We start from the raw sequence: 57,671 nt of genomic DNA, 5'->3' as shown, positions 1-57,671 counted from the left end.
TCGTCCGCTCGTAGAGGTGGTCGTGGATCTCGGCGAGCGTCTCGGCGCTGGCGGCCTTGTGCAACTGCCACTGGGCCGTCACCAGTTCGTCGCGGACGGCGGCCGGCAGCGTGTGGAAGTACCGGGTGTAGTCGGGTGTGAAGTGCTCCAGGCCGAGCTTGGAGTACTCCATCGGGGCCAGCGCCCGGGTGCGGGTGAGCCAGCGCAGCCTGGTGCCGTCCGCGCCGCGCCGGCGCAGCAGGTCGAGGAAGACCTCCGCGCCGGACTGCCCGGAGCCGACGACGGTGATGTCCCGGGCGTCGTCCAGCTCGCCCCGGCGGTCCAGGTAGTCCGCCGAGTGCCAGGCCCGCGGGTGCCCCGCCAGCGCGCCGAAGGCCTCCGGCAGCACCGGGCGGGTGCCGACCCCGAGGACGGCGTTGCGGGCGCGCACCGTCCGCCGGGCGCCGGTGGCGGTGTCCGTCAGCTCGGCCGCGAACAGGCCCTCCGTCCAGCGCAGCGCGGTGACCTCGGTGCCGAACCGGCAGGCGGGCAGGCGTTCGGCGGCCCAGCGGCAGTAGTGGTCGTACTCGCGGCGGGGCAGCTGGAAGCGCTCGGCGAAGTAGAACGGGAAGAGCCGGTCCTGCTCGCGCAGGTAGTTGAGGAAGGACCAGGGGCTGGTCGGGTCGACCAGCGAGACCAGGTCGGCGAGGAAGGGCACCTGCATCCGGGCGCCCTCGACCAGCATCCCCGGGTGCCAGCGGAACTCCGGCCGGGCCTCGCAGAACAGCGTGCTCAGGCCGGCGGCCCGGTCCGCCAGCGCGGCGAGCGAGAGGTTGAACGGGCCGATGCCGACGCCGAGCAGGTCGTAGGGGTCGGGGGTGGGCGTTTCCATGACGGAGGGGGATTCCTAGGGGAGGGACGGCGGCGCCTGGGCCGGGCGGCCGGGCGGGCGTTGGCGGATCATCAGCGCGGCGCGCTTGGTGGGGAGGTCGAGCTCGGCGGCGATCCGGAACCCGGCCCGCTCGAAGGCCCGGACGGACGGCAGGTTGCGCACGTCGGGTTCGGCGACCACCCGGCCGCAGCGCGGTCGGACCCGCAGGATCCGTTCCGCGACGGCGTCCAGCAGCATCGTGCCGAGGCCCCGGCCACGGGCCCGGGACGGGCCGAGCAGCAGGTGGACCCCGGTGTCGTGCGGGCGGGCCGGGTAGTACCGGGCGAGCGGGTCGAGGTCGGCCCGGTAGATCTCCCAGTAGCTCATCGGGGTGCCGTCCAGCAGGCCCATGCAGGGCACACTGCGGCCGTCGCCCTCCAGTTGCCCGCGCAGGTGGTGCTCGGTGGTGGCGGGCGGCCCGTCGAGCTCCCAGAAGGCGGCGACCTCCGGGTCGTTCATCCAGCCGGCCAGCAGGTCGAGGTCGGGGGCGAGCCGGACGGGCCGCAGCCGGAAGTCGCCCGCGTCGGTGGGCATGGTGCCCCAGCGGGCGATGCCGTCGAGCAGGTCGGCGGGGGCGCGGGGCGCCGGGGGCGCGGCCTGCACCCGCACCCCCGTCCGGGAGCCGGCCGTCACGCGGCGGCCACCGGGTTGGCGATGTCCACGTACACCGACTGGGTCTCGACCGGGCCGACCAGCTCGTCCAGGCCGTTCAGCCTGGTCAGCAGGTTGGCCTTGCAGCGCAGGGTGGCGGCCTCCAGCAGGTGGGCGGGCAGCGCGGAGCCGGTGGCGGCGGCCCGGGGGCCGGCCAGGAAGCGCCGCAGGGCGGCGAGCAGGACCTGCTCGTCGGCGAGCCGCTGGGAGCCGAGGGCGCCGATCAGGCCCAGCACGTGGTTGATGCCGAGGTAGTAGGCGAAGCGCTCGTCGGCGGTGGCGTCCGCGACGAAGGTGTCGCTGGCCTCGCCGAGGCCGGGCAGCCGGGCGTGCAGCCGGTCGGCGTGCGAGGTGCGGAAGTAGTAGCCCTGGTTGTCCCGGTAGCGGCCGCCGACCGGCCAGCCGACGGTGTCGAGCAGGACGAGGCTGTTCTGCTGGTGGGCCTCCAGGGCGATGCCGGCCCGGCCGTCCAGCCAGAGCACCGGCAGCACGACGGCGTCCAGGTAGCGCAGGAACCACTCGGTGGCCACCGTCCGCAGCGGGCGGCCGCAGCGGGCGGACAGCGAGCGGAGCAGGTCGCCCAGCCGGCTGCGGACCGGTCCCTCGCCGCCGAGCGGCTGCTCGGCGACCAGGCCGGCCACGCAGAGCGCGCGCTGGTCCGGGCCGAAGGGCTGCTGCCGCAGGACGGTGTCCAGGCCGCTGGGGTCCGCGGGGCCGTCCTGGCCAGCGGCGCCGGGCAGGTCCACCCCGATCCAGGCCGGGTCCCGGACGATGTCGAAGCCCGGGTGGGCGGCGCGCCACTCCTCGCCGAGGCCGCTCTCCAGCAGCCGGTGCACCTCCAGGCCCCGGTGGAGCTCCTTGCGGAGGTTCTCCCGGCGGGAGTTGGTGATCCGCAGGCCGAGCGAGAGCTTGAGCATCCAGGGGGTGCCGGGGCGGCAGACGGTACGGACCGAGGAGGTCGGGTACCAGGGCTCGCCGTGCGGGCCGAGGTCGTGCAGCCGGCCGTCGGCGAGCAGCGCGGCGACGGCCGGGCGCAGGGCCAGCTCCCGGGCCTGCCAGGGGTGCAGCGGGAGGGCGGCGGTGCCGGGCGGGAGCAGGCCAGGGGTGGCCAGCAGGCTCTCGGTGAGCTGTTCGGCGGTGCTGGTGAGCGCGGAGCCGGCGGCGAGCAGCTCGCGGTCGACGGCGTACCAGTGCAGTCGGAAGGAGCCGCGCAGCTCGGGCGAGTAGGCGGCGCTCTGGGCCGGGCCGAGTCCGTCGCGGCTCTTCGGGGTCGGGTGCAGCGGGTGGCCGAGCAGCAGGTCCTGCTCGGCGGCCAGGAAGGGCGAGGCGGGCCGGGCGGCGGGGTCGGCGGGCTCGCGACGGTGGGCCAGGATGTCGGCGGTGCGGGTCACCGAGTCGGCGACCCGGGCGGCGAGGTCGGCGATCCGGCCGGGGTCGGGACGGTCGGCGGCGGCCGCGGCGAGCAGCGACGCGGCGGTGACGGCGTCCACGGGGGCGCCGTCCGGGGCGGGGCCGCCGGGCTCCGCGGCGAGGCTCCCGGGCCCGGTCGCGGGGGCGGCGACCGGCTCCGCAGCGGTGGACGCACCGGTGAGGACCGCGGCGCCGAACCGGTGCCAGCCGCAGGCCGACCAGTGCCGGACGGGGACGGTCAGCCGGGCGGCGCCGCCCAGGACGGCGATCCGCAGCAGGCCGTCGGGGCCGGGACGGGCGCCGGTCTCCCGGGTCCAGCAGCGCAGCAAGGCCTCCAGCGCGGCCTGTTCGGCGGCGACCGCCGGGTCCGGGTGCAGCAGCCGGTCCGGTTCGGCCGCGGCCCGGGCACGGGAACCGGCTTCCGCGTCGGCCCTGGCCGGGCGGGCATCGGCTCCGGCGCCCGCCCGCTCCGGCGCCGCCCGCTGCGGACCGCCCCCGTCCGGGTGGGCCGCTTGCGCCCCGGCCTCTTCCGCCGCTGCCTGCTGGGGCAGGTACGGAAGTGCGGTCGGGGCTCCGGTGAGGGCGGTGCTCAAGGCTGCTCCTTGTGGCGCGGGGGACTCCGGACGCGGCATTGTCGGGGGATGTCTGGCGGGCACCTCTCACCGTGCGTCAAGTAAGGGTTACCTATCCCTGAGGGGTGATCACAAGAACGGATCACTCGTTGGGGTGAAGATCGCGAGTTACTCACCCTCAGGAGGGAGCAGCTGCTTCTCCGACGCGACGCGGGAGGGGCGCCGGGGCGAGGCCGGCGGCCGGCCGCGGAGGCGCTCCGGGCGCCGTGTCACGGATCGGTGACCTTCCATCATCGTCCGCAACCGGGGGGTGGCCACCGCCGTCCTGATGGCCGGTGGAAGACTCCACCATGCCCGCGACGCGGCCGCAGCCCGGCGGCTCGTCACCCCGGCGGCCGGCCGTCGGCGCCGGGCAGTGGACCACAGGGGGAGCGAAGCCCATGTCACCGATCCGCCGATCCGCCGACCGCGCGTCCGGAGCGGCCGCCCGGCCCGCCCGCGCGCGCCGCCGCGCCGTCGGCGCGGCCCTCGTCGCGGCGGCCCTGCTCGGCAGCGCCGCCTGCGGCCCGGACGGCGGCGGCAAGGCCGCCCCTCCCCCGGACGGCCAGGCCGCGGCCACCAGCGCGGCACCGGGCGGCGGCGGGGTGATCGGCGGGCTGACGCTGCCCACGGGGCTGCCCTCCGGCCTGCTCGACGGGCTGCCGAAGACCTGGGACGACCTGAAGAAGTGGAAGTTCGAGGACTGGGACAACTGGGCCAACCAGCACGTCTTCAACAACCCGGTGGTCAAGGACTTCTGGAACCCGGACAAGATGGGCGACTCCAAGCCCGCCGACCCGGCCCCGCCGACCACGCCGCCGGCCGGCGACAGCGGGGCCAGCGACCCCGAGCCGCCCGTGGTCAAGGCCTCCCCGGTGGCCCGCCCGTACACCAAGCAGCCCTCGGGGAAGGTGTTCTTCAGCGCGGAGGGCGGGCGCGGCAACTGCTCCGCCACGGTGATCGCCGACCCGGCCCACCCGGGAAAGAGCAACCTGGTGTGGACCGCGGGGCACTGCGTCCACCAGGGCAAGGGCGGCGGCTTCTACAAGGACCTGGTCTTCGTCCCCGCGTACAACAACTCCGGTGCCTCCAGCGGCGGGAAGAAGGCGCCGCTGGACCAGCTCGCACCGCTGGGCACCTGGTGGGCCGACAAGGTCGTGCCCTCGCCGCAGTGGACGGCCGAGGGCGGTGGCACGGGTGACTCCGCGAGCCAGTACGATTTCGCCGTCATGCGGGTGCACAACCAGAACGGCGGCGGCAAGTCGCTGGAGGAGACGGTCGGTTCGGCCGTTCCGGTCTGGTTCGACGCCCCGCGCGAGACGCTCTCCGTCGCGGCCTGGGGCTACCCGCTCTTCAAGCCCTTCGACGGCCAGGAGCTGTACATGTGCGACGGCGGCAAGCCGTCGCGGCTCTCGTTCGACGCCAAGCGGCCCTCGATGCTCACCATCGGCTGCGACATGACCCAGGGCTCCAGCGGCGGCGGCTGGTTCGCCAGGATGCCGGACGGAAGGACCGCCCTGGTCAGCAACACCTCGATCGGCACCCAGGAGCACACCTCGCTGAGCGGCCCGTACCTGGAGGGCGTCGCCAAGCAGGCCCTGGACTACATCTCGAAGAAGTAGCCGGCCGCCGCCGGCCCGGCCGGCGCACGGCCCCTCACCACCACTCACGACCACCACGGGGAAGCACACACCATGTCGAACACCGTCCGCACCGGCCCGGTCCGTCGCCGGGCCGCCCTGGCCACCGCCTCGGTCCTGGCCGTCCTCTCGCTCGCCGCGACCGCCTGCGGGCCCGAGAACGGCGACCCGAGCACCGACGCCGGCGCCACCGCCGCCCCGACCGTCGCGGCGAGCGCCTCCGCGTCCGGCAAGCCGGGCCTGGGACTGCCGACCAGCCTCGCCGACCTCGCCAACTGGAGCCTGGACGACTGGGCGAAGTTCGCCAACGACAACATCCTCAAGAACGATGTCGTCAAGGGCTTCTGGGACATGACCAAGATGGAGGCCGCGGCCGGCCGGGACACCCCCGAGTTCAGCACGCAGAGCGCCACCGCCCAGAACGAGACCGACCCGCAGCTGCCGAGCCCGATACCGGCCAAGCCCCAGGCCCACCCGTACAACGCCGCGACCGCGGTGCTCGGCAAGCTGTTCCTGGAGGACGGCAAGGGCGGCGGCGGCTACTGCTCGGCCACCGTGGTCAGCGACCCGGCGAACCCGGGCCGCAGCAACCTGGTGTACACCGCCTCGCACTGCCTGCACGAGGGCAAGGGCGGCAAGTTCTTCCAGAAGATGACCTTCGTCCCGTCCTTCAACAAGAGCGGCGCGTACAGCAACGGCAAGAAGGCCAGCGAGGCCGAGATGGCCCCGTACGGCTGGTGGGCGGCCGACGAGGCGTACGTCAGCCCGCAGTGGGCGGCCGAGGGCGGCCACGACGGCGGCCCGGTCAGCCAGTACGACTTCGGCATGATCCACGTGCACAACATGAACGGGGACGGGAAGTCGCTGGAGGAGACGGTCGGCAGCTCCGTGCCGGTCTGGTTCAACGCCCCGCGCGAGCAGGTCAACTCGGCCTTCGCGTACGGCTACCCGTCGGCCGCGCCGTTCGACGGCCGCGAGCTGGAGCACTGCGACTCCACCGTCAAGCCGGCCAAGCTCTCCTTCGAGGCGACCCGGCCGACCATGTACGTGATCGGCTGCACCATGACCCCGGGCTCCAGCGGCGGCGGCTGGTTCGTCACCAAGGACGGCAAGCCGGCCCTGATCAGCGTCAACTCGATCGGCCCGAAGCCGGCCGCCTGGATGGCCGGCCCCTCGCTGCAGGCCCAGGCCAAGAACATGTTCGACTACGTGAGCAAGAAGAAGCGCTGACCCGCACCGGCGGAACGTCGAGGGCCCCGGTCTCCTGGGAGACCGGGGCCCTCGACGTCGGGTGAAGCCGGATCAGCCCTGCGTCACCACGGTGTAGCGCTCCAGCTCGGCCGCCAGCTCGGCGGCCACCTTGGCCTTGATCAGGGTGCCCTCGCCGGTGTGCTCGGTGGCGAGCAGTTCGCCCTCGGCGTGCACCCGGGAGACCAGGTCGCCCCGGGTGTACGGGACCAGCGCCTGGACCTCGATCGCGGGCCTCGGGAGCTCCTCGTCGATGAGGCGCAGCAGTTCCTCGATGCCCTGGCCGCTGCGGGCCGACACCACGATGGCGTGCGGCTCGCGGCGCAGCAGGCGCTGCAGGACGTGCGGGTCGGCGGCGTCCGCCTTGTTGATCACGACGATCTCCGGCACGTTCTGCGCGTCGACCGAAACGATCACCTCGCGGACGGCCGCCAGCTGCGTCTCCGGCTCCGGGTGCGAGCCGTCCACCACGTGCAGGATGAGGTCGGCGTCGGCGACCTCCTCCATGGTGGAGCGGAAGGCCTCGACCAGGTGGTGCGGCAGGTGCCGGACGAAGCCGACGGTGTCGGCCAGCGTGTACACCCGGCCGCTCGGGGTCTGCGCCCGGCGGACCGTCGGGTCCAGGGTGGCGAACAGGGAGTTCTCCACCAGGACGCCGGCGCCGGTGAGCCGGTTGAGCAGCGAGGACTTGCCGGCGTTGGTGTAACCGGCGATGGCCACGGACGGCACCTGGTGGCGCTTGCGCTCCTGGCGCTTGGTGTCCCGGCCCTTCTTCATGTCGGCGATCTCCTTGCGGAGCTTCGCCATCTTCTCGCGGATCCGTCGCCGGTCCGTCTCGATCTTGGTCTCACCGGGACCACGGGTGGCCATGCCGCCGCCGGAGGAGCCGGAGCCGCCACCGCCCATCTGACGGGAGAGCGACTGGCCCCAGCCCCGCAGTCGCGGCAGCATGTACTGCATCTGCGCGAGCGAGACCTGCGCCTTGCCCTCACGGGACTTGGCGTGCTGGGCGAAGATGTCGAGGATCAGGGCCGTCCGGTCGACGACCTTGACCTTGACGACGTCCTCCAGCTGGATCAGCTGGCCGGGGGTGAGCTCACCGTCGCAGACCACGGTGTCGGCGCCGGTCGCGGCGACGATGTCGCGCAGCTCGCGGGCCTTGCCGGAGCCGATGTAGGTCGCGGCGTCGGGCTTGTCACGGCGCTGGATCACACCGTCCAGCACCTCGGAACCGGCGGTCTCGGCGAGGGCGGCGAGCTCGGCGAGCGAGTTCTCCGCCTCCTCGACGGTGCCGTCCGTCCAGACGCCGACGAGCACCACGCGCTCCAGGCGGAGCTGGCGGTACTCGACCTCGGTGACGTCCTGCAGTTCGGTGGAGAGGCCGACGACACGCCGCAGGGCGGCGCGGTCGCTCCGGTCGTACTGGTCGCCGTCGTAGTGGCGGTCGCGGTCCTCGTCGATGGCCGCGAGGTCCTCGTCCATCAGGGCCTCGGCCCGGAGGTCGCCGAGGCGACGGGAGGAGTCTTCGGATTGGTCGCGGGTTTCGAACGTGGAGGTCATTCTGTCCTTTGTCTAGCTGGTGTCCGACGGGTGCGGGTGGCCGTGCGTGACCGTGCCAGGACGGTCACGCAGGGATTCTGCCCGGCTGCCGCGCCTTGTACCGCGTACGGTACGGGCGGATCGGAGCAACCCCTCAGGACCGCAGGTGCCAGTAACGCTTCTACACCTCTGGGAACGCCGCGGACCGGCCGTGAATTCCCCATGATGGTCGCACGCCCGGACCGGGCGGGTCATCCGCATTTCCCGCGCCCTCCGGCTGCGGCCGGCAGACGTCGTACACCCCGGAGACCCGCAGCATCGCCCGCATCACCAGCGGCAGGGTCCCGGCCGTGGGCAGCTCGATGGTGTAGGTGTGGCGGACCCGCAGCTCCTGCGGCGGCTCCACCTCGGCGGAGACGATGCCGATCCCCTCGGCGGACATCACGGCGGTGAGGTCCGCCAGCAGCCGGGGCCGGTTGAGCGCCTCGGCCCGCAGCGTGACGCGGTAGCCGGAGGGCGGCACCGCGTCCGGCACCCAGGTGACGCCGAGCGGCCCACGGCCGGCGGCGCGCATCCGCTCCCCCGCCGGGCAGCCCGTCCGGTGCACGGTCACCGAGCCGCCCTTGGTCGCGTAGCCGGTGACCTCGTCCGGCGGCACCGGGGTGCAGCAGCGGGCCAGCCGGACCGGCGCCCCGGGCCGGCCGGCGACCGCCACCGGTGCGGCACCCCGGCCGGCGGCCGGCGGCCCGGGCGGGGCGGGCTGCTCGGCGGACGGGCCGGTGTGCACCACCGGCGCGCCGGCGGGGTGGTCGGCCAGCCAGCGCTCGATGGCCAGCCGCGCGCCGGGAGTACGGGCGTACGCCAGCCACTCGGGCGCCGGCCCGGACGGCTCCGAGCCCGCCGCCGCGCCGGGCTGGTCCGCCCCGCCGCCGCCCTCGGTGAGGACGCCCAGCACGTCGCCGTCCTCCAGCGTGGTGGAGAGCGCGGTGAGCCGGCCGTTGACCCGGGCGCCGATACATCGGTGGCCGGTCTCCTCGCCGATCAGGTACGCGGCGTCCACGCAGCTGGCGCCGGCGCGGAGCTGAAGCGTTTCGCCGCTCTCCGTCACCACGGTGATCTCGCGGTCGCCGGCCAGCTCGGCGGTGAGGGTGGACCAGAAGGCGTCCGGGTCGGGTGTCTCCTGCTGCCACTCCAGCAGCCGGCTGAGCCAGCCGGGCCGGGCCGGGTCCGTCCGGTCCAGTTCGTCGCGCGGGCCCGGCCCGCCCGGCTGCCCGGCCTGCTGTCCGGTCTGCTGCCCGGCCGGTGACTGGCCCGCGGGCTGCCCGCCGGGCTGGTGCGGGTCGCCCAGCGCGACCACGCCGGTCTCGGCGACCCGGTGCATCTGCCGGGTCCTGACCAGTACCTCCACCACCTCGCCGTCGACCGCCACGGCGGTGTGCAGGGACTGGTAGAGGTTGAACTTGGGGGCCGCCACGAAGTCCTTGAACTCACCGGGCAGCGGGGTCCAGCAGGTGTGCAGCTCGCCGAGCACCGCGTAGCAGTCGGCGTTCTCCTCGACCACCACCAGCACCCGCCCGAAGTCGGCCGGGTGCAGGCCCTGCGGCAGCCCGTCCCGGCCGGCCGCGCCGGAGCGCTTCGCCATCACCCGGTGCACCGAGACGCCGTGCCGGGGCCGGACGGTGACCTCCGCGGGCACCCCCGCCTCGGCGAGCTGGCGGCCGAGCGCCTCCGCGAACGGCTGCAGCAGCGTGTCGGGGTCGGCCTCGTGGGCGGCGACCAGGGCCCTGGTCCTGGCGTGCTCCTCGGGGTGCAGGGTGGCGAAGACGATGTCCTCCAGCTCCGCCTTCACCACCTGGATGCCGAGCCGCTCGGCGAGCGGGATCAGCACGTCCCGGGTGACCTTGGCGATCCGCGCCTGGCTGGCGGGCTTCATGTGACGGATCGTCCGCATGTTGTGCAGCCGGTCGGCGAGCTTGATCACCATCACCCGGACGTCGTCGCCGGTGGCGACCAGCATCTTGCGGAAGGTCTCGGCCTCGGCGGCCGCGCCGAAGTCGACCTTCTCCAGTTTGGTGACGCCGTCGACCAGGTAGGCCACCTCGGGGCCGAAGTCGGCGCTGACCTGGTCGAGCGTCACCTCGGTGTCCTCCACGGTGTCGTGGAGCAGCGAGGCGACCAGGGTGGTGGTGCCTGCGCCGAGCTGGGCCAGGATCATGGTGACCGCGAGCGGGTGGGTGATGAACGGCTCGCCGCTCTTGCGGGTCTGCCCGCGGTGGCTGGCCTCGGCCGTCCGGTAGGCCCGGCCGAGCAGGCCGATGTCGGCCTGCGGATGGTGCCGGCGGTGCGCCTGCACGATCGGCTCGATGGCGTCCGGCGCCGGCTGGCGGCCGGTGGCCAGCAGGGCGGCGCGGCCCGCCCGGCCGAGCGCGCCCCGGCCGAGGCCGCCGAGCGGGCGTCTGGCGGAGCCGGGCCGGGCGGCCCGGGAGTCGTCGGCGGCCTGCGCCGCGGCCGGCTCGGCGGCCTGGGGAGCTGCGAGCGGCACGGCCGCGGCCGGCGCGGCGGGCTGCGGGGCCGGCGGCTGCGGGGGGTTCGGCCGCGGAGCGGCGGGCGGGAGCGCGCTCGGCTGCAGGGCACCGAGCCCTGCGACACTGAGCTGCCCAGTCTCGGGCTGCCCGGCTTCGACGGTCATCGGCACCTCCGGCAGCTAGCACCGGAGCGACTGCCGACCCGGTGGTCCATGCTACCGAGGACAGCACGTTCCGCGATGCCTCGCTTCCCTTCCGTCATCGGGATCACCCGATCGGGGGGATTCGTGCCGGTACGAAATGGGCAAAACGACCCGCCGGCCGGCCGCCCCGGCCCCTACCGGAGCCCGCGGACGGCCCGAGAGCGGCCGGCCCCGGCCCGGAAGCAGCGCGACAGCGGCCCGGGAGGGCCCGGAGGGTGGCCCGGATCCGGCACCGGGCCACCGCCCGGCGGGCCGTTCCCGGCCGCCGGGCGGCACCCGGCCGGCACGCGGTCAGGACGGGCCCGGCGCCCGCCGGTACCGGGGTCAGCGCGGGAGGGCGGCGAGCCAGCCCGGCTCCAGGACTCCGCTGCCGACGATGACGGCCGGCCCGGTCATCTCCACCCGGCCGTCCGGATGCTCGGCGATCACCAGCCGTCCGCCCGGCAGGTCCACCACGTAGCTGACGCTCTCACCGGTGACGGCGGGGTCGGCGCCGTCCCGGCGGGCGGCCGCGACCGCCACCGCGCAGGCGCCGGTACCGCAGGAGCGGGTCTCGCCGGAGCCTCGCTCGTGCACCCGCACGGCGACGTGCCGGGGGCCGCGGTCCACCACGAACTCCACGTTGACGCCCTCCGGGTAGGCCCCGTCCGGGCTGGTCAGCGGCGCGGCGAGCAGATCGCCGGCGTGGTCGAGGTCGTCGACGAAGGCGACCGCGTGCGGGTTGCCCATGTTGACGTTGCGGGCCGGCCAGCGCCGGCTCCCGACCGTCACCTCGATCCCGTCCGGCCCGGGAAGCCGGGCCACGCCCATGTCCACGGTGATGTCACCGGGAGTGCCGTCGGCGGCGTCCTCGGCGATCCGCACCTCCAGCACACCCGCCCGGGTGGCGACGGCCAGCGGACCGGGCTTCGCCAGGCCGGCGTGCACCAGGTAGCGGGCGAAGACCCGCAGGCCGTTGCCGCACATCTCGGCGATGCTGCCGTCGGAGTTGCGGTAGTCCATGAACCATTCGGCACGGTCGGCCAGCGGCGCGGAGACCGGGTCGGCCGCGGCGCGCACCACTCGCAGCAGGCCGTCACCGCCGATCCCGGCCCGGCGGTCGCAGAGCACGGCGACGGCCTCGGGGCCGATCACCAGCCGCCCGTCCGGGTCGGGCAGGATGACGAAGTCGTTCTGGGTGCCGTGTCCCTTGAGGAAGGGGAGACCGGCCGGCTGCAACGGGGATTCGCTCACACGGACGATGGTACCGACCGGACCCCGGCGACCGGGGGCGCGGACGCTCCGGCCGGGGCGTCAGCTGTGCAGGTGGACGACCCGCCAGACGGCGAGCGCGCAGGAGACCAGGGCGATCAGCGTGTAGATCACGATGGCCCGCCAGCCGGCCCGCTGGCCGGAGCCGCGGCGGGGCAGTCCGGGCCACTTGTAGCCGGCGTGCCGGGCGGCCATCGCGCCCCAGCCGACCGAGGCGGCGGTGAGCAGCAGGCCGAGCATCCCGACCATCGCCCCGCCGGATCCGAAGGCCAGCGGGAACCCGAACATCAGCGAGCCGACGGCGGCGAGCAGGGCTATCGGGAGCGTCTGCCACCAGCGGAGTCTTCGGCGCGGACGGATCTCGCGCTCGTGCACCACACCGCCCGGGCCGAGGTCGTCGAGCGTCGGCAGCGCCAGCGCGTACGAGGTGGGCCCGTCGAGGAGCGGCAGGTCGGAGAGCTCGGCCAGGGCCGGTGCGTGCTTCTCGACCGCTTCCGTGGTGGCGCTCATCCGCTGCTCGGTTTCGGGGCCGGTACCCGTCGACACGCGGCCTCCCCTGACAGTTCGACACGAGTCCGGACTCACGGCCGGTGCGACCGGCCCGCGCGGCCGGTCTCCAATGCTTTGATGATGGCATGTCCCGGGTGGCCGACAGCGCGTCCCGAGGGGTCTTCGGGTGATCCGTGGCCATGACGTGATCCGCCTGTAACCGCCGGTTCGTCCTGCACGGGAACCTGCGCGCGCAGGTGCACCACCGAGTGGCCGGATACCGCCGTCGGACGGCTCAGATCTGATGTCCGATCAGATCCAGCGAGCGCTGGAGGAGCTCGGCCGGGTCCGCGCCGGCCGGCCGGGCCAGCCAGTGGATGCGCTCGTCGCGCCGGAACCAGGACTCCTGGCGGCGGGCGAAGCGCTTGGTCGCGCGGACGGTCTCGGCCCGTGCCTCCTCCTCGGTGCACCCGCCGGCGAAGTGCTCCAGGACCTGCTGGTAGCCGAGCGCCCGGGCGGCGGTGCGGCCCTCGCGCAGGCCGGCCTTCTCCAGCGTGCGGACCTCGTCCAGCAGGCCGGCCCGCCACATCCGGTCGACCCGCAGGGCGATCCGCTCGTCCAGTTCGGGGCGCGGCACGGCGACGCCGATCTGCACCGCGTCGTAGACGGCGGTGTTGCTCGGCAGGTTGGCGGTGAAGGGCAGCCCGGTGATCCCGATGACCTCCAGGGCGCGGACGATCCGCCGTCCGTTGCTCGGCAGGATCGCCGCCGCCGCGGCCGGGTCGAGGCCGGCCAGCCGCAGGTGCAGGGCGCCGGGGCCCAGCTCCGCCAGCTCCTCCTCCAGCCGGGCCCGGACCTCCGGGTCGGTGCCGGGGAACTCCATCTCGTCGACGGCCGCCCGGACGTACAGCCCGGAGCCGCCGACCAGCACGGGGGTGCGGCCGTCCGCGAGCAGCCGGTCGATCTCGGCGCGGGCCAGCCGCTGGTACTCGGCGACGCTGGCGGCCTCGGTGACGTCCCAGACGTCCAGCAGGTGGTGGGGGATGCCGCCGCGTTCCTCGACGGTGAGCTTGGCGGTGCCGATGTCCATGCCCCGGTAGAGCTGCATCGAGTCGGTGTTGATCACCTCGCCGCCGAGGCTGCGGGCGAGGGCGACGGCCAGGTCGGACTTGCCGGCGGCGGTCGCGCCGACCACCGAGACGACGCGGGGCGGGGTGGGGAGGGAGCTGCTCACCCTGCAAGTCTCGCAAAAGCGCCGCCGCGCCGGTCCGCCCGCTGCCGAAGGCGGCCGTCCGCGAGACGATATGACCGGTATCGGATGGTTTTCACGGCCGGCACCGGCCCGGCACCGCACCCGCGGGCGCCGGAGAACGACTCGGCGCGCGCCAGCGTTGGGTGAAGAAGAAGGACGACCGGCCTCCGGGCCGCAGCGGCCGGACGCGACACGGGAGACGTCATCATGGGCATGATGGACAACCTCAAGGGCAAGGCCGAGGAGCTCAAGGAGAAGGCCAGCGAACTCACCGGCAAGCACAACGAGCAGATCGACCACGCGGTCGACAAGGCCGGCGAGGCGATCGACAAGGTCACCAAGGGCAAGTACAGCGAGAAGATCGAGCACGGGACGACGAAGGCCAAGGACGCGGTGGACGGCTTCGCCCACCGGCCGCACCCGGACGGCGGCCCCGTGGGCAACGGCCAGGGGCCGGTCGCCTGAACCTGCTCCCCGGTCCGGCCGGCGGCCGGGGCCTCAGCGCCAGGAGGCCACGAAGTACCCGACGCCGTACGGCGCGTCCTGGTAGCCGAGGCGGGCCCGCAGGGCGGTGCCCTCGGCGGCGCCCGCCAGCACCTGCCAGGGCGCCCGGCCGTCGGCCTGCAGCTCGGCGCCGAGCCCGGCGTCCAGCCCGGCCAGCGCGGCCAGGTCGGCGGAGCCGAGGGCCCGCGCGACGGCCGCGTCGTAGTCCTCGGCGCGCTCGTCGAAGTAGCCCGGCGCCTTCACCGAGCGGCAGGCGCTGCCGTCCCCCATCACCAGCAGCCCGACCCGGTCGGCGAGGCCGGCCAGGCCCTTGCCCAGGCCGGCCATCCGCTCGGCGGGCGAGTCGGCCGGGACGGCGCAGGCGTGCGTCGGCAGGGCCACGCCCGCCCGGTCCAGCAGCCAGGCGCCGACCGTGAGCGCGGGGGTGAGTTCAGGGCCGTCCACACCGCCGGACGGCAGCCGGACGGCGAGGGCGACCCCGTACCGGCGGAACGAGCCGGCCCCGCCCTCGGTCCACACCTCGGGCTCGGGCCCGGTGCCGACCACGACGACCAGCTCGGGCCCGGCCGCCACCAGCTCCGCGATCGCCTCGGCGCAGGCCGCGCGCAGCGGCTCCAGCTCGGCCGCCGCACCGGCGGCGACCTCCGGCACGAGCAGCGGCGGACTGGGGCACACGGCGGCGGCTACGAGCATGCCGATCACTCTATCCGGGCGGGCACCGGGCCGGGGCAGGTCCCGCCGACGGCGCCGGGCCGGTACGCCGGCGGCCCGGCGGGAGAACCCGCCGGGCCGCCGGGCGCGATGCCGTCCGGTGCGGTGCCCGCCCGGCGCGCTGCCCGTCCGGAGAACGGCCGCGCCGGCGAGCCGCCCGCTCAGTCCCCGCAGCAGGCGCCGCCCGGGGCCGCGGCCAGCGGCGCGGGCGCGCCGATGCCGGGCAGGCCCAGCAGCACTCCGGCGGGCTTGGCCGCCGGGGCGGCCTGGCGCTTCTCCCAGGCGTCGCCCGCCCGGGTGCGGCGGACGACCAGGGTCGGGCCCTCGGCGAGCAGGTGGTGCGGCGCCGCGTAGGTGATCTCGACCGTCACCACGTCGCCGGGGCGCACCGGGGAGGCGGGCCGGGTGAAGTGCACCAGCCGGTTGTCGGGCGCCCGGCCGGAGAGCCGGTCGGTGCGGTCGTCCTTCTTGCCCTCGCCCTCGGCGACCAGGATCTCCAGGGTGCGGCCGACCTGCTTCTTGTTCTCCTCCCAGGAGATCTCCTCCTGGAGGGCGATCAGCCGGTTGTAGCGCTCCTGCACCACGGCCTTGGGAATCTGGCCGTCCATCTCGGCGGCCGGGGTCCCGGGGCGCTTGGAGTACTGGAAGGTGAAGGCGTTGGCGAAGCGCGCCTCGCGGACCGTGTGCATGGTCTGCTCGAAGTCCTCCTCGGTCTCGCCGGGGAAGCCCACGATGATGTCGGTGGAGATGGCCGCGTCCGGCATCGCCTCGCGCACCTTGCGGATGATCCCGAGGAACCGCTCCTGCCGGTACGAGCGGCGCATCGCCTTCAGCATGGTGTCCGAGCCGGACTGCAGCGGCATGTGCAGCTGGTGCATCACGTTCGGGGTCTCGGCCATCGCGGCGATCACGTCGTCGGTGAAGTCGCGCGGGTGCGGCGAGGTGAAGCGGATCCGCTCCAGGCCCTCGATCTGCCCGGCGGCGCGCAGCAGCTTGGAGAAGGCCTCGCGGTCGCCCAGGTCGGACCCGTAGGCGTTGACGTTCTGGCCCAGCAGGGTGACCTCGATGACACCCTCGCCGACCAGCGCCTCGATCTCGGCGAGGACGTCGCCGGGCCGGCGGTCCTCCTCCTTGCCGCGCAGCGCGGGCACGATGCAGAAGGTGCAGGTGTTGTTGCAGCCGACCGAGATGGCGACCCACGCGGCGTAGGCGGACTCCCGGCGGGTCGGCAGCGTGGAGGGGAAGGTCTCCAGCGACTCCAGGATCTCCACCTGGGCCTGCTGCTCGATCCGGGCGCGCTCCAGCAGGGCCGGCAGGTGCCCGATGTTGTGGGTGCCGAAGACCACGTCGACCCACGGCGCCTTGCGCACGATGGTGTCGCGGTCCTTCTGCGCGAGGCAGCCGCCGACGGCGATCTGCATGCCCTTGTGGCGGGTCTTCGCGGGCGCCAGCTGGCCGAGGTTGCCGTACAGCTTGTTGTCGGCGTTCTCACGCACCGCGCACGTGTTGAAGACCACCAGGTCGGGATCCCCGTCCGAGGTGGCCTTCACGTACCCCGCGTCCTCCAGCAGCCCGGACAGGCGCTCGGAGTCGTGGACGTTCATCTGGCAGCCGTACGTGACGACCTTGTAGCTCTTCAATCCGCTGTCACCGCTCACACAGACCAGGGTAAGGGCTTGGCGTGCGGCCCCTTCCTGGCCGGTGCGGACCGGCGCCCGCGCACCCCGGCGCCGGACCTCGGCCCGGGGCCGCCCGGCATCACAACTCGGTCCCTTCACCGGGGCGACCCCTCCCGTTCTCCCCGCCGGGCTGGCAGTATCCCCCCATGACCGCCTCCCCCACCGCCCGCCTCGGCGCCGCCGCCCGCGCGGCCGCCCGCAGCCGGCTGTGGCGCGTGGTGCTGGCCCTGGTGCTGGTGCTGGCGGCGCTGGGCGGCTGGTGGCTGAGCGCCACCGGTTCACCGGGCTACCCGCGCGGGGAGACCGGTTTCGCGACCGGCGTCCAGCGCGGGGTGTACGACCGCTACGGCCAGCTGCTCCAGGAGCACGTGGCGGGCGCGATGCCCGGGGTCCGGCTGCGGCTGGACAATTCGCAGGGCTCGCTGGACAACCTGGAGCGGGTGACCTCCGGGCGGGACGACTTCGCGATCGCCACCGCCGACTCGGTGGCGAAGTACTCGGGCCCGGGCAAGGACCGGCTGCGGGCGATCGCCCGGCTCTACGACGACTACCTGCAGCTGGTCGTCCCCGCGGACTCCCCGGTGCAGCGCACGGCCGACCTCAAGGGCCTGCGGGTGGGGGTCGGCCAGTCGCTCTCCGGGGTCAACCTGGTGACCAGGCGGCTGCTGGCGGCGGCCGCGCTGGACCCGGACAAGGACATCCGGCCGTCGATGCTCGGGGTGGGGGACGCCGCCGACCAGCTGCAGGCCGGCAAGCTGGACGCCTTCTTCTGGTCCGGCGGACTGCCCACCAGCGCGCTGACCGACCTGTCGGAGCACTTCCGGATCAAGTTCGTCCCGCTCGGCGACCTCGCCGAGATCGTCCACCAGGTGGAGGGCGGCGGGACGGACGCCTACCGGGCCGCGACCATCCCCAGCAACACCTATCCGAAGGCCGGGCCGACCGAGCCGGTGGCCACCGTGGCGGTGCCCAACCTGCTGGTCACCCGGGACGACGTCGACACCGGCCTGGTGCAGGGCATGACCCGGGCGGTGATCGACAGCCGCGACCGGATCGGCTCCCAGGTGCACGCCGCCCAGCTGGTGGACCTGCGCACCGCCGTCTACACCGATCCGCTGCCGCTGCACGAGGGCGCCAGGCGGTACTACCGCTCGGTCAAGCCGTAGCCGCACCGCGGCCGGGCCCCGGCGGCCCCGCGGCGACCCGCCCGCTCCCCCGCGGCCGGCTCAGTCCCCGGAGCGGCGCGGGACGGCGAGCGTCACCGCCAGGCCCGCCGGCTCGACCGGCGCGAAGGAGAGCGCGCCGCCGCCGGCCAGCAGCAGGGTGCGGGCGATCGACAGTCCGAGGCCCGAACCGTCCACGTTCTGGTGGCGGGGGCTGCGCCAGAAGCGGTCACCGACCCGGGCCAGCTCCTCCTCCGTCAGGCCGGGGCCCGCGTCGTACACGGTGACCGCGACCTCCCGGCGGCGCACCGCCACCAGCAGCCGCACCGGGGCGCCGCGCGGCGAGAACTTCAGCGCGTTGTCCAGCACCGCGTCCAGCGCGCTGCCGAAGCCGATCGGGTCGGCCATCCCCAGGGCCAGCGGCGGGCCGTCCCAGACCAGCTCGACGCCGCGCCGGTCGGCGACCGGCCGCCAGGCGTCCATCCTGGCCAGCACCAGCGCGGTGAGGTCGGTCGGCTCGGGCTCCGGCCGGGCGTGCTCGGCGGTGGCCAGCCCCAGCAGGTCGTCCAGCACCCGGGCCAGCCGCACCCCCTCCTCGCGGACCCCGCCGAGCTCCTCCTCGTGGCCGTCCGGCAGCTCCAGCCCGAGCAGCTCGACCCGCAGCAGCAGGGCCGCCAACGGGTTGCGCAGCTGGTGCGAGGCGTCCGCCACGAAGGCCTTCTGCTGGTCGAGGGCGAGCACCACGTGGTCCGCCATCTCGTTGAAGGAGCCGGCCAGCCGCTGGAGCTCGGGCGGACCGCCGCCGGGGGCGACCCGGGCGTTCATCCGCCCGGTGGCGATGTCGTGGGTGGCGCGGTCCAGGGTGCGCACCGGGCGCAGCACCCACTCGGTGAGCCGGATCGCCAGCAGCACCGCGACGATCATCGCGGCGGCCTCGCCGGCCCCGATGAACAGCCAGCGGTTCAGCACCCGGGAGCGCAGCGGGCCGGTCGGGGACTCGGTGAGCACGACCGCGACCACGTCGCCGTCCCGGACCACCGGGGCGGCGACGGCGAGCGTACGGTCCGGGGTCCACGGCCAGACCTGCGGCGGGTTGTGGCTGCGCCGCCCGTCCAGGGCCTCCTGGAAGGCCTGGGCGCCCCATCCGGTGGTCGGCGCCTGCCAGTCCGCCGGGGCGATCGCGATGGCGCTGCCGTCGCGGGCGAAGAGGCCGATCCGGGCCCCGTACAGCTCGTGGTAGCGGGCGACCTCGGCCCGCAGCGCGTGCCGCCGGCTGGTGTCGCTGGTGGCCTGGGCGGTGGCCGTCTGCGGGGTGCCGGCGGCCGCGGCGGCCGGCGCCGGGTCGGGCAGGTCCTGGGCGAACCGGGCCGCGTCGTCGAGCCGGTCGACCACCACCCGGCTCTGCTCGGCGGCGGCGACGGCGGCCCCGAGCGGCAGCCCGAGGGCGGCCAGCACGCAGGCCATCAGGGAGAGCAGGATGCCCAGCAGGCGGGTGCGCACGGGCCGTCAGTGCTCCGGGGCGTTCGGGGGCGTCCCGGTGGCGGGTGCGGCCGGCCGGGCGTCGGGCGCCGGGGCGGCGGCCGGGGACTCCGGGATCAGGCGGTAGCCGACGCCGCGGACGGCCTCGACCAGGCCGGGCAGCGCGAGCTTGGTGCGCAGCGAACCGATGTGCACCTCCAGGGTGCGGCCGTTGCCCTCCCAGCCGCTGCGCCAGACCTCGCTGAAGATCTGTTCCCGCCGGTAGACCACGCCGGGGCTCTGCGCGAGCAGGGCCAGCAGGTCGAACTCCTTGCGGGTGAGGGGGACGTCGCGCCCGTCGACGCTGACCCGGCGCCGTTCGCGGTCGATCCGGATGCCGCGCGACTCCAGCGGCCCGCGGGGCGCGGGCAGGGCGTCGTCGTCCACCGCGACGGCGGCCGCGGCGGGTGCCGCGCCGCGACGGGCCACGGCGTGGATGCGGGCGAGCAGCTCCCCCATGTCGTACGGCTTGGTGACGTAGTCGTCGGCGCCGAGGTTGAGGCCGTGGATCCGGGAGCGGATGTCGGCCCGCGCGGTCACCATGATCACCGGGACGCCGCTGCCGGCCCGGATCCGGCTGCAGACCTCGAAGCCGTCGCGGTCGGGCAGCCCGAGGTCGAGCAGCACCACCCGGTAGGGCTCGTTGCCGTCCGGCACCAGCGCGTCGAGGGCCTCGTGCCCGCTGCGGGCATGCCTGACCTGGAAGCCGTGCCGGCCCAGTACCGCGACCAGTGCCGCCGCGACCCGTTCGTCGTCCTCGACGAGGAGCAGTCGCATGGTGTTCCTCCTTCCCGCCGGCTGGCCCTCGGCCGTCCCGCTCGGTTCTCCGGTCCCTCCCGGCGGGCTTCCCGCCGGTCCGGCGGTCGGCCGGACGGACCCCGGTCCTGCGCAGTATGGGCCAGTGGGGCGGCCGGACGCCAGGCTCGGTCACGCTCGGCCACGGAGCGGACACCCGGGCGGACGGTCCGTACCCGTTCGATCACCCGGCGCGGGCGGGCCGCCGCGGGTGCGCGGGCCGCCCGGCGGGGGCGGCGTGGTGGTGGTGTGGCCGGATCGTGATCCTCAAGTTCCGCTCAGATCGGCTGACGTGGCATCGTCACCACTTCTAAGGTCGCCCCACCGGGGGCCGCGAGCTCCGCCGGCTTCCGGCCCCCGGTACCGGCCGCCGTACTCCGGCGGCCTTCCCGTACCGCTGACGTCGTTTCATCAGCCGGCGCATCATCAGTACTTCCGCCCAAGGGAGTTCCCCCCAGGGCCGACACGAGGGAGCACGTCGCGATGAGCACGAGCATCGTCAAGGACCTCGCCCCCGGTGCGGCCCCGCTGGTCGTCCTGGACGGCGTGAACAAGCACTTCGGCGCCCTGCACGTGCTCCAGGACATCAACCTGGAGATCGCGCAGGGCGAGGTGGTGGTGCTGATCGGCCCGTCCGGCTCCGGCAAGTCGACCCTGTGCCGCACCATCAACCGCCTGGAGACGGTCGACTCCGGCACCATCACCATCGACGGCCGCCCGCTGCCCGCCGAGGGCCGTGAGCTGGCCCGGCTGCGCGCCGAGGTCGGCATGGTGTTCCAGAGCTTCAACCTGTTCGCGCACAAGACGGTGCTGGAGAACGTGGTGCTGGGCCAGGTCAAGGTGCGCAAGGTGCCCCGCGCCCAGGCCGAGGCGAAGGCCCGCGAGCTGCTGGAGCGGGTCGGCGTGGCCGCGCAGGCCGACAAGCTCCCGGCCCAGCTGTCCGGCGGGCAGCAGCAGCGGGTGGCGATCGCCCGCGCCCTCGCGATGAACCCCAAGGTCATGCTGTTCGACGAGCCGACCTCGGCCCTCGACCCGGAGATGATCAACGAGGTGCTGGAGGTGATGCGCAATCTCGCCGCCGACGGCATGACGATGGTCGTCGTCACCCACGAGATGGGCTTCGCGCGCTCCGCGGCCAACCGCGTCCTCTTCATGGCGGACGGCCGGATCGTCGAGGAGAACACCCCCGAAGCCTTCTTCACCGCCCCGCGCAGCGACCGCGCCAAGGACTTCCTTTCGAAGATCCTGCACCACTGACAGCGGAGTTGATCCAGTATCAGTGTGCCGGTGGTGGCCGGCCCCGAAGCCGCCCCACCCCCGCCACGCACGGAACTTCCCGATCCCAGCGCCCGGTTGACCGCGGCCCTGCCCCGAGGAGAGCAACCCTCATGAGGACTCGTCACATCATCGCCGCCACGCTCTGTGTCGTCGCGCTCACCGCCACCACCGCGGCCTGCGGCAAGAGCGGCACCCCGGGCGACAGCGCCGCGGGCGCCTCCGGCGCCCCGAAGCTGCCGACCTACCAGGTGAAGGCCGACGCCAAGGTGGAGGGCTCGAAGACCTTCGACGCCGCCAAGAGCCGCGGCAAGCTGATCATCGGTGCCAAGGCCGACCAGCCGTTCCTCGGCTTCGAGGACCTCAGCACCAACACCCGCAGCGGCTTCGACATCGAGATCGCCAAGATGATCGCCGCCGACCTGGGCTTCTCCGCCGACAAGATCGAGTGGAAGACGATCGCCTCGGCGAACCGCGAGACCGAGATCAAGGGCGGCGGCATCGACTACTACGTCGGTACCTACAGCATCACCGACACCCGCAAGACCTCGGTCTCCTTCGCCGGCCCGTACTACATCGCCGGCCAGGACCTGCTGGTGAACAAGGACAACACCGAGATCACCGGCCCGGAGTCGGTCAAGGGCAAGAACGTCTGCACGGTCACCGGCTCCACCTCGATCAAGCAGATCGAGCCCTACGGCGCCAAGATCACCCAGTACGAGACCTACTCGCAGTGCGTCGACAAGCTGCTGACCAAGGAGGTCGACGCGGTCACCACCGACGACTCGATCCTGAAGGGCTACGCGGCCAAGAACGCCGGCAAGTTCAAGCTCGTCGGCAAGCCGTTCACCAAGGAGAACTACGGCGTCGGCCTGGGCAAGGACGACAAGGCGCTGCGGGACGCGATCAGCGACGCGCTGAAGGCGCACGAGGACAACGGCGACTGGAAGAAGGCCTACGACGCCACCCTCGGCCTCTCCGGCTCCCCCGCCGAGATCCCGGCCCTGAACCGCTACTGATCCTCTTTCCCCGACCATCTCCCGACCGAGAGGAGGGCCGCCGGCATGGACATCCTGTTCGAGCACGGCAACTTCGCGCTGCTTCGCGACGGCTTCCTGCAGACGGTCGAGCTGAGCGCGCTGGCCGCGCTGCTCGCCCTGCTGCTGGGCACCCTGCTGGCGGCCTTCCGGGTCTCGCCGGTGCCGGTCCTGCGCGCGTTCGGCACCGTCTGGGTGACGGCGTTCCGCAACACGCCGCTGACCCTGCTGTTCCTCGCCGCGGTGTTCACCCTGCCGCGGCTGGACGTCCGGTTCAGCCCCTTCACCTTCGCGGTGCTGGCGCTCGGCTTCTACACCGCCGCCTTCGTCTGCGAGGTGCTGCGCTCCGGCATCAACACCGTCCCGCTCGGGCAGGCCGAGGCCGCCCGCAGCCTGGGCATGACCTTCGGGCAGACCCTGCGCCTGGTGATCCTGCCGCAGGCCGCGAAGACCGTGCTGGGCCCGATGAGCAGCGTCTTCATCGCCCTGCCCAGGAACTCCGCGATCGCGGGCGCGTTCAGCGTCGCCGAGCTGTTCCAGGCCCAGGCCACCCTGACCGACCTCGGCTACCCGATCGCCCTGATCTTCTTCTGGGTGGCCCTGCCGTACCTGACGATCAGCGCCTCGGTCGGCCTGCTGTTCCACTACCTCCCGCAGATCGTCGCGGCCGGCGGCCGGCTGGTCCGCGGCCTGTCCGAGCGCGGCACCCCCGTGCGGACCGAAACCGTGGAGGCGAACCAGTGAGCTCCTCCCGCACCGCCTCCGCCAGCGTCCTCTACGACGCGCCCGGCCCGCGCGCCCGGTTCCGCTACCGGGCCCTCGGCGTCCTCACCGTGCTCGGCATCGCCGGACTGCTCTGGTACGCCTACGACAAGCTGGACAGCACCGGCCAGTTCGCGCCCGAGCTGTGGGAGCCGTTCCAGTACACGGCCGTGCAGCAGCGGATCGTCGACGGGCTGCTGGCCACCCTCAAGGCCTTCGCCCTGGCCGCCGTCCTGTCCCTGCTGCTGGGCGCGCTGCTGGCGGCCGGCCGGCTGTCGGACCACAAGCCGGTCCGCGCGGTCTCCGGCGCCGTCGTGCAGTTCTTCCGCGCGATGCCGCTGCTCATCATGATCTTCGCGCTGTACCGCGGCCTCTTCGCCGGCGACCCGTTCTGGGCCCTGGTCACCGGGCTGACGCTGTACAACGGCTCGGTCCAGGCCGAGATCATCCGCTCCGGGGTCGAGGCGGTGCCCCGCGGCCAGAGCGAGGCCGCGTACGCCCTCGGGATGCGCAAGAGCGCGGTGATGCTGAGCATCCTGGTGCCGCAGGCGGTCCGCTCGATGCTGCCGGCGATCATCAGCCAGACGGTCGTCACCCTCAAGGACACCTCGCTCGGGTTCGTCATCACCTACCCCGAGCTGCTGTACGCCATGAAGCTCATCGCCAGCAACAGCACCGGCTACCCCTACGTCCCGACCGTCCTGGTGGGCACTCCGATCTACATCGCGATGTGCCTCCTGCTGGCCGCGCTCGCCCGCTGGATCGAGGCGCGCGGACGCCGCGGCGCGAACCGGCGCACATCGGTCCCTGCTTGACGGACACGCAGGTGATCTGTTGCATTGCTCTTCGTGACACCACCCGGGACCATCCTCGCGGCATATGACGCCCCCTCCACCCGAGCGTCGGCCTGCCGCCGCCCCGCCGGGCCGGAGGTCCCCCCGTGGACCCGGTGATCGTGGTCGGGGCCGGGCCGGTCGGCCTGGCCCTGGCCCTCGCCCTCGCCCGGCACGAGGTCCCGACCGTCGTCCTGGACGAGGGCACCGGCCTGTGCCCCGAAGGGCCGCGCAGCGTCGTCCTCGGCAGCGACACCACGGCCCTGCTGACCCGCCTGGGCTACGCCCGGGCCGCCTCCGACGCCGCCCGCTGGGACAGCTTCGCCGTCTGGCGCCGCCGCCAGGAGGTCCTCCGGGTGGACCTCAGCCGCACCCCCGCCCTCCACCTGCCGCAGCACCGCCTCCAGCGCGGCCTGCGGGACGCCCTCACCGCCACCCCGCTCGTCCAGCTCGCCCCGCTCAGCCGGGTGGTCGAACTCGAACAGGACCGGGACGGCGTCAGCGTCCGCACCCGCAACCCGCAGGACGGCACCGAGACCTGGTGGCGCGGCAGCCACCTGGTCGGCTGCGACGGCGCCCGCTCGGCCGTCCGCAAGCTGCTCAAGATCCGCTTCCCCGGCCGGCCGGCCGTCGACCGGCACGCCGTCGCCACCGTCCGGGTCGACCTGCCCTTCGCCGGTGAGGCCAGACTGCACCGCGAGCCCCCCTGGCGCGGCGACCGCGAGGCCTCCGCCCGCCCCCTCCCGGACGGCCTCTGGCGGCTGGACTGGCGGCTGCCCCCCGGCCGGCCCGCCCCCACCGAACCGGTCGACCCGCACGCCACCTGGCCCGGCATCGTCACCGGCGACACCCTGCTCGCCCGGGTGAAGGCCACCCTCACCGGCTGGTGCGGCGAACTCCCCCGCTACGACCTGCTCGCCGCCGCCGACCACACCGCCCAGCAGCGCCTCGCCGCCCGCTTCCGCAGCGGCCGCTGCTTCCTGGCCGGCGACGCCGCCCACCTGCACGGGGCACTCGGCATGCAGAACCTCGCCGACGGCCTGCGCGACGCGGACAACCTGGCCTGGCGGCTCGCCCTGGCCTGGCACCTCCCGCCGCACGCCGGCGGCACGCAGCCCGGCGGCGCCCTGCTCGACGGGTACGAGGCCGAACGCCGCGGGGCCGTCGGCGCCCGGCTGCGCGCGGTCGACCAGACCATGCCGTTGCTGCGCCCGCTGCGCGGCTGGCAGCAGACCCGCCGCTCGCTGCTCAGCGGCTCCTTCCGCAAGCACGCCCCGCTGCTCGCCGACGGCCAGCTGGGCAGCGGACGCTTCGGCGGGGCACCCGCCTACCCGGCGGCGCCCTCCGGCGTCCCCGGCCGGGTCCCGGTGCAGCGGGGCGCCGGCCGCGGCACCACCCTCTCCGAGCTGCTGCCGGCCACCGCGCCCGGCGTGCTCGTCCCCGACCTGCCGGTGCTCGCCATGGACGGCGCCGCCGACCAGCTGCACGCCCGGCTCGGCGGGACCTTCCTGCTCCTGCTGGTCGCCCCCGGCACCGCCGTCTGGTCGGCCCAGCACTGGCTGGGCGCCGGCCTGATGCCCCGGCTGGCCGAGGTCGCCGCCGCCCTCCCGGTGCCGGCCGAAGTCCTGGTCACCGAGGAGTACCCCGGCGCCGCCCCGCACACCGTGCTGCTGATCCGGCCCGACGGGCACCTGGTCGGCACCACCCAGGGCTGCCACGCCGAGGGCCTGCTGGCCCTGGCCGACGACGCCCGCGGCGGCCCGGCGCCGCTGCCCGGCACCCCGGAGCCGGCCGCCTGAGGGCGGCCCGGGCGCCGGACCGGCGCCCGGAGCCGGCCGCCCGCGCTACCGGGCGACGGCGGTGACCCGGCTCTCCCGCACCACCGTGATCCGTATCTGCCCCGGGTAGGTCAGCTCCTGCGCGACCCGCTTGGCCACCTCGCGGGCGATCACCTGGGCCCGCAGGTCGTCCACCACCTCCGGCCGCACCATCACCCGGACCTCGCGCCCCGCCTGCATCGCGAACACCTTCGAGACCCCGTCGTGGGCGGCCGCGATCTCCTCCAGCCGCTCCAGCCGGCGCACGTACGTCTCCACCGCCTCGCGGCGCGCCCCGGGCCGGCCGCCCGAGCAGGCGTCGGCCGCCTGCGTCAGCACCGCCTCCACCGTCTTGGGGTCCACCTCGCCGTGGTGCGCCTCGATCGCGTGCACCACCTCCGACGACTCCCCGTGCCGCCGGGCCAGCTCCGCCCCGATCGCCGCGTGGCTGCCCTCGACCTCGTGGGTGAGCGCCTTCCCGATGTCGTGCAGCAGCGCCGCCCGCCGCACCAGCGCCGCGTCCACCCCCAGCTCGTCCGCCATCATCCCGCCGATGTGCGCCGACTCCACCAGGTGCCCGAGCACGTTCTGGCCGTACGACGTCCGGTACCGCAACGTCCCGAGCAGCCGGACCAGCTCCGGTGCCATCTCTCCGACCCGGGCCGCCAGCAGCGCGTCCTCCCCGGCCCGGACGCAGAGCCGCTCGACCTCCGCCCGGCTGCGCTCGTGGACCTCCTCGATCCGCACCGGATGGATCCGCCCGTCCGCGACCAGGGTCTCCAGGGTGAGCCGGGCGGTCTCCCGGCGGACCGGGTCGAAGCAGGACAGCTGCACCGACTCCGGGGTGTCGTCGACGATCAGGTTGACCCCGGTGACGGCCTCGAAGGCCCGGATGTTGCGGCCCTCCCGTCCGATGATCCGGCCCTTCATGTCCTCGCCCGGCAGCCGGAACACGGACACCACCGTCTCGGCGGTCTGCTCGCTGGCCAGCCGCTGGATGGCCCCGGCGATGATCTCGCGGGCCCGGCCGTCCGCCTCGGCCTTGGCCGTGCGTTCGATCTCCCGGACGGAGACGGCCGCCTCGCGCCTGGCCTCCGACTCCGCCTCGCGGACGATCTCGGCCCGGGCGCTCTCGGCGCTCAGCCCGGCGACCCGCTCCAGCGCCGCGCGCCGCCCTGCCTCCAGCTCACGGACGGCGGCCCGCTCCCGGGCCAGCTCGGCCGCCCGTCCGGCGGTCTCCTCCTCCAGGGCGCGCACCCGGCGCAGTTCCTCGGCGAGCCGCTCCTCGCGCCGGTCCAGTTCACCGCGCAGCCGCGCCGTCTCGGCATGGGCCCACTCCCTGGCCCGCGCGCTCTCGCCGGCCGCCCTGCGCTGGGCCGACTGGAGGCGGCGGACCATCAGCCAGGTCGCCCCCAGGACGGCGACCAGGACCCCGGCCAACACCAGGGAAGCGACCGATCCGGCACCCACCGCGATCTTCATCCAGCCCACTCCCCGTCCCTGCGCGCTCAGCTGTCACGGCGGTGAGGGGCCTGCCGGGGCTCGGGACGCCGGCCGGTGAGGCGCTCGGCCTCGGTTGCGGGGCATTCGGCAAGTGGAGCAAGCCGCCCGGGGCCGACTCCGGCCGTACCCGCGCATGCCCGCCCGCTACGTGGTCGAAGTGCTCCCTCACTGATTGCGAGGCTAAGCGCAGGTTACGAAACGGTCAAGATGCGATCGAGAGTTGACTTCGGCTCTCCCTGACGCGGCATCACCAGTCGTCGGTGCCCGGGCCGTCGTCCTCCTCGCCCAGCGCCTCGCGGACCACCCGGTAGGCCAGGCCCTCGGAGTAGCCCCGCCGGGCGAGCATGCCGACCAGCCGGCGCGTCCGGGCCTGCGGCTCCAGGCCCTTCGTCGCACGCAGCTTCCGCTCCACCAGGGCGCGGGCCGCCTCGGCCTCCTCGTCCGGGCCCAGCCGGGCCATCGCCTGCTCGACCAGATCGCCGGCCACGCCCCTGGTCCGCAGCTCCTGCGCCAGCGCCCGGCGGGCCAGCCCCCGGGCGGCGTGCCGCGACTCGACCCAGGCGTCCGCGTAGGCGGCGTCGTCGATCAGTCCGACCTCTTCGAGCCGGGTGAGCACCTCCTCGGCGACCTCGTCCGGGATCTCGCGCTTGCGCAGCGCGTCCGCGAGCTGCTTGCGGGTCTTGGCCGTGCCGGTGAGCAGGCGCAGGCAGATGTCCCTGGCCCGGCCCGCCGGGTCGGCCGGCTCCTCCCGCCGGGCGGCCGCCGGCTCACGTTCGCCGGCCGAGCGGTCCTTCTGCCGGCGTCCGCCGGAGCGGCGGCCACCGGACCGCCCGCCGTACTCCCGGTCGTGGTCGTCGGCCTGCCGCTCGTCGGCGAGCTGCCCCGCATCGTCCTCGGGGCCGTGGCCGGCCTCGGAGTCGCCGAAGGGCGGACGTCCGGGAGCAGGGCGTCCGAAGCCCGGGCGTCCGGCTCCCCTGCCTGCCGCGGCCCTGCCGCGGGAGGGCGTGGCCGGGGCGGTGTCCTGCCCGCCCGCACCGGCCGGCCCGGACTCCTCCTCCAGCGCGGAGCGGCGCCGGCGCCGCCCGCCGGGCAGCTCGGAGGCCGGCGCGAGGACGGCGCCCAGCGAACGCAGTACGGCTCCGGTCGGGACCGGGCGGGCGGCGGGGCCCCGGTCGCCGGCGGTCCCGCTCTCGGCGTCAGGCTCCCCCGGGCCCGGCGCACTGCCGCCGGACCCGGGACGGGGCTGGTACTCCTCGGTGTCGTGCATCGGGCGATCAGGCCTTGGCGGCCGCCGCCGTCTTCTTCGCCGCCGCCGTCTTGGCGGCGGTCGCGGTGATCGGCTTGGCAGCGCCCTCGACGGCCTCGGCGGCCGGGGCACCCTCGGCCGGGGTCTCCGACTTGGGGCCGATGCCCAGCTTCTCCTTGATCTTCTTCTCGATCTCCTCGGCCAGCTGCGGGTTGTCCCGCAGGAAGTTGCGGGCGTTCTCCTTGCCCTGGCCGAGCTGGTCGCCCTCGTAGGTGTACCAGGCGCCGGCCTTGCGGATGAAGCCGTGCTCGACACCCATGTCGATCAGGCCACCCTCCCAGCTGATGCCGTGGCCGTAGAGGATGTCGAACTCGGCCTGCTTGAACGGGGCGGCGACCTTGTTCTTGACGACCTTGACGCGGGTCCGGTTGCCGACCGCCTCGGTGCCGTCCTTCAGGGTCTCGATCCGGCGGATGTCCAGGCGCACCGAGGCGTAGAACTTCAGCGCGCGGCCACCGGTGGTGGTCTCCGGCGAGCCGAACATGACGCCGATCTTCTCGCGCAGCTGGTTGATGAAGATCGCGGTGGTGTTCGACTGGTTGAGCGCACCGGCGATCTTCCGCAGCGCCTGGCTCATCAGCCGGGCCTGCAGGCCGACGTGCGAGTCGCCCATCTCGCCCTCGATCTCCGCACGCGGGACGAGCGCCGCGACGGAGTCGATGATGATCAGGTCGACGGCGCCGGAGCGGATCAGCATGTCGGTGATCTCCAGCGCCTGCTCACCGGTGTCCGGCTGGCTGACCAGCAGGGAGTCGGTGTCCACGCCGAGCTTCCTGGCGTACTCCGGGTCGAGGGCGTGCTCGGCGTCCACGAAGGCGACCGTGCCGCCGAGCTTCTGGGCGCTGGCCGCAGCGTGCAGGGTCAGCGTGGTCTTGCCGGAGGACTCGGGGCCGTAGATCTCGATCACCCGGCCGCGCGGGAGGCCGCCGACGCCGAGCGCCACGTCCAGCGCCGTCGAGCCGGTCGGGATCACGTCGATCGGGGCGCGGGACTGGTCGCCGAGGCGCATCACCGAGCCCTTGCCGAACTGCCGCTCAATCTGCGCGAGTGCGTTCTCAAGGGCCTTCTCGCGGTCCGTACCTGCCATGGCTTCCACCCTCGGGTTCTGTGCTGTGCGCTTCATCGTCCTCGACGCTAGCGCGTCCCACTGACAAACGGCCCCGACCTGGCTCCGCCTGTGGAGAACTCATCGCCGGAGAGTACAAAGAACATATGTTCGATTCAAGCCGGAAGGCAAGCAGCTAGCCGTTCCCCCCGTCGCCACCGGGCCCTCCACCGGCGGAGCCGTCCCGGTCCTGGCCGCCGCCGACCATCCGCCGCAACCGGCGCGCGGTCTGCCGACGGCGCTCGCGGCGGGCCGCGCGCCGCTCCTCGCCCCGGTCGATCCGGGGATCGGTGGCCACCTCGTACCGGCGCACGTACGTCCCGACGAACCCCTGCAGGGTGGCCGCGGCCGGAATGGCGATCAGCGCGCCGACCGCCCCGAGCAGCGCGGCGCCGGCGATCACCGAGCCGAAGGCCACCGCCGGGTGCACGTCCACCGTCCGCGCGGTGATCCTGGGGTGCAGCAGGTAGTTCTCGATCTGCTGGTACACCACCACGAAGACCAGCACCCAGAGGGCGTCCACCGGGCGCACGGTCAGCGCGACCAGCACCGGCAGGGCCCCCGCCAGATAGGTGCCGATGGTCGGCACGAACTGCGACATCACCCCGACCCAGACCGCCAGCGCGGCCGCGTACGGCAGGTCGATCACCGCGAACATGATCCAGTGCGCCGCGGCCGAGACGACCGCGAGCAGCGCCCGCGAGTAGAGGTAGCCGCCGGTCTTGGCCAGCGCGATCTCCCAGGCCCGCAGCACCTCGCCCTGCATCGCGGGCGGCAGCAGCGAGCAGACCGTACGGCGGACCCGGGGCCCGTCGGCGGTGAAGTAGAAGGTGAACAGTCCGACCGTGAAGGCCTTGAAGAGCCCGCCGATCAGGGTGCTGGACACCCCCCAGGCGTTGTCCGCGGCCTGCTGGGCGTAGGTCTCGATGCTGCCCGAGTCCTTGAGGAGCTTCTCCTGCAGCTGGTCCAGCGAGAGGTTCTGGTGGAAGGTCCGGTTGACCCAGTCGATCAGGGTGTCGAGCAGGTGCGGAAGGTCTCCGGCGATCTTCGCCACCTGGTCGACCAGCAGCGTCCCGAGCGCGGTGAGGAAGCCGGCGATGGCCACCACCACCGCGACGAACACCAGGAAGGTGCCCAGGCCCCGCCGTATCCCGCGCGCGGCCATCCGGTCGACGGCCGGCTCCAGCGCCAGCGAGAGGAAGAAGGAGACCAGCAGCATCACGAAGAGGTCGATCAGCTGGTGGAAGGCCCAGTCGGCGAGCTGGAACAACCCGACCAGCACCAGGGCGAGCACCATCGCCCTGGGGAGCCAGCGGGGCATCGAGCCGGTCCGCCCGTCGCCCGAGGCCCGCGAGCCCTCGGAGCGGGAGCCCCAGGCGCGGGGAGCCTCTGCCCGCAGGGCCTCCGTCGTGCGGGCCTCCGTGCGGGAGCCCCCGGCACGGGGAGCCTCGGCGCCGGATGCGGCCGGCGGTCCGGCGTCCGTCGGCGCGGTCGTGGGTGGTGTGTCCGGATTCGGGGTTTCTGGGCTGCTTACCACCCGCACAGTCTCACCCATCCGCCGGCCGGGCCGGCCCGGCCCCGGGGCTCAGCGCAGCAGTGTCGACACGCCCTGGGTGTCGCAGACCACCCGCCAGACGTCCTTGGCCTCCCAGCCCGCGTCCAGCGCCTGGCGCACCGTGCGGCCCCCGAGTTCGCTCATCACGTGGTCGGAGGCGAAGGACTCCGCGTACACCTCGCCGAAGTGCTCGTACATCCGTCGCCAGAACTCGGTCAGCCTCATGCGCCCAGTATCCCGGACGGGCCGCCGGCGGCCGCCTGCGCCCGGATCCAGTCGGCCGCCTCCAGGGCGTACTCGACGTCGCCGTGCTCGGCCCCCTCGATCGGGTCCGGCCAGCTCTGGTGGAAGGTCCGGACGTGGCGCAGCCCGGCCTTCTCCATCACCCGGCGCGAGCCCGTGTTGACCGTCATGGTGGTCGCGGTGACCCGGCGCACGCCGAGTTCGGCGAAGCCGCGGCGCAGCAGGGCCAGCGCACCCTCGGTGGCGTAGCCGCGGCCCCAGGCCGCGTGCCGCAGCCGGTAGCCGAGCTCGACCTCGTCCAGCGGGTGCCGCTCGTCCACCGGCCGGAACTCGAACCAGCCGACGAAGGCCCCGCCGGCCCGCTCCTCGGCGGCGAAGTACCCGAGCGAGGCGTGCCGGTCCCGGTGGCCGAGCATCCGGGGCAGCACCTCGCGCTCGACCACCTCCCCGGGGGTGGCGCGCCCGCCGGTGAGGTGGCGCATCACCCGCGGGTCCGCGTCCAGGGCCGTCAGGCGGCCGGCGTCGTCCGGGGTGAGGCCGCGCAGCACCAGGCGGTCCGTGATGAGAGATACCGTCACGCCCCCGATGCTGGTCCCGCGCCCGCGCCGTTGTCATCCGCTTTTCCGGGCCGGGGCGGGGCGGGGCGGAAGGCCGGGTGCGGCCGGGGCCCGTACCCGGCCCGGCCCCGTACCCGGCCCGGCGTCAGCGCGGGAGGGTGACGATCCCGGCGCCGTAGTACTCGCGGTCCCCGCAGCCCTGGCCGACCGGCGGGCAGGCGGCCGCCGCGGTGCTCGCCAGCAGCGCGGCGAGCTGCTCGGAGTTCCAGTCGGGGTGCAGCACCGCCGCGACGGCGACCGCCCCGGTCACGTGCGCCGCCGCCATCGAGGTGCCGGCCAGCGCGGTGTACTGGCCGCCGGGCCAGTCGGAGACGACCGCGCCCTGGACGCCGGAGTCCGGGTCGCCGCCGGGCGCGGCCAGCGAGACCTTCCCGCGCCCGTAGTTGGTGTAGGCGGAGGGCTGTCCGTCCCGGTTCACCGAGGTGACGGTGACCACGCCGGGCAGTTCGCCCGGCAGCCGGATGCACTCGGTGCCCAGCTCGCGGCTCTGCGGCGGGCCGGAGACCCGGTCGTTGGGGCTGCGCTCGTCCCGGCGGGGGGCGCCGAGGTCCTGCCCGTCGTTGCCGGCCGAGGCCACCACCACGGCGCCCTTGCCGCGCGCGTACTCGACCGCCCGGGACACCGCGGCGACCACGGCGGCCTGGTCCGGGTCCTGCGGGCAGTTGTACTTCCACGGGTCGGCGAAGTAGCTGTTGTTGATCGCCTTCGCGCCGTGGTCGGCGGCCCAGATCATGCCGCAGACGATGTTCTCGGGGTAGTACTGCCCGAGCGGTCCGAGCAGCCGGACGGCGCCGATCCGCACGCCCGGCGCCACCCCCATGACCCCGTGGCCGTCGCGGACCGCGCCGACGATCCCGGCGACGTGGGTGCGGTGGCCGCTCTCGGTGACCCCGTCGTCCGGCCGCCAGGCTCCGGCCCGGGCGTCGGGGCGGCCGTCCGCGCAGGAGGCCGAGCTCTTCGGGTCGACGGCGCCGCGCAGGTCGGGGTGGGTGTCGTCGACCCCGGAGTCGAGGACCGCCACCATCACCTTGTGCAGCGCCTCGGGGGTGGGCACCCCCCGCTCGGCCGCCGGCGTGCGCAGCAGCGCGGCGGAGGTCTCCACGCCGGGGCGCACGCCCGCGCCGAGCATCGCGACGTTCCAGCTGTCCTGTTCGCCCGGGTCGGGCAGCGTCGCGGTGCTCTCGTCGTCGCCCGTCTCGGGCACGTCCAGGGCGTCCGAGGCGGCACCGCTGCCGAAGCCGCCGGCGCCGCTGAGCGGGCGCGGCGGGCCGGGGACGGGGGCGGTCCGGGTGGCGCCGACGGCGGCGATGCCGGGCCGGGCCCGGACGGTCTCGGCGAATCCGCCGGTGGCGTAGGCGAGGACGGCCCCGATCTGCGGGTAGTCCTGGACGACGTCGCCGCCGGCCGCCCGGGCCTCCTCGGCGGCCAGCGCGGAGCCCGCGGCGTCGACCTGCCGGGCGAGCACCAGGTAGCTGAGGTAGGAGCGGCCGGGGCCGGCGACGTAGGGCACGGCGCCGCCGAGCACCAGGGCGGTGAGCAGCATGACGAGCAGCACCCGGAGCGGGCCCTTGCGCGACCCGGGGGTTCCACTGCTGGCCAGGTGGACCTGCTCCATCGCGCCGGCCTCCGCTCATCGGTCCCGCCGGGTGTCAGGGGTCTCATTCATCACGATAGAAGCTGATTATCACTTTTGTCCCATTCGGTTACGGCAGACGGCATCGCGGCACGCCGCCACCTGCCCGAACCCCCCGGCCCGCCGTTCCCGGGCCCTCGGCCCGCCGCGCCCCCCGTTGTTCGCCGCGCCCCCGTTGCCGCCGCGCCCCCGTTGTCAGTGGCACCCGGCACCATGGGGGCATGGCGCCTCGCACCCCCGCCCAGCCCACCGGCCCGGACGACCCGCTGGCGGGCTTCGCCCCCGCGACCCGGGCCTGGTTCACCGGCGCCTTCAGCGCGCCCACCGACGCCCAGAGCGAGGCCTGGCGCGCCATCCGGCAGGGGACGGACGTACTGGTGGTCGCCCCCACCGGCTCGGGCAAGACCCTGGCGGCCTTCCTCTCCGCCCTCGACCACCTCAGCAGCACCCCGGCCCCGGCCGACCCCAAGCGGCGCTGCCGGGTGCTCTACATCTCCCCGCTGAAGGCGCTCGCGGTCGACGTCGAGCGCAACCTGCGCGCCCCGCTGGCCGGCCTGCGCCAGGCCTCCGTCCGGCTCGGCCTGCCCGAGCCCGACGTCCAGGTCGGCATCCGCTCCGGCGACACCCCCGCCGCCGACCGGCGCCGCTTCACGACCCACCCGCCGGACATCCTGATCACCACCCCCGAGTCGCTCTTCCTGCTGCTCACCTCCGCCGCGCGGGACGCCCTGCGCGGCATCGACACCGTGATCCTCGACGAGGTGCACGCCGTCGCCGGGACGAAGCGCGGCGCCCACCTCGCCCTCAGCCTGGAGCGGCTGGACGAGCTGCTGGAGCGGCCCGCCCGCCGGATCGGCCTCTCGGCCACCGTCCGGCCGGTCGAGGAGGTCGCCCGCTACCTGAGCCCGCAGCGCGGCGCCGCGATCGTCCAGCCACCGGCCGGCAAGCGCTTCGACCTCAAGGTCGTCGTGCCCGTCCCCGACCTCGACGACCTGCCCGCCGCACCGGCCGGCCCGGGCTCCGCCGACGCCGACGAGCCGGGCCGCAAGGCCTCGATCTGGCCGCACGTCGAGGAGCGGATCGTCGACCTCGTCCAGGCCCACCGCTCGACCATCGTCTTCGCCAACTCACGCCGCCTCGCCGAGCGGCTCTGCAACCGGCTCAACGAGATCGCCGTCGAGCGGGCCGGCGCCGGGGCGCTCGCCGAGGCCCACGCGCCGGCCGAGCTGATGGGCGGCTCCGGCGCGGCCAAGGGCGCACCGCCCGTCCTCGCCCGGGCCCACCACGGCTCGGTCTCCAAGGAGCAGCGGGCCCAGGTCGAGGAGGAGCTCAAGGCCGGCCGGCTGCCCGCCGTGGTCGCCACCTCCAGCCTGGAGCTGGGCATCGACATGGGCGCGGTGGAGCTGGTCGTCCAGGTCGAGTCCCCGCCCTCGGTCGCCTCGGGGCTGCAGCGGGTCGGCCGGGCCGGCCACCAGGTCGGCGCGGTCTCCACCGGCGTCTTCTTCCCCAAGTACCGCGGCGACCTGGTGCAGTCCGCCGTGGTCACCGAGCGGATGCGGGCCGGGCGGATCGAGGCCCTGCGGATCCCCCGCAACCCGCTCGACGTGCTCGCCCAGCAACTGGTGGCGATCGCCGCCCTGGACACCTGGGCGGTGGACGACCTGCTCGCCCTGGTCCGCCGGGCCGCGCCGTTCGCCACCCTGCCGCAGTCCGCCTTCGACGCGGTGCTCGACATGCTGGCGGGCCGCTACCCCTCCGACGCCTTCGCCGAACTGCGCCCCCGCCTGGTGTGGGACCGGGTCGCCGGCACCGTCACCGGCCGCCCCGGCGCCCAGCGGCTCGCCGTCACCTCCGGCGGGACGATTCCCGACCGTGGCCTGTTCGGCGTCTTCATCGCCGGCAGCAAGGCCGCCGACCCGAAGGGCGGACGCCGGGGCGGCGGCCGGGTCGGGGAGCTGGACGAGGAGATGGTCTACGAGTCCCGGGTCGGCGACGTCTTCACCCTCGGCACCACCTCCTGGCGGATCGAGGAGATCACCCACGACCAGGTCCTGGTCACCCCCGCCCCCGGCGTCCCCGGGCGGCTGCCGTTCTGGAAGGGCGACACCCTCGGCCGCCCGCTGGAGCTCGGCCGGGCGCTCGGCGCCTTCGTCCGCGAGCTGGGCACCCTCGACCCGGAGCGGGCCACCGAGCGGCTCCGGGCGGCCGGCCTGGACGACTGGGCCTGCGGCAACCTGCTCGACTACCTCGCCGAACAGCGGGCGGCCTGCGGCCACCTGCCCGACGACCGCACCATCGTGGTCGAGCGGTTCCGCGACGAGCTGGGCGACTGGCGGATCGTCATCCACTCCCCCTTCGGCGCCCAGGTGCACGCACCGTGGGCGCTGGCGCTGGGCGCCCGGCTGCGCGAGAAGCACGGCCTGGACCCGCAGGTCATGCACGCCGACGACGGCATCGTGCTGCGGCTGCCGGACGCCGACCTGCTCGCCCCCGACTTCGACTTCCCCAGCGCCACCGGCACCACCGGCACCACCGACGAGGCCCCGGTCGGCGCCGACGCCGCCCTCTTCGACCCCGGTGAGATCGAACAGCTGGTCACCGAGCAGGTCGGCGGCTCCGCCCTGTTCGCCTCCCGGTTCCGCGAGTGCGCGGGCCGCGCCCTGCTGCTGCCCCGGCGCAGCCCCGGCCGGCGCACCCCGCTCTGGCAGCAGCGCCAGCGCGCCTCCCAGCTGCTGGAGGTGGCCTCCGAGTACGGCTCGTTCCCGATCGTGCTGGAGGCCGTCCGCGAATGCCTCCAGGACGTCTTCGACGTGCCCGGCCTGGTCGAGCTGATGGGCGATCTGGAGTCCCGGGCCGTCCGCCTGGTCGAGGTCACCACCCCCGAGCCGTCCCCGTTCGCCCGTTCCCTGCTCTTCGGGTACATCGCGCAGTTCCTCTACGAGGGCGACTCCCCGCTCGCCGAGCGCCGCGCCGCCGCCCTCTCGCTGGACTCCCGGCTGCTGTCCGAACTGCTCGGCCAGGCCGAGCTGCGCGAGCTGCTGGACCCGGCCGTGCTCGCCGACCTGGAGGCGGAGCTCCAGCGGCTCACCCCCGAGCGGCGGGTCAAGGACGCCGAGGGGGTCGCCGACGCCCTGCGCCTGCTCGGCCCGCTCGGCGAGGCCGAGCTGACCGCCCGCGGCGCCGAACCGCTCTGGGCCCTGGAGCTGGAGGCCGCCCGCCGGGTCATCCAGGTCCGGATCGCCGGCGAGCGGCGCTGGGCCGCCGTGGAGGACGCCGGGCGGCTGCGCGACGCCCTCGGCACGCCCCTGCCGGTCGGCGTCCCGGAGGCCTTCACCGAGCCGGTCAAGGACCCGCTGGGCGATCTGCTGGCCCGCTACGCCCGCACCCACGGGCCGTTCACCGCCGCCGAGGCGGCCACCCGGTTCGGCCTCGGCACCGCCGTCGTCACCGGCGCCCTGCAACGGCTGACCGCCGGCGGGCGGCTGGTCCAGGGCGAGTTCCGCCCGGTCGAGGGCCACACCGGCACCGTCGAGTGGTGCGACGCGGAGGTGCTGCGCCGCCTGCGCCGGCGCTCGCTGGCCGCCCTGCGCCAGGAGGTCGAGGCGGTGCCCCCGCGGGCGCTGGCCGCCTTCCTCCCTCAGTGGCAGCACCTGGCCGGCCACCGGCTGCGCGGCCTCGACGGCCTGGTCCGGGTGGTCGAGCAGCTGCAGGGGACGGCCCTGCCGGCCTCGGCGCTGGAGAAGCTCGTCCTGCCGGCCCGGCTGACGGACTACCACCCGGCCATGCTGGACGAGCTCACGGCGGCGGGCGAGGTCGGCTGGTCCGGCGCGGGCGCCCTGCCCGGCAAGGACGGCTGGATCAGCCTGCACCTCGCCGAGAACGCCCACCTGCTGCGCCCCGAGCCGCTGCCGCCCGCCCTGACACCGGTGCACAGCGCGCTGCTGGAGGCGCTGGCCGGCGGGTACGGGCTGTTCTTCCGCCAGTTGGCCGAGCGGGTGCGGGCGGCCGGCGGGCCGGGCCCGACGGCCGGGCCGCCCCTCGCCGGGCCGCCGGACGGCGGCCGGCCCGCCGCCGGTCAGGCCGCCGGCGACGGCGAGATCGTCGAGGCGCTCTGGGACCTCCTCTGGGCCGGGTACGTCACCAACGACACCCTCGCCCCGCTGCGGGCCCTGCTCGGCTCGGGCCGGACGGCGGGCGCCACCGCGCACCGGTCCCCCCGGGGCACCCCGCGCGGCCGGTACGGCGGGGCGGGGCGGGGCCTGGGCCGGCTCGCGCCGGGCGGGGTGCGGTCCGGGCCGCCAACCGTCGCCGGCCGGTGGTCGCTGCTGCCGGCCCTCGCCGCCGATCCGACCGTGCGCGCCACCGCCCAGGCGCAGAACCTGCTGGACCGGCACGGCCTGCTCACCCGGGGAACGGTGGCCGCCGAGCGGGTCCCCGGCGGGTTCGCCGGGGTGTACCGGGTGCTGTCGGCGATGGAGGAGCGCGGGCGGGCCCGGCGGGGGTACTTCGTGGAGGGGCTCGGCGGGGCGCAGTTCGCCATGGAGGGCGCGGCCGACCGCCTGCGGGCCGTCAACACCCGCTTGGAGCGCACCCGCGGCAGCGACTGGGCGGGCGGCGCGGGCGCCGAGCCGCCGCAGCCGCTGGTGCTGGCCGCCGCCGATCCCGCCAACGCCTACGGCGCCGCCCTGCCCTGGCCCGAGCCACCGGCCGGCCTGCCCGCCGGGAAGGACGCCCCGGGCGAGGGCACCGGCAAGGGCGCGGCTCCCGGCAGGGCCGCCACCGCCCACCGCCCCGGGCGGAAGGCCGGCGCGCTGGTCGTGCTGGTCGACGGCGAACTGGCGCTGTACGTGGAGCGGGGCGGCAAGTCGCTGCTCGCCTGGCCCGAGGACGCCGCCACCCGGGCGCTGGCCGCCGAGGCGCTGGCCGGCGCCGTCCGCGCCGGCGCGCTGGGCAGTGTGACGGTGGAGCGGGCCAACGGGGAGCCGGCGCTGACCTCGGACCTCGGCGCGGCGCTGGAGGCCGCGGGCTTCCACCCGACCCCGCGGGGCCTGCGACTGCGCCCCTGAGCACCGGGCGGCCCGCCGGGCGGCGGAGCGCCCCGGCCGGCGGGCGCGGCAAGGCGGCCGGGAGGGGCCCGGGCGGGCCCGGAGACGCGCGACGGCCGTGGGGAGGCCACCCGTACCCGGAGGCTACGGGTGGCCTCCCCACGGCCGTCGTGCACACGTTCGTGGGGTGTCGCCGGATCACTCCGCCGGGGCCGTCGGCTCCGCCGGGGCGGCGGATTCACCCGATCGACGCGGTGGCCCGGTCAACCGGGGGTCGGCGTGGATGGGCAGCAGCCCCAGGCCCCAGCCGCCGGCGGCCAGCGCCCCGAGGACGACGCCGTCGGCGCCCGGCCCCCCGGTCAGCAGGAGCCGGCAGCAGAAGGCACCCAGCAGGACCGCCAGGACCCATCGGACCGGGCGCGGGAGCACCCGGTTCAGACGTATTCGGGCATCGGCACCCGCCGCCACGACTCTGCGCACCGCCGTCTCCTTCGCTCGTCCCCGGGTCGGGCCCGGGGGAGGGCGGGATCCGGTCGGGTCAGGCCGCGACCACGTCCACGGCCGAGGCCTTGGGCGAGATGGAACTCATCCGGTCGACGCCGGGAGCCGGCAGCGGCACGGGTTCGAGAACCGGCCTCAGCATTTCACCTTCGGAGAGGGTGGCCATCGCCGCAAGTTCGGCGAGCGACAGTTCGTCGCTGACCTCGCGCATGACCTCGGACATCCGGACGTCGAGCGCGTCGCAGATGGCGGAGAGCAGCTCCGAGGAGGCCTCCTTCTGGCCCCGCTCGACCTCGGAGAGGTAACCGAGCGAAACCCTGGCTGCCGCCGACACCTCGCGAAGTGTGCGGCCCTGGCGCTGGCGCTGCCGACGCAGTACATCGCCCAGTAGGCGACGGAGCAGGATCATCGGTGCCTCCCTCCTCGGACTGCGGATCGAGATGTCACGTCCCCACCGTACCGCCTCGCCCGCGTCGCGTGCGGGGACCGTGGTCGTGTTCACTCTGGGCTGCAAGGCTGCCCCCTCCCCTGTATCCGTTGTCCCACCCGGCTCGTCGGGCCCCTCACTGTGCCCGGCTCCGGGGGCGCGGCAACCGCCGCGCACTCGTCTCCCACCTGGTATCTGCCCAACCAGGCCCTTCGATGTAACACGATCCTCCAGGTACGACGACCGGATCCGCCAGTTCGTCAGTTCCCGCCCGGGCCGGGATCCTGGCCCGGGTGCGGCTCCCGGCCGGGTCCGGGGTCGGCCGGCAGCTGCCGCAGGAGCAGTTCGAGCGCGGCCGTCACCGCCTTGCGACGGATTGTGGCACGCTCTCCGGACAACCGTGGCGAAGTGACCAGACTTCCCGCAGGACTTGCAAAAGCGAGATACACCGTCCCCACGGGGTGGCCGTCCTGCGGATCCGGGCCGGCCACTCCGGTGGTCGCGAGCCCGTACGTGGCGCCGAGCAGCCGCCGCACCCCCTCGGCCATCTGGCGGGCCACCACCGGGTGGACCGGGCCGTGGACGTCCAGCAGGCCCTCGTCGACGCCGAGCACCGAGGCCTTCAGTTCGGTCGCGTACGCGGTGACCGAGCCCCGGAAGGTCGCCGAGGCGCCGGGGACGTCGACCAGCGTGGCGGCGAGCAGCCCGCCGGTGAGCGACTCGGCGACGGCCACGGTGCCGCCGGCCGCCCGCAGCGCCGCGTGCGCCAGGCCCGGCAGGCCCTGCTGCGCCGCCGCTGCGGCCTCCGGGCCGCCCCGGAGCCCCCCGGTCGCTCCGGTGCCCCCGGCGGCCCCCCTGGCCCCGCTCATCGGCCTTCGCGCTCCTGGGCCAGGCCCTCGCGGCGCATCCGGACCGCCTGGCTGATGTAGTCCAGCGCGGTGCCGAGGGTGAGCAGCACGGCGAGGCCCATCAGCACGGCCCGGGCGGTGGCCAGCCAGCCGTCGAGCACCAGGACGTACATGCCGACCGCGATGCCCTGGGTGAGGGTCTTCAGCTTGCCGCCGCGGCTGGCCGGGATCACGCCGTAGCGGATCACCCAGAAGCGCATCAGGGTGATGCCCAGCTCGCGGGCGAGGATCACGATCGTAACCCACCAGGGCAGGTCGCCGAGGACGGACAGGCCGATCAGCGCGGAGCCCATGATCGCCTTGTCGGCGATCGGGTCGGCGATCTTGCCGAAGTCGGTCACCAGCCCCTTGCGCCGGGCGATCTCGCCGTCGAAGAGGTCGGTGATCATCGCGATGGCGAAGGAGGCCCAGGCCACCGAGCGCCACTTCGGGTCGTGCCCGCCGTCCGCGAAGAGCAGCAGCACGAACACCGGCACCAGCAGGAGCCGGAGCATGGTCAGCATGTTCGCGATGTTCCAGATGCCCGGCGGCGGGGGCAGTGCCGCCCCCGACCGGCCGGGGGCGGCCGCGGCCGGGGCGCCGGGCCCCTTGGTCATGCCCCGGCTCCGGCGGGCGCCGCCACGGCCGGCGCCGGGGCGGCGGCGGTGGCCCGCACCTGCTCCAGCGCCTCGGCCACCAGGTCGACGCCCTCGCTGGCGACGACCCGGGCCCGGTAGAACCGGCCGACGACCGGGTCGTCCACCCCGGTCAGGGTGGTGAGGCCGTCGGTCTCCGGCGCCTGGTGCGCGGCGCGGCCCTCGACCAGGTCGCCGTCGACCGACTCCACCAGGACCTCGACCTCGGTGCCGATCCGCTGCTCGGCCCGCTGGGCGGTCAGCTCCTCGGCCAGCCGGGTGAGCCTGCTGAGGCGATCGGCCACCACGTCCTCCGGCAGCTTGCCGTCGAAGGTCGCGGCCTCGGTGCCGTCCTCGTCCGAGTAGCCGAAGACGCCGATCGCGTCCAGGCCGGCGTTGGTGATGAAGCGCTCCAGCTCGGCGAAGTCCTCCTCGGTCTCCCCGGGGAAGCCGACGATGAAGTTCGAGCGGGCACCCGCCTGCGGGGCCTTGCCGCGGATGGTCCCGAGCAGCTCCAGGAACTGGTCGGTGTTGCCGAATCGCCGCATCCGGCGCAGCACCGCGGGCGCCGAGTGCTGGAAGGACAGGTCGAAGTACGGCAGGACGCCGGCGGTGCCGGTCATCACGTCGACCAGGCCGGGCCGCATCTCGGCGGGCTGCAGGTAGCTGACCCGCACCCGCTCGATGCCGGGCACCGCCGCGATCTCGCTGAGCAGCGTCTCCAGCAGGCGGATGTCACCGAGGTCCTTGCCGTACGAGGTGTTGTTCTCGCTGACCAGGACGACCTCGCGGACGCCCTGCCCGGCCAGCCAGACGGCCTCGTTGAGCACGTCCGAGGGACGGCGCGAGATGAACGATCCGCGGAAGGCCGGGATCGCGCAGAAGGAACAGCGGCGGTCGCAGCCCGAGGCCAGCTTGATCGAGGCGACCGGGTTGTCGTCCAGCCGCTTGCGCAGGGTGCGCGGCCCGGAGGCGGGGGCCAGGCCGTCGGGGAGGTCGGAGGGCACGTTCTCGGGGGCGCCGTGGCCCGGCAGGGCGACGTCGGCGGCGGCGGCCTGCCGCTCGACCGGGGTCAGCGGGAGCAGCTTGCGGCGGTCCCGCGGGAGGTGCGCGGCGTGGTGGCCGCCGGAGAGGATCGTCTGGAGGCGCTCGGTGATGTTGGCGTAGTCGTCGAAACCGAGCACCGCGTCGGCCTCGGGCAGCGCGTCGGCGAGTTCCTTGCCGTAGCGCTCGGCCATGCAGCCGACGGCGACGACGGCCTGTGTGCGGCCGTGACCCTTGAGGTCGTTGGCCTCCAGCAGGGCGTCGACGGAGTCCTTCTTGGCGGCTTCGACGAACCCGCAGGTGTTGACGACGGCGACGTCGGCGTCGGCGGCGTCGTCGACCAGCTGCCAGCCATCGGCCTCCAGTCGCCCGGCGAGTTCCTCGGAGTCCACCTCGTTGCGGGCGCATCCGAGCGTGACAAGGGCGACAGTACGGCGTTCAGGCATAGGGCCAAGGTTAACGCGCGGCCCCCGGTGCCGTTCGCCCCGGAGGCCGCGCGCCTCGGATTAGCAGATCTTCGCCCCGCCGGTTCAGCCTGCCTGCGGGTCTCCGGGGGTGTACGTGACGTGCACCACCTGGCCGTCCTTGCCCGCCGGACCGAGGTCCTTGCCGTTGACGTACACGTGCACGGCACCGGCGTTGCCGATCACCAACTTGATCTGCTTGGCGTCGGTGAAGGTCTGGTCCTGGCCGGGTTCGACGTTGTTCTGGTAGAGCGACTTGCCGCTGCCGTCGACCGCGGACACCCAGCTGGCGTCCTTCTCGGCGACCAGCTTGACGGTCACCTTGTCGGCCGGGGCGGCCGCGATCGCCGCGACGCTGGGCGCCGGGGCGGGCGGCTGGACACTGGGCGAGGCGGCGGCGACGGACCCGGTGCCCGAGCCGCTGGGAAGGGGTGCGCTGGCCGAGCCGGTGCCGGAGACGCCGGTCTTGCCGTTCACCAGGTTGAATCCGATCAGCGCGACGACCGCGCAGATCGCGGCGACCATGGCCACCGTCCAGTTCGGACCGCGGCGGTCGGTGACCTTGATCGGTCCGGTGTCGAGGAGCTGGCTGGGACGCTTGGTCGCCGGTGCGCCGCCGTGCGCCGCGTCGTACCGGGCGACCAGGACGTCACCGTCGATGCCGACCGCCTTGGCGATCGAGCGGATGTGGCCACGGGCGTAGAAATCGCCGCCGCAGCGGCCGAAGTCGTCCTCCTCGATGGCGTGGACTATGGGAACCCGGACGCGGGTGCTCGTACTCACCTGGTCGACCGTGAGACCCGCCTCGATCCGGGCGCCGGAGAGCACCCGTCCGATGCTCGGGCCCTCGTCGGCCGGTTCCGGTGCCGCAGGGGTCCCGTCGGAGCCGTCCCGGCCTGGCACGGCTCCGGTCTTGCCGGCGGAGGATCGGCGGTTGTCACGGTCCGGGGACTTGCCGATGGTCACGGGGTGCGCCTTTCGAGCGGATGGCCACCTGCTGGAGAAACAGTCTAGGGGCGGGGTCGGAACGATTCTCAAGCGGAATAGGCCCGAACGTGCGCGCCCATCCCGGCCGGGGTTCCGCGGGCCGGCCGCCGTCGGATGACGGCGGATCAGCCCGGCGGGTCCATGGTGCTCCCCCGGCCCTGTGACGCGACGGCAACCCGGTCGGTTCCCGCCGCACCCTCTGTCCTCCGAACGAGTGGACACGTCCGGAGGCAACTGCTCGCGCGGGGGCACGGCTACCCCCGGATGCTGATGATCACACCGTCCAACTCGTCGGGTTTGACGAGCACATCCCGGGCCTTGGAGCCCTCGCTGGGCCCAACGATCCCACGAGACTCCATCAGGTCCATCAACCGGCCCGCCTTCGCGAAACCGACCCGCAGTTTCCGCTGGAGCATCGAGGTCGAACCGAACTGGGTGGAGACCACCAGCTCGGTCGCCTGGATGAGCAGGTCGAGGTCGTCGCCGATCTCCTCGTCGATCTCCTTGCGCGGCCCGCCGCCGACCGTCACGTCGTCCCGGTAGACCGCCGTCAGCTGGTCCTTGCAGTGCTGGACCACGGCGGCGATCTCGGCCTCGGTGACGAACGCGCCCTGCATCCGGATGGGTTTGCTGGCGCCCATCGGCAGGAAGAGCGCGTCGCCCTTGCCGATCAGCTTCTCGGCGCCCGGCTGGTCGAGGATGACCCGGGAGTCCATCATCGCGGAGGTGGCGAAGGCCAGCCGGGAGGGCACGTTGGCCTTGATCAGGCCGGTGACCACGTCCACCGACGGGCGCTGGGTCGCCAGCACCAGGTGGATGCCGGCCGCCCGGGCGAGCTGGGTGATCCGGACGACCGAGTCCTCGACGTCGCGCGGCGCGACCATCATCAGGTCGGCCAGCTCGTCGACGATCACCAGCAGGTACGGGTAGGGCGTCAGCTCCCGCTCGCTGCCCAGCGGCGGGGTGATCTTCCCCGCCCGCACCGCCGCGTTGAAGTCGTCCACGTGGCGGAACCCGAACGCGGCGAGGTCGTCGTAGCGCAGGTCCATCTCGCGGACCACCCACTGCAGCGCCTCGGCGGCCTTCTTCGGGTTGGTGATGATCGGTGTGATCAGGTGCGGGATGCCCTCGTACGCCGTCAGCTCGACCCGCTTGGGGTCCACCAGCACCATCCGGACCTCGTCCGGGGTGGCCCGCGCCAGCACCGAGGTGATCAGGCAGTTGATGCAGGACGACTTGCCCGCGCCGGTGGCGCCGGCCACCAGGATGTGCGGCATCTTCGCGAGGTTGGCCATCACGGTGTGGCCCTCGACGTCCTTGCCCATCCCGACCAGCATCGGGTGCTGGTCGTCGGCGGCCGCGCGCGAGCGCAGCAGGTCGCCGAGGTTGACCATCTCGCGGTCGAGGTTGGGGATCTCGATGCCGACCGCGGACTTGCCGGGGATCGGGCTGATGATCCGGACGTCCGCGCTGGCCACCGCGTACGCGATGTTCTTGCCCAGCGCGGTGATCCGCTCCACCTTGACCGCCGGGCCCAGCTCGACCTCGTAGCGGGTGACCGTCGGGCCGCGGGTGAAGCCGGTGACCCTGGCGTCCACCTTGAACTCGCCGAACACCGCGGTCAGCTGGGCCACCACGTCGTCGTTGAGCTTGCTGCGGGTCTTGCCCGGGCCGCCGCGCTCCAGCAGGTCCAGCGAGGGCAGCGCGTAGGTGATGTCGCCGGAGAGCTGCAGCTGCTCCATCCGGACGGGGGCCGGGCCGTGCTCCTCCGGGGCCGCCTGCCCGGCCGTGCGGGCCGCCGGGACGGCCGGCTCCTCCGGCACGGCGGTGCGGTCCTGGACCTGGTGCATCATGTCCGCCACGGCGGGCGAGGCGGGCACCCCGTACAGCAGGGCGCCGTCCAGGTCGGCGGCCACCCCGGCCGCGATGTCCCGGGTCGCGTACGGGTCGTCCCCGTCCTCCCCCGAGCCGGTCTGCGGCCGCTTGGCGAACATGTCGGCGACGGCCGGGTCCAGCTCCGGCTCGTCCACCTGCTTGCGCCGCCGGCGCCGGCGGCGGGCGGCGCCGTCCGCCGCACCGTCACCGTCGGTGTCCACCGTGAAGGGCAGCGCGTTCGGGTCGGCGTCCTCCGGCGGATCGGTCGAGTACTCGCGCGCCGGCGCACCACCCGCGGCGGCCGCCTCCTCGGCGGTCGGCTCGACCACGCCGAGGCGCACGCCGAGCATCCGCAGCCGCTCGGGGATCCGGTTCACCGGGGTCGCGGTCACCACCAGCAGGCCGAAGAAGGCCAGCAGCAACAGCAGCGGCACGGCGAGCGGGGGCCCGGCGGCCGCCATCATCGGGGTCGAGGCGGCCCAGCCGGCCAGACCGCCCGCCTGCCGGATCCTGGTCGCGCCGCCGCCCATCGCGGGAGCTCCGCAGCCGATGTGCACCAGCCCGAGCACACCGACCACCAGCGCGCTCAGCCCGATGACGATCCGTCCGTTCGCCTCCGGCACCTCCGGATGCCGCATCAGCCGCACCCCGACGGCCGCCAGCAGGAACGGGACCAGGACGTCGAGCCGGCCGAACAGTCCGGAGACCACGTTGGTCGCGGCCTCACCGAGCCAGCCCTGCGGGCTGAACCACGTCCCGGCCGCGGTGACCAGGGCGAGCGCCAGCAGCAGCAGCCCCACGCCGTCCTTGCGGTGGTCCGGGTGCAGGCCCTTGGCGCCGTCGCCGAAGCCCCGGAAGAGCGCGCCGACGCTGTGCGCCAGGCCGAGCCAGACGGCCCGGACGGCGCGGAAGAGTATCGGCCTGGGCGGAGCCGGCGCGGGCGCCGCGGCGGGCTTGGCGGCCGCCTTCTTCGCCGGCGCGGCCTTCTTCGCCGCCGCCTTCCCGGCCGGTGCCTTGGCCGGGGACTTCGCGGCCGCCTTCCTGGCCGGTCCCGCACCGGAGCCGCGTGCGGCCCCGCCGCGCGAGCCGCTGATGTCCCCGCGGCGCACGCCGCTAGTGTCGCTGCCGGGCGTACGAGTGGCCATGGGCCAGCAGCCTACCGGCGGCGCGCGGCTGTGGACACGCGCCCGGGCGCCGGGCCCCGCGCGTGTCGCAGACACACCGTCACCCTGACCACGCTTCACCCGCCCGGCCGAACCGGCCCACGTGACCGGCCGGGTCGCCGGAGGCCGGGCCCGCGCGGCGGCCGGGATCAGTCCGAGCCGGGGCGCAGCGCCTCCAGCGCCCGGCGCAGACCCGTCAGCTTGCGCTCCAGGTGGGCGGCCGTGGCGGCGGCGCCGCTGTCGTCCGAGCCGTCCAGCTGCTTGGTCAGGGCCTCCGCCTGCTCCTCCACCGAGGCCAGCCGGGCCGACAGCTCGCTCAGCAGCGCGCTGCCCAGCGCCGGCTGGGCGTCGCCCGCCTCCAGCTGCAGCCGCAGCAGTGCCGCCTGCTCCTTGAGCTGGCAGTTCTTCACGTAGAGGTCGACGAAGACCGACACCTTGGCCCGCAGCACCCACGGGTCGAAGGGCTTGGAGATGTAGTCCACCGCGCCGGCCGCGTAGCCGCGGAAGGTGTGGTGCGGCCCGTGGTTGATCGCGGTGAGGAAGATGATCGGGATGTCCCGGGTGCGCTCGCGGCGCTTGATGTGGGAGGCCGTCTCGAAGCCGTCCATCCCCGGCATCTGGACGTCGAGCAGGATCACCGCGAAGTCGTCGGTCAGCAGCGCCTTGAGCGCCTCCTCGCCGGACGCGGCACGCACCAGCGTCTGGTCGAGCGCGGAGAGGATGGCCTCCAGGGCCAACAGGTTCTCCGGTCGGTCGTCGACCAGGAGGATCTTCGCTTTCTGCACCACGACCCGCCCTCCTGCCGCCTGCCGCCCAGGGGACGGCACCTTGGTACTGCCCACCATTACCCCGGTCATGCTAGCCCGACCCCCTCGCCCGCCACACCGCCCCGGTGGAACGTGATCCGCCGACCTGCGGGGAGACCGCGTCGCCGACCGGGCGAACAGCGCTCCGGCGCACCTCTGCGCTGAGTCGCGGTTCCGTCACTGTTCGCAACGATCGGTGACCCTACCGGGTTCCCCGCCGTCCCCGCCAGCGAACGGGCACGGCCTCCGGCACGAACCGGCGCCCGGGCTCCCCTCCCGGCGCCCCGGCCGCGCCGGGCGCCCCCGGGACAGCCCTCACTTCTGCTCCAGCCAGTGGTGCATCACGGTCAGCAGGTGGTCGGTCTCGACCGGCTTGGTGATGTGGTCGGTGGCCCCGGCCTCGATGCTCTTCTCCCGGTCGCCCTTCATCGCCTTGGCGGTCAGCGCGATGATCGGCAGGCCCGAGAACTGCGGCATCCGGCGGATCGCCTCGGTGGTCGCGTAGCCGTCCATCTCCGGCATCATGATGTCCATCAGCACGAGCGACACGTCCTCGTGCTGCTCCAGCACCTCGATGCCCTCCCGCCCGTTCTCGGCGTACAGCACCGTCAGACCGTGCTGCTCCAGGACGCTGGTGAGGGCGAAGACGTTGCGGATGTCGTCGTCCACGATCAGCACCTGCTCGCCGTCGAAGCGGCCGTCGAAGCGCCCGTCGGGCCGTGCCAGGACGCCCGGGCGGGCGGCCGGCTCGGTCAGCTGGCGCGGGACGCCCTCCTCGGCGGCCGCCGCCCGGCGGCGCTCGACGGCGCCCCGGCGGCGCTCCTCGGCGAGCTCCCGCACCTCCTGGGCCCAGTGCTCGGCCGGGTTCTCCCCCACCGGCACCGGCGTACCCACCGGCGTCACGCCGACCGAGGCACGGACCACCGGGGCGGCCGGGCGCTCGTGGACGGACGGGTCGGGGGCCTCGCTGCGCAGCGGCAGGTAGAGGGTGAAGGTCGAGCCGCGGCCCAGCTCGCTCTCGGCGTGGATCTCGCCGCCGAGCAGCCGGGCGATCTCCCGGCTGATGGAGAGCCCGAGGCCGGTGCCGCCGTACTTGCGGCTGGTGCCGCCGTCGGCCTGCTTGAACGCCTCGAAGATCTCCCGCAGCTTGTTGCCGGGGATGCCGATCCCGGTGTCGGAGACCGAGAAGGCCACCAGCTCCTCGTCCGGGTCGCCGATCGCGCCGGCCTCCAGCAGCTGCTCGCGGACGTGCTGCGGCACGTCGGCCCCGGCCGGGCGGATGTACAGGTCGACGGCGCCGGAGTCGGTGAACTTCACCGCGTTGGAGAGCAGGTTGCGGAGCACCTGCTGGAGCCGCTGCTCGTCGGTGTGCAGGGTCACCGGCAGCTCCGGCGAGACCCGGACCGCGAAGTCCAGGCTCTTGTCCACGGTGAGCGGCCGGAACGCCGCCTCGACGTAGTCGACCAGCTGGACCAGTGCGATCTTCGCCGGACGGACGTCCATCTTGCCCGCCTCGACCTTGGAGAGGTCGAGGATGTCGTTGATCAGCTGGAGCAGGTCGGAGCCGGCGCCGTGGATGGTGTCGGCGAACTCGACCTGCTTGGGCGAGAGGTTGCCCTCGTTGTTGTCGGACAGCAGCTTGGCCAGGATCAGCAGCGAGTTCAGCGGGGTGCGCAGCTCGTGCGACATGTTCGCCAGGAACTCGCTCTTGTACCGGGAGGCGAGGGCGAGCTGCTCGGCACGCTCCTCCAGGACCTGCCGGGCCTCCTCGATCTCGCTGTTCTTGATCTCGATGTCGCGGTTCTGCTGGGCCAGCTGCTCGGCCTTCTCCTGCAGCTCCTCGTTGGTGCGCTCCAGCTCCTCCTGGCGGGCCTCCAGCTCGGCGGAGCGCATCGAGAGCTCGGCGGTCAGCCGCTGCGACTCCAGCAGCAGGCCCTCGGTCTTGGTGTTGACGCTGATGGTGTTGACCGTGACGCCGATCAGGTCGGCGATCTGGTTGAGGAAGTCCAGCGCCACGGTGGTGAAGGAGCTGAAGGTGGCCAGCTCGATCACGCCGAGCAGCCGGCCCTCGAACAGCACCGGCAGCACCACCACGTGCGCCGGCGAGGCCTCGCCGAGCCCCGAGGCGATCTTGAGGTATCCGGGCGGCGCCTCCTTCAGGATGATCGAGCGCTTCTCCACCGCCGCCTGGCCGACCAGCGACTCCCCGGGCCGGAAGGTGGTCGGCATCGCCCGCCGCTGGTAGCCGTAGCTGCCGATCAGGCGCAGCACCGTGTCGTTCTCGTCGTCGTCCTCGGTGATCAGTTCGGCGGTCCGGCCGGCCGGCTGGGCGAGGAAGAAGGCGCCGTGCTGCGCGGAGACCACCGGGGTCAGCTCGGTCATGATCAGCGAGGCCACCGCCTCCAGGTCCCGGCGGCCCTGCAGCAGACCGGTGACCCTGGCCAGGTTGGTCTTCAGCCAGTCCTGCTCCTGGTTGGTCCGGGTGGTCTCGCGCAGGTTGGCGATCATCTGGTTGATGTTGTCCTTGAGCTCGTCGAGCTCGCCCGAGGCGTCCACGTCGATCCGCAGCGACAGGTCGCCCCTGGTCACGGCGGTGGCGACCTGGGCGATCGCCCGCACCTGCCGGGTCAGGTTGTTGGCCAGCTCGTTCACCGACTCGGTGAGGTCCTGCCAGGTGCCGTCCACCCCCGGCACCCGGGCCTGGCCGCCGAGCCGCCCGTCGGTGCCGACCTCGCGGGCCACCCGGGTGACCTCGGCCGCGAACGACCCGAGCTGGTCGACCATGGTGTTGATGCTGGTCTTGAGCTCCAGGATCTCGCCCCGGGCGTCCACGTCGATCTTCTGCGAGAGGTCGCCGCGGGCCACCGCGGTGATCACCAGGGCGATGTTGCGGACCTGCCCGGTCAGGTTGTTCGCCATCAGGTTGACGTTGTCGGTGAGGTCCTTCCAGATGCCGGCCACGCCCGGCACCCCGGCCTGGCCGCCCAGGATGCCGTCGGTGCCCACCTCGCGGGCCACCCGGGTCACCTCGACGGCGAACGCCGACAGCTGGTCCACCATCGTGTTCAGGGTGCCCGCGAGGGCCGCGACCTCGCCCTGCGCCTCGATGGTGATCTTCTTGGACAGGTCGCCGCGGGCCACCGCGGTGGCGACCTCCGCGATGTTGCGGACCTGGCTGGTCAGGTTGGACGCCATGAAGTTGACGTTGTCGGTCAGGTCCTTCCAGATGCCCGACACCCCGCGCACCCGCGCCTGGCCGCCCAGGATCCCCTCGGTGCCCACCTCGCGGGCCACCCGGGTCACCTCGTCCGCGAACGCCGACAGCTGGTCCACCATCGTGTTGACGGTGGTGACCAGCTCCAGGATCTCCCCGCGGGCGTCCACGGTGATCTTCTTCGACACGTCGCCCTTGGCCACCGCCGTGGTCACCTCGGCGATGTTGCGGACCTGGCTGGTCAGGTTGTTGGCCATCAGGTTGACGCTGTTGGTGAGGTCCTTCCAGATGCCGGCCACCCCGGGCACGCTGGCCTGGCCGCCGAGGATGCCCTCGGTGCCGACGTCCCGGGCGACCCGGGTCACCTCGTCGGCGAAGGCGCCCAGCTGGTCGACCATCGTGTTGATGGTGTTCTTCAGCTCCAGGATCTCGCCCCGGGCGTCCACCTGGATCTTCTGCGACAGGTCGCCCTTGGCCACCGCCGTGGTGACCTGCGCGATGTTGCGCACCTGGTCGGTCAGGTTGTTGGCCATGAAGTTGACGTTGTCGGTGAGGTCGCGCCACACGCCGGCCGCGCCCGGCACCTGCGCCTGGCCGCCGAGCCGCCCCTCGGTACCGACCTGGCGGGCCACCCGGGTCACCTGCTCGGCGAAGCCGGAGAGCTGGTCGACCATCGTGTTGATGGTGTTCTTCAGCTCCAGGATCTCGCCCCGGGCGTCCACCTCGATCTTCTGCGAGAGGTCGCCGCGGGCCACCGCCGTGGTGACCTGCGCGATGTTCCGGACCTGCCCGGTCAGGTTGTTCGCCATGAAGTTGACCGAGTCGGTCAGGTCGCGCCAGACCCCGGCCACCCCCGGCACCTGCGCCTGGCCGCCGAGCCGCCCCTCGGTGCCCACGTCCCGGGCGACCCTGGTGACCTGCGCGGCGAAGGAGTTGAGCTGGTCCACCATGGTGTTGACGGTGTTCTTCAGCTGCAGCATCTCGCCGTCGACCTCGACGGTGACCTTCCGGGAGAGGTCCCCCTTGGCCACCGCCGTGGTCACCTCGGCGATGTTGCGCACCTGCGCGGTCAGCCGGCCGGCCATCGTGTTGACCGAGTCCGCGAGGTCCTTCCAGCTGCCCGAGACGCTGCGCACCCGGGCCTGGCCGCCGAGCTTGCCCTCGGTGCCCACCTCGATGGCCACCCGGGTCACCTCGTCGGTGAACTCGGAGAGCTGGTCGACCAGTCCGTTGACCGTGCGGCCGATCCGCAGGTACTCGCCGCGCAGCGGGTGGCTCACCCCGTTGGTGTGGACCGAGCGCAGTTCCATCTTCTGTTCGAGGTCGCCCTCGGCGATCGAGGTCAGCACCCGGCCGACCTCCGCCATCGGGCGCGCCAGGTCGTCGATCAGCGCGTTGCAGTTGTCGACGGCGGCCATCCAGGCGCCCTCGCCCGCGCCGGTCTCCAGCCGCTCGGACAGCCGGCCCTCCCGGCCCACCGCCCGTCGGACCCGCGCCAGTTCACCGGTCAGGTGCTGGTTGCGCTCGGCGACCTCGTTGAAGACCGCGGCGATCTCCGCCAGCGGACCGTCCCCCGGCACGGTCAGCCGCCGCTTGAAGTTGCCGTCACGCATCGCCGTCAGCGCCGCCAGCAACTTGCGCAGATCGGCGGGCTCGGCGCCCCTGGCGTGGTTCGGGCGCCGTCCGGCGGTGCCCCGAGGCGCCGCCCCGGACCGTCCGCCGCGTGCGGCGGACGGAGTCGTGCCGGTCGCGTCCTTGGTGGCCGAACTCAACGGGACCCTCCCACATCGTGAACTGTCCAGTACGCCCGGAACCGCTTGGGCACAGGCACCGGTGCGGCCGAGAACCGCTGCGGGGGCCGTCCGGCCCACCAGCACCGCATCGACCGTACTGCGCGATCAGGTCGTTGCGGACCCCCCAGTCTGGCAGTACTGGCACCGGGTGTACGGCCGGTTGCGCTGGGTTGTTACCACTCCCGGCCAAACACGTGCCCAGAATCACCCTCCGGTGCTTGTTTCGGCTCCCTGTCCCCACGGGGAACCAACCGGAAAGTAGGGTGGAGCGCTGCACCGGGCCACGAGTCGTCCCGGCGCCGCCACCACCCGGCAGGCGCAGCAGGCGATCAGCCCCCGGACCGTCCACCGTGTGCGGCGGGACAGCCGGACCAGAGCAGAGGAGAAGTGGCAACGTGGTCACCGCGCGCGCAGCCGCCACCTTCGGACCAGTGGGCCGGTCGGCCGCGGCCGCGCGCGGCTTCGTCCGGGACGCCCTGCTGAGCTGGGGGCTGCCCGAGGTCGTCGACGACGCCGTCGTCCTGGTGAGCGAACTCGTCACCAACGCCGTCGTGCACGCCGGCACCGCCGCCGAGGTCTGCTGCCTGCGCGAGGACGAGACCGTCCGGGTCGAGGTCACCGACCACCACCCCGAACGCGGCCTGCCGGCCTTCGCCGACGTCCCCGACGCGGGCGTCGAACGGTACGCGGACCCGGACGACGAGGGCGGACGCGGGCTGCTGATGTGCTCGGCGCTGTCCTCCTGCTGGGGCGTCGAGTACGCGGCCGGCCGCAAGACCGTCTGGTTCCGCCTCGCGCTGCCCGACCACGTGATCGGCACCAGGTACGCCGAACCGGCCGCCCCCGGCGACGAACTGCCCAGCACCGACGGGCCGGTGCACGTCGCCGTCGTCCAGGTCGACGAGCACGCCCGGGTACTGGCCTGGAACCCCGACGCCGAAGCGCTCTTCCGGCACCGCCCCGAGGACGTGCTGGGCCGCCCCTGGGCCGAGTTCGCCGCCTGGCCGCAGTCGGCCGGCATCGGCCTCGGCCTCGACGAGACCCTCCGGCTGGCCCGCTGGGAGGGCAGCTTCGGCCTGCGCCGCGGCGACGGGCTGACGGTCGAGGTGTACGGCGTGCAGATCCGGGTGCGCGACGCCGAGGGCGTCCCGTCCACCCTCTGCCTGCTGGTGCGCGAGGTCGACCGCGCCGTCCTGCGCTCCCCCGCGCGCACCCACGGCGGCGATCCGGCCGGGCCCGCCGACGCGCCCCTGGACCTGCTCGCCGGGGCGGCCGCGCCGGACGACCTCGGCGCGCTGCTCCAGCGGACCGTGGAACGCGCCCGGGACCTCCTCGACGCCGACGCCGCCTACCTGCTGCTGGTCACCGACGACGAGAGCGAGTTCGAGGTCCGCGCCGCCACCGGGCTCACCGCCGGCCGCCGCCGCTACGACCGCTTCCCGGTCGACCCGAACCGCAGCCGCTTCGACGCCGCCCGGCTGCCCACCGTCCACGAGGACCTGGCCATCCGGCCCGCGCCCGTCCCGCTGCTCAACGGCAGCGGACTGCGTTCGCTGATCACCGTCCCGCTGAAGGTGGACGGCCGGCTGATCGGCTCGCTGGGCGTCGCCGCCGCCCCGCCGGGCCGCTACGACAACGAGGACGCGCTGCGCCTGCAGTTCGCCGCCGACCGGGTCGCGCTGGCCCTGGAGAGCGCCCGGCTGGCCGAGCTGGAACGGCTGCGCCGCGGCTCGCTGTCCTTCCTGGTCGAGGCCTCCGAACTGCTGGCCGGCACCCTGGAGCACGAGCAGACGCTCGCGCTGATGGCGCAGATGGCGGTGCCCACGCTGGCCTCCTGGTGCGCCGTCTACACCAGCGGCGAACAGGGCGGCCCGGCCTCGCTCGCCTTCGTCCTGCACCAGGACGAGGACCGGATCGACCCGTTGCGGTACGTCCTCGACAAGATCCCCGCCCCGGAGGCCGACCCGGCCCCCGGCACCCGCTTCTGGACGGCGCCGGCCGACGCGGCCCGCACCGGCGGCCTCGCCGACAGCCCCGAACTCGCCGGTCTGCTCGGCGAGACGGTGGTACTGCCGCTGGCCGCCCGCAACCGGGTCATCGGCCTGCTCGTGCTGGGGGCGCCGGCCGGTGTCCGGTTCCGCCAGGAGATGCTCGAACTCGCCGAGGACCTCTCCCGTCGCGCCGCCCTGGCCCTGGACAACTCCCGTCTCTACTCCGAGCGCACCGCCACCAGCCAGGCGCTCCAGCGCAGCCTGCTGCCACCGGAGTTGCCGGAGATCCCCGGGGTCGAGGTGGACGTGTTCTACCAGGCGGCCGGCGAGGGCAACGAGGTCGGCGGCGACTTCTACGACCTCTTCCCGATCCGGGAGGGCACCTACGGCTTCGCGATCGGCGACGTGTGCGGCACCGGCCCCGAGGCCGCCTCGGTGACCGGGCTGGCGCGCCACTCGCTGCGGCTCCTCGCCCGCGAGGGACTGGACGCCCCGCAGGTCCTGCGGCGGCTCAACGCGGCCATCCTGGACGAGGGTTCGCGCAGCCGCTTCCTGACCCTGCTGTACGGCGAGCTGACCCCCAGGGCGGACGGCTGCACCGAGTTGTCGCTGGTCTGTGCCGGCCACCCGCTGCCGCTGCGGCTGCGCGTGGACGGGCAGGTGGACCAGGCCGCCACCCCGCAGCCGCTGCTCGGCGTGATGGAGGACCTGGAGCTGACCGCCGAGCACCTGGTGCTGCAGCCGGGGGAGGTGCTGCTCTGCGTCACCGACGGCGTCACCGAACGGCGTGAGGGCCTGCGGATGCTGGGGGACGACGGCCTCGCCCAGGTGCTCACCGGCTGCACCGGGCTGACGGCCGGCGCGGTGGCCGCCCGGGTCCAGCGGGCCGTGGAGCGGTTCGCCCCCGAGCCCCCGTCGGACGACATGGCGATCCTGACCCTGCGGGTGCCCGCCCAGCGGGCCGGCTGACCTCGCGTCAGGCCGTGGCCAACTCGTAACCCCCGGGCGACGGTTCACCCGGGCGGTCAATCCCGTTCACCAAGTGGCCAATCGTGGGCGGCCCACAACGGCGGACCATACAAATTGTGCCATTCACAAGGGTACAAGCGGGTACCGGCCGGGTACACCGGATTCACCGGGGAATCCCCCGGAGGGGACACTGACCAGCAGCTCCGTCGCTGGCACTTCACTGACCGCAGCCGTTCGCACGGCTACTTCCGTGCGCCCTCGGCCGGCCAAGCGCAGCCACCTCATCGCTCGCATTGACAGCGCCTCAGGCGCGCCCAGAGTGAAAGGAGCCTCCGGTGAGCAACGAAGCTACCGGGGCGCAGAACGCCCGGTCCTCAGGAGCCGACGCCGGTTCCCTCGGATATCTCGCACTCGGCCTGACCCTCCTCGCCTACGGCCTGCTCTCCACCAGCATCTTCAGCGGCACCGGTGCCAAGGACGCGGCCACCCTCGCCCACCTGGTCGGCGGGCTGACCCTGTTCGTCGCCGGACTCTGGCAGCTCCGCTCCGGCGAGGGCTTCACCGGCACCGCCTTCACCAGCCTCGGTGCCTTCTGGGCGACCTGGTCGGCGGCGGGCGGCGCGGGCAAGAACGCGGCGGGTCTCTTCCTGCTGCTGTGGGCGCTGCTGGCGCTCACGCTGACCGCCGCCAGCTGGAACTCCGGCCTGTTCAGCCGTGCCGTGTACGGCCTGCTCACGGTCTCCCTGGTGGTCTCGGCGATCGCCGCCTTCGGCAGCTCCGGCGGGCTCGCCAAGGTCGGCGGGTGGCTCGCCGCCCTGTCCGGTCTGGTCGCCTGGTACTGGGCCACCGCCGCGCTGACCAACAGCGGCTGGGGCCGGGCGGCACTGCCGGTCAAGTAGCACGCCCGGTCGGCGGGCGCCGCGACGACCGGTCGCCCGCCCGGCCGGACACCGCGGCCGGTGCGGGCACCCCGTGCCGGCCGCGGCAGCCGTGGAACGACCGTCGGCCGGGCCTCCTGCAGAGGCCCGGCCCACGGGTGTGCCGGCCAGGTACCGGCCGGCCCGGGCCCCTACGGGGCCCTCGGTGCCGTCCGGGGGTCTCAGTGCCGTACGGGGGCCCCTCGCGGTGCCGGACGCGGCCCGGAAGGCTCCTGGACCCTCAGGCGGGCCGGGCGGAACCTCCGGGCCGCCCACTGCGCCGTGTAGGCCAGGGCCAGGATCACCAGCGCGACCAGCCCGTCCGCCCAGAAGTGGTTGGCGGTGACCACCACCACCCAGACCGTGATCAGCGGGTGCAGCACGATCAGCCAGCGAAGCGCGCTCCGGGACACCACGATCACCGCGACGGCCGCCAGGACGCACCAGGCCACGTGCACCGACGGCATCGCCGACAACTGCGCGGCCACCACCACCCCGCCGACCGCACCGCCGTAGACCGACTGCCCGTACTCGGCCGCCACGTCGACGAAGCCGCTCTCCGGCAGCATCCGGGGCGGGGCGACCGGGATGAACTGGACGGCCAGGCAGACCGCCGTGGTGAGCACGACCGTGGTCCGCACCCAGGCGTACCTGGCGCGATGCCGGACGAGGACCCAGAGCAGCACGGCGATCATGACGGCGAAGTGCATGGACGCGTAGTAGTAGTTGGCGGCCTTCACCACGACCGGGTACGGGATGACGGCCGCCTGCCAGCCGGCCTCGTCGGGCAGGCCGAAGGCCAGTTCGGTGCGATGGATCCAGGCGGCCCGGTCCAGCGCGTGGTCGGCACTCATCAGTGAGAGCCGGCCGACCAGCTGCCAGAGCGAGAAGAGCGCCAGCAGGATCCCGGCCTCCCGCAGCAAGCTGCCCAGGGAGGGCCGCCGCAGCCGCTTGGCCGCGTATCCCGCCGCGAGGAGGGCGACCGAGGCTCCGCCGGCGGTCTGCCACGTAAGGGTCAGGTTCTGCACTGGACGCGCCTCCACCGAGCTCAGGTTGTGCTGGGGAGACGTTAACGCAAAAATGCCCCCTCCCGAACGGGAGGGGGCATTTTTGGAATGATTGTTCGGCGGCGTCCTACTCTCCCACAGGGTCCCCCCTGCAGTACCAT

The 57,671-nt window shown here is 74.2% G+C and carries 41 protein-coding genes (1 of these 41 running past the window's edge); 12 read left to right on the top strand and 29 right to left on the bottom strand.

Annotation, left to right across the window (positions count from 1 at the left end; translation table 11 throughout):
* The 3 genes in view from IE329_RS26690 to IE329_RS26680 are tightly spaced (at most 15 nt apart) and all read right to left on the bottom strand, a layout consistent with a single transcriptional unit that may run on beyond the window.
* Positions 1-871, bottom strand: partial view of a lysine N(6)-hydroxylase/L-ornithine N(5)-oxygenase family protein gene (locus IE329_RS26690; RefSeq protein ID WP_190213533.1) — the 5' portion only. The gene continues 581 nt to the left of window position 1, outside the view; 871 of the gene's 1,452 nt are visible here — the first part of the coding sequence; its start codon is at positions 869-871; the stop codon falls past the left edge of the window.
* Between the two features lie 15 nt (positions 872-886).
* On the bottom strand, positions 887-1,543 hold the full coding sequence (locus tag IE329_RS26685; RefSeq protein WP_308438403.1) for a GNAT family N-acetyltransferase: 657 nt from the start codon (positions 1,541-1,543) through the stop codon (positions 887-889).
* The gene (locus IE329_RS26680) at positions 1,540-3,603 is read right to left on the bottom strand and encodes an IucA/IucC family protein (RefSeq protein ID WP_190213532.1); all 2,064 of its coding nucleotides are present in this window, start codon (positions 3,601-3,603) and stop codon (positions 1,540-1,542) included. Before IE329_RS26680 ends, IE329_RS26685 begins: the two co-directional genes overlap by 4 nt.
* Before the next feature lie 380 nt (positions 3,604-3,983).
* Here IE329_RS26680 and IE329_RS26675 point away from each other — a divergent pair, with 380 nt between their 5' ends.
* Positions 3,984-5,204, top strand: coding sequence for a trypsin-like serine peptidase (locus IE329_RS26675; RefSeq protein WP_190213531.1), 1,221 nt, complete (start codon positions 3,984-3,986; stop codon positions 5,202-5,204).
* A 72-nt stretch (positions 5,205-5,276) separates the two neighbouring features.
* Positions 5,277-6,452, top strand: a complete 1,176-nt coding sequence (locus IE329_RS26670; protein ID WP_190213530.1) for a trypsin-like serine peptidase — start codon at positions 5,277-5,279, stop codon at positions 6,450-6,452.
* A 72-nt stretch (positions 6,453-6,524) separates the two neighbouring features.
* Here the strand turns inward: IE329_RS26670 and hflX are convergent, their stop codons facing one another.
* From hflX to miaA, 5 genes are all read right to left on the bottom strand, one after another.
* Positions 6,525-8,030, bottom strand: a complete 1,506-nt coding sequence (hflX, locus tag IE329_RS26665; protein ID WP_190213529.1) for a GTPase HflX — start codon at positions 8,028-8,030, stop codon at positions 6,525-6,527.
* Positions 8,031-8,190: 160 nt separating this feature from the next.
* Positions 8,191-10,698: a RelA/SpoT family protein gene (locus IE329_RS26660; RefSeq protein ID WP_190213528.1), complete on the bottom strand. Its 2,508-nt coding sequence runs from the start codon at positions 10,696-10,698 to the stop codon at positions 8,191-8,193.
* Between the two features lie 363 nt (positions 10,699-11,061).
* On the bottom strand, positions 11,062-11,970 hold the full coding sequence (gene dapF, locus IE329_RS26655; RefSeq protein WP_190213527.1) for a diaminopimelate epimerase: 909 nt from the start codon (positions 11,968-11,970) through the stop codon (positions 11,062-11,064).
* 60 nt (positions 11,971-12,030) lie between these two features.
* A complete protein-coding gene (locus IE329_RS26650) occupies positions 12,031-12,534 on the bottom strand; it encodes a hypothetical protein (RefSeq protein ID WP_229927779.1) in 504 nt (167 codons plus the stop codon).
* Between the two features lie 238 nt (positions 12,535-12,772).
* The gene (miaA, locus tag IE329_RS26645; RefSeq protein ID WP_190213525.1) at positions 12,773-13,711 is read right to left on the bottom strand and encodes a tRNA (adenosine(37)-N6)-dimethylallyltransferase MiaA; all 939 of its coding nucleotides are present in this window, start codon (positions 13,709-13,711) and stop codon (positions 12,773-12,775) included.
* 225 nt (positions 13,712-13,936) lie between these two features.
* Between miaA and IE329_RS26640 the strand changes: the two genes are divergently transcribed.
* Complete coding sequence (locus IE329_RS26640) at positions 13,937-14,194, top strand: antitoxin (protein ID WP_190213524.1); 258 nt, start codon at positions 13,937-13,939, stop codon at positions 14,192-14,194.
* Between the two features lie 33 nt (positions 14,195-14,227).
* Here the strand turns inward: IE329_RS26640 and IE329_RS26635 are convergent, their stop codons facing one another.
* Together IE329_RS26635 and miaB are read right to left on the bottom strand one after the other, a co-directional pair.
* Complete coding sequence (locus IE329_RS26635) at positions 14,228-14,926, bottom strand: class III extradiol dioxygenase subunit B-like domain-containing protein (RefSeq protein ID WP_190213523.1); 699 nt, start codon at positions 14,924-14,926, stop codon at positions 14,228-14,230.
* A 179-nt stretch (positions 14,927-15,105) separates the two neighbouring features.
* Positions 15,106-16,602 carry a tRNA (N6-isopentenyl adenosine(37)-C2)-methylthiotransferase MiaB gene (gene miaB / locus IE329_RS26630; RefSeq protein ID WP_268257325.1) on the bottom strand — a complete coding sequence of 499 codons (1,497 nt, stop codon included), beginning with the start codon at positions 16,600-16,602 and terminating at the stop codon, positions 15,106-15,108.
* Between the two features lie 167 nt (positions 16,603-16,769).
* On the opposite strand from miaB, the gene IE329_RS26625 reads away from it, so the two are divergent.
* On the top strand, positions 16,770-17,789 hold the full coding sequence (locus IE329_RS26625; RefSeq protein WP_190213522.1) for a TAXI family TRAP transporter solute-binding subunit: 1,020 nt from the start codon (positions 16,770-16,772) through the stop codon (positions 17,787-17,789).
* A gap of 60 nt (positions 17,790-17,849) precedes the next feature.
* Here the strand turns inward: IE329_RS26625 and IE329_RS26620 are convergent, their stop codons facing one another.
* Together IE329_RS26620 and IE329_RS26615 are read right to left on the bottom strand one after the other, a co-directional pair.
* Positions 17,850-19,286, bottom strand: a complete 1,437-nt coding sequence (locus IE329_RS26620; RefSeq protein WP_190213521.1) for a sensor histidine kinase — start codon at positions 19,284-19,286, stop codon at positions 17,850-17,852.
* 6 nt (positions 19,287-19,292) lie between these two features.
* Positions 19,293-20,081 (bottom strand): response regulator transcription factor, encoded by a 789-nt coding sequence (locus IE329_RS26615; RefSeq protein WP_190213520.1) that lies wholly within the window; start codon positions 20,079-20,081, stop codon positions 19,293-19,295.
* Positions 20,082-20,582: 501 nt separating this feature from the next.
* Here IE329_RS26615 and IE329_RS26610 point away from each other — a divergent pair.
* From IE329_RS26610 to IE329_RS26590, 5 genes are all read left to right on the top strand, one after another.
* Positions 20,583-21,356: an amino acid ABC transporter ATP-binding protein gene (locus tag IE329_RS26610; RefSeq protein WP_190213519.1), complete on the top strand. Its 774-nt coding sequence runs from the start codon at positions 20,583-20,585 to the stop codon at positions 21,354-21,356.
* A 131-nt stretch (positions 21,357-21,487) separates the two neighbouring features.
* On the top strand, positions 21,488-22,393 hold the full coding sequence (locus tag IE329_RS26605) for a glutamate ABC transporter substrate-binding protein (protein WP_190213518.1): 906 nt from the start codon (positions 21,488-21,490) through the stop codon (positions 22,391-22,393).
* Between the two features lie 45 nt (positions 22,394-22,438).
* Entirely contained in the window at positions 22,439-23,155 is a 717-nt protein-coding gene (locus tag IE329_RS26600; protein ID WP_190213517.1) for an amino acid ABC transporter permease, read from the top strand.
* Positions 23,152-23,988 carry an amino acid ABC transporter permease gene (locus IE329_RS26595; RefSeq protein WP_190213516.1) on the top strand — a complete coding sequence of 279 codons (837 nt, stop codon included), beginning with the start codon at positions 23,152-23,154 and terminating at the stop codon, positions 23,986-23,988. Before IE329_RS26600 ends, IE329_RS26595 begins: the two co-directional genes overlap by 4 nt.
* 125 nt (positions 23,989-24,113) lie before the next feature.
* Positions 24,114-25,805 (top strand): FAD-dependent monooxygenase, encoded by a 1,692-nt coding sequence (locus IE329_RS26590; RefSeq protein ID WP_190213515.1) that lies wholly within the window; start codon positions 24,114-24,116, stop codon positions 25,803-25,805.
* A 45-nt stretch (positions 25,806-25,850) separates the two neighbouring features.
* On the opposite strand, the gene rny is transcribed toward IE329_RS26590, so the two are convergent.
* The 7 genes from rny to IE329_RS26555 form a co-directional block, all read right to left on the bottom strand.
* Positions 25,851-27,305, bottom strand: a complete 1,455-nt coding sequence (rny, locus tag IE329_RS26585; protein ID WP_190213514.1) for a ribonuclease Y — start codon at positions 27,303-27,305, stop codon at positions 25,851-25,853.
* 268 nt (positions 27,306-27,573) lie between these two features.
* Positions 27,574-28,386 carry a regulatory protein RecX gene (locus tag IE329_RS26580; RefSeq protein WP_190213551.1) on the bottom strand — a complete coding sequence of 271 codons (813 nt, stop codon included), beginning with the start codon at positions 28,384-28,386 and terminating at the stop codon, positions 27,574-27,576.
* 214 nt (positions 28,387-28,600) lie between these two features.
* Positions 28,601-29,719 (bottom strand): recombinase RecA, encoded by a 1,119-nt coding sequence (gene recA, locus IE329_RS26575; RefSeq protein WP_190213550.1) that lies wholly within the window; start codon positions 29,717-29,719, stop codon positions 28,601-28,603.
* Between the two features lie 154 nt (positions 29,720-29,873).
* The gene (locus tag IE329_RS26570; protein WP_190213513.1) at positions 29,874-31,058 is read right to left on the bottom strand and encodes an AI-2E family transporter; all 1,185 of its coding nucleotides are present in this window, start codon (positions 31,056-31,058) and stop codon (positions 29,874-29,876) included.
* Positions 31,059-31,322: 264 nt separating this feature from the next.
* Positions 31,323-31,517 carry a DUF3046 domain-containing protein gene (locus IE329_RS26565; RefSeq protein WP_073924813.1) on the bottom strand — a complete coding sequence of 65 codons (195 nt, stop codon included), beginning with the start codon at positions 31,515-31,517 and terminating at the stop codon, positions 31,323-31,325.
* On the bottom strand, positions 31,514-32,113 hold the full coding sequence (locus tag IE329_RS26560; RefSeq protein WP_190213512.1) for a GNAT family N-acetyltransferase: 600 nt from the start codon (positions 32,111-32,113) through the stop codon (positions 31,514-31,516). Before IE329_RS26560 ends, IE329_RS26565 begins: the two co-directional genes overlap by 4 nt.
* Positions 32,114-32,237: 124 nt before the next feature.
* Positions 32,238-33,767 carry a S8 family peptidase gene (locus IE329_RS26555; protein WP_190213511.1) on the bottom strand — a complete coding sequence of 510 codons (1,530 nt, stop codon included), beginning with the start codon at positions 33,765-33,767 and terminating at the stop codon, positions 32,238-32,240.
* Positions 33,768-34,006: 239 nt separating this feature from the next.
* Here IE329_RS26555 and IE329_RS26550 point away from each other — a divergent pair, with 239 nt between their 5' ends.
* A complete protein-coding gene (locus IE329_RS26550) occupies positions 34,007-38,851 on the top strand; it encodes an ATP-dependent helicase (protein ID WP_190213510.1) in 4,845 nt (1,614 codons plus the stop codon).
* Between the two features lie 177 nt (positions 38,852-39,028).
* On the opposite strand, the gene IE329_RS26545 is transcribed toward IE329_RS26550, so the two are convergent.
* The 9 genes from IE329_RS26545 to IE329_RS26505 all read right to left on the bottom strand — a co-directional run bounded on the left by IE329_RS26545 (position 39,029) and on the right by IE329_RS26505 (position 52,446).
* Positions 39,029-39,310 (bottom strand): hypothetical protein, encoded by a 282-nt coding sequence (locus tag IE329_RS26545; protein ID WP_190213509.1) that lies wholly within the window; start codon positions 39,308-39,310, stop codon positions 39,029-39,031.
* 58 nt (positions 39,311-39,368) lie between these two features.
* Positions 39,369-39,740: a helix-turn-helix domain-containing protein gene (locus IE329_RS26540; protein ID WP_190213508.1), complete on the bottom strand. Its 372-nt coding sequence runs from the start codon at positions 39,738-39,740 to the stop codon at positions 39,369-39,371.
* A 278-nt stretch (positions 39,741-40,018) separates the two neighbouring features.
* Positions 40,019-40,627: a CinA family protein gene (locus IE329_RS26535; RefSeq protein ID WP_190213507.1), complete on the bottom strand. Its 609-nt coding sequence runs from the start codon at positions 40,625-40,627 to the stop codon at positions 40,019-40,021.
* Positions 40,624-41,262, bottom strand: coding sequence for a CDP-diacylglycerol--glycerol-3-phosphate 3-phosphatidyltransferase (gene pgsA / locus IE329_RS26530; protein ID WP_073924809.1), 639 nt, complete (start codon positions 41,260-41,262; stop codon positions 40,624-40,626). The genes IE329_RS26535 and pgsA overlap by 4 nt, the downstream gene beginning before the upstream one ends.
* Positions 41,259-42,770, bottom strand: coding sequence for a 30S ribosomal protein S12 methylthiotransferase RimO (gene rimO, locus IE329_RS26525; RefSeq protein ID WP_190213506.1), 1,512 nt, complete (start codon positions 42,768-42,770; stop codon positions 41,259-41,261). Before rimO ends, pgsA begins: the two co-directional genes overlap by 4 nt.
* Before the next feature lie 84 nt (positions 42,771-42,854).
* Positions 42,855-43,754 carry a helix-turn-helix domain-containing protein gene (locus IE329_RS26520; protein WP_190213505.1) on the bottom strand — a complete coding sequence of 300 codons (900 nt, stop codon included), beginning with the start codon at positions 43,752-43,754 and terminating at the stop codon, positions 42,855-42,857.
* 275 nt (positions 43,755-44,029) lie between these two features.
* Positions 44,030-46,795: a DNA translocase FtsK gene (locus IE329_RS26515; protein WP_190213504.1), complete on the bottom strand. Its 2,766-nt coding sequence runs from the start codon at positions 46,793-46,795 to the stop codon at positions 44,030-44,032.
* Positions 46,796-46,962: 167 nt separating this feature from the next.
* Entirely contained in the window at positions 46,963-47,601 is a 639-nt protein-coding gene (locus tag IE329_RS26510; protein WP_190213503.1) for a response regulator, read from the bottom strand.
* 333 nt (positions 47,602-47,934) lie between these two features.
* Positions 47,935-52,446 carry a HAMP domain-containing protein gene (locus IE329_RS26505; protein ID WP_229927780.1) on the bottom strand — a complete coding sequence of 1,504 codons (4,512 nt, stop codon included), beginning with the start codon at positions 52,444-52,446 and terminating at the stop codon, positions 47,935-47,937.
* 575 nt (positions 52,447-53,021) lie between these two features.
* Here IE329_RS26505 and IE329_RS26500 point away from each other — a divergent pair.
* Together IE329_RS26500 and IE329_RS26495 are read left to right on the top strand one after the other, a co-directional pair.
* On the top strand, positions 53,022-55,586 hold the full coding sequence (locus tag IE329_RS26500) for a SpoIIE family protein phosphatase (protein WP_190213501.1): 2,565 nt from the start codon (positions 53,022-53,024) through the stop codon (positions 55,584-55,586).
* A 335-nt stretch (positions 55,587-55,921) separates the two neighbouring features.
* Complete coding sequence (locus IE329_RS26495; RefSeq protein WP_190213500.1) at positions 55,922-56,485, top strand: acetate uptake transporter; 564 nt, start codon at positions 55,922-55,924, stop codon at positions 56,483-56,485.
* Positions 56,486-56,685: 200 nt separating this feature from the next.
* Here the strand turns inward: IE329_RS26495 and IE329_RS26490 are convergent, their stop codons facing one another.
* Complete coding sequence (locus IE329_RS26490; protein ID WP_229927777.1) at positions 56,686-57,546, bottom strand: phosphatase PAP2 family protein; 861 nt, start codon at positions 57,544-57,546, stop codon at positions 56,686-56,688.
* Between the last annotated feature and the right edge of the window lie 125 nt (positions 57,547-57,671).

The sequence above is a fragment of the Kitasatospora indigofera genome (assembly GCF_014655955.1).
GTDB lineage: Bacteria > Actinomycetota > Actinomycetes > Streptomycetales > Streptomycetaceae > Kitasatospora > Kitasatospora indigofera.
The sequence above is the reverse complement of the archived record's forward strand: the minus strand, read 5'-3'. Positions and strand labels throughout refer to the sequence as shown.

Bases quoted from the DNA above. Each gene is read 5' to 3' on its own strand.
- IE329_RS26610 (WP_190213519.1), top strand. From the start codon at position 20,583: ATGAGCACGAGCATCGTCAAGGACCTCGCCCCCGGTGCGGCCCCGCTG.
- IE329_RS26550 (WP_190213510.1), top strand. From the start codon at position 34,007: ATGGCGCCTCGCACCCCCGCCCAGCCCACCGGCCCGGACGACCCGCTG.
- IE329_RS26680 (WP_190213532.1), bottom strand. From the start codon at position 3,603: ATGCCGCGTCCGGAGTCCCCCGCGCCACAAGGAGCAGCCTTGAGCACC.
- IE329_RS26675 (WP_190213531.1), top strand. From the start codon at position 3,984: ATGTCACCGATCCGCCGATCCGCCGACCGCGCGTCCGGAGCGGCCGCC.
- IE329_RS26535 (WP_190213507.1), bottom strand. From the start codon at position 40,627: ATGAGCGGGGCCAGGGGGGCCGCCGGGGGCACCGGAGCGACCGGGGGG.
- pgsA (WP_073924809.1), bottom strand. From the start codon at position 41,262: ATGACCAAGGGGCCCGGCGCCCCGGCCGCGGCCGCCCCCGGCCGGTCG.
- recA (WP_190213550.1), bottom strand. From the start codon at position 29,719: ATGGCAGGTACGGACCGCGAGAAGGCCCTTGAGAACGCACTCGCGCAG.
- IE329_RS26635 (WP_190213523.1), bottom strand. From the start codon at position 14,926: ATGCTCGTAGCCGCCGCCGTGTGCCCCAGTCCGCCGCTGCTCGTGCCG.
- rimO (WP_190213506.1), bottom strand. From the start codon at position 42,770: ATGCCTGAACGCCGTACTGTCGCCCTTGTCACGCTCGGATGCGCCCGC.
- IE329_RS26605 (WP_190213518.1), top strand. From the start codon at position 21,488: ATGAGGACTCGTCACATCATCGCCGCCACGCTCTGTGTCGTCGCGCTC.
- IE329_RS26505 (WP_229927780.1), bottom strand. From the start codon at position 52,446: ATGCGTGACGGCAACTTCAAGCGGCGGCTGACCGTGCCGGGGGACGGT.
- hflX (WP_190213529.1), bottom strand. From the start codon at position 8,030: ATGACCTCCACGTTCGAAACCCGCGACCAATCCGAAGACTCCTCCCGT.
- IE329_RS26570 (WP_190213513.1), bottom strand. From the start codon at position 31,058: ATGCCCCGCTGGCTCCCCAGGGCGATGGTGCTCGCCCTGGTGCTGGTC.
- IE329_RS26670 (WP_190213530.1), top strand. From the start codon at position 5,277: ATGTCGAACACCGTCCGCACCGGCCCGGTCCGTCGCCGGGCCGCCCTG.
- IE329_RS26515 (WP_190213504.1), bottom strand. From the start codon at position 46,795: ATGGCCACTCGTACGCCCGGCAGCGACACTAGCGGCGTGCGCCGCGGG.
- IE329_RS26565 (WP_073924813.1), bottom strand. From the start codon at position 31,517: ATGAGGCTGACCGAGTTCTGGCGACGGATGTACGAGCACTTCGGCGAG.
- IE329_RS26660 (WP_190213528.1), bottom strand. From the start codon at position 10,698: ATGACCGTCGAAGCCGGGCAGCCCGAGACTGGGCAGCTCAGTGTCGCA.
- IE329_RS26640 (WP_190213524.1), top strand. From the start codon at position 13,937: ATGGGCATGATGGACAACCTCAAGGGCAAGGCCGAGGAGCTCAAGGAG.
- IE329_RS26540 (WP_190213508.1), bottom strand. From the start codon at position 39,740: ATGATCCTGCTCCGTCGCCTACTGGGCGATGTACTGCGTCGGCAGCGC.
- IE329_RS26625 (WP_190213522.1), top strand. From the start codon at position 16,770: ATGACCGCCTCCCCCACCGCCCGCCTCGGCGCCGCCGCCCGCGCGGCC.
- IE329_RS26600 (WP_190213517.1), top strand. From the start codon at position 22,439: ATGGACATCCTGTTCGAGCACGGCAACTTCGCGCTGCTTCGCGACGGC.
- IE329_RS26615 (WP_190213520.1), bottom strand. From the start codon at position 20,081: ATGCGACTGCTCCTCGTCGAGGACGACGAACGGGTCGCGGCGGCACTG.
- IE329_RS26555 (WP_190213511.1), bottom strand. From the start codon at position 33,767: ATGGAGCAGGTCCACCTGGCCAGCAGTGGAACCCCCGGGTCGCGCAAG.
- rny (WP_190213514.1), bottom strand. From the start codon at position 27,305: ATGAAGATCGCGGTGGGTGCCGGATCGGTCGCTTCCCTGGTGTTGGCC.